Origin of the sequence: Pseudomonas sp. GD04015, assembly GCF_029837675.1 — a bacterium.
Lineage (GTDB): Bacteria > Pseudomonadota > Gammaproteobacteria > Pseudomonadales > Pseudomonadaceae > Aquipseudomonas > Aquipseudomonas paralcaligenes.
In genome coordinates this window covers 115,344-172,167 of record NZ_JAOEEE010000005.1, presented here as the reverse complement: position 1 = coordinate 172,167, position 56,824 = coordinate 115,344, and the positions used below count along the sequence as shown (strand labels likewise).

At 65.7% G+C, this 56,824-nt stretch carries 50 protein-coding genes and 1 pseudogene (2 of these 51 only partly in view); 16 read left to right on the top strand and 35 right to left on the bottom strand.

What is annotated here, in order from left to right; all coding sequences use genetic code 11:
* The 8 genes from phaZ to N7640_RS06285 form a co-directional block, all read right to left on the bottom strand.
* Positions 1-662, bottom strand: the 5' portion of a protein-coding gene (gene phaZ, locus N7640_RS06320; RefSeq protein ID WP_220816131.1) for a poly(3-hydroxyalkanoate) depolymerase. The gene continues 196 nt to the left of window position 1, outside the view; the window shows 662 of its 858 coding nt (coding positions 1-662); the start codon lies at positions 660-662; the stop codon falls past the left edge of the window.
* Positions 663-821: 159 nt separating this feature from the next.
* Positions 822-2,501 carry a class II poly(R)-hydroxyalkanoic acid synthase gene (gene phaC / locus N7640_RS06315; protein ID WP_279901791.1) on the bottom strand — a complete coding sequence of 560 codons (1,680 nt, stop codon included), beginning with the start codon at positions 2,499-2,501 and terminating at the stop codon, positions 822-824.
* Between the two features lie 299 nt (positions 2,502-2,800).
* Positions 2,801-3,172 (bottom strand): DUF971 domain-containing protein, encoded by a 372-nt coding sequence (locus N7640_RS06310; protein ID WP_279901792.1) that lies wholly within the window; start codon positions 3,170-3,172, stop codon positions 2,801-2,803.
* 53 nt (positions 3,173-3,225) lie between these two features.
* A complete protein-coding gene (gene hslU / locus N7640_RS06305) occupies positions 3,226-4,566 on the bottom strand; it encodes an ATP-dependent protease ATPase subunit HslU (RefSeq protein ID WP_220816128.1) in 1,341 nt (446 codons plus the stop codon).
* A gap of 27 nt (positions 4,567-4,593) precedes the next feature.
* Complete coding sequence (gene hslV, locus N7640_RS06300; RefSeq protein ID WP_279901794.1) at positions 4,594-5,124, bottom strand: ATP-dependent protease subunit HslV; 531 nt, start codon at positions 5,122-5,124, stop codon at positions 4,594-4,596.
* Between the two features lie 95 nt (positions 5,125-5,219).
* The gene (locus N7640_RS06295; protein WP_279901796.1) at positions 5,220-5,906 is read right to left on the bottom strand and encodes an SPOR domain-containing protein; all 687 of its coding nucleotides are present in this window, start codon (positions 5,904-5,906) and stop codon (positions 5,220-5,222) included.
* Positions 5,907-7,646: an arginine--tRNA ligase gene (gene argS, locus N7640_RS06290; protein ID WP_279901798.1), complete on the bottom strand. Its 1,740-nt coding sequence runs from the start codon at positions 7,644-7,646 to the stop codon at positions 5,907-5,909. It abuts the gene before it with no gap.
* A gap of 625 nt (positions 7,647-8,271) precedes the next feature.
* Positions 8,272-10,491, bottom strand: coding sequence for a primosomal protein N' (locus N7640_RS06285; RefSeq protein WP_279901800.1), 2,220 nt, complete (start codon positions 10,489-10,491; stop codon positions 8,272-8,274).
* A gap of 162 nt (positions 10,492-10,653) precedes the next feature.
* Between N7640_RS06285 and rpmE the strand changes: the two genes are divergently transcribed.
* From rpmE to N7640_RS06265, 4 genes are all read left to right on the top strand, one after another.
* Positions 10,654-10,866, top strand: a complete 213-nt coding sequence (rpmE, locus tag N7640_RS06280; protein WP_220816123.1) for a 50S ribosomal protein L31 — start codon at positions 10,654-10,656, stop codon at positions 10,864-10,866.
* Between the two features lie 8 nt (positions 10,867-10,874).
* Positions 10,875-11,675, top strand: a complete 801-nt coding sequence (locus N7640_RS06275) for a thermonuclease family protein (RefSeq protein ID WP_279901802.1) — start codon at positions 10,875-10,877, stop codon at positions 11,673-11,675.
* Entirely contained in the window at positions 11,672-13,114 is a 1,443-nt protein-coding gene (locus N7640_RS06270; RefSeq protein ID WP_279901803.1) for a M48 family metalloprotease, read from the top strand. Before N7640_RS06275 ends, N7640_RS06270 begins: the two co-directional genes overlap by 4 nt.
* Before the next feature lie 87 nt (positions 13,115-13,201).
* Positions 13,202-14,470 (top strand): malic enzyme-like NAD(P)-binding protein, encoded by a 1,269-nt coding sequence (locus N7640_RS06265; RefSeq protein ID WP_220816120.1) that lies wholly within the window; start codon positions 13,202-13,204, stop codon positions 14,468-14,470.
* 60 nt (positions 14,471-14,530) lie between these two features.
* On the opposite strand, the gene N7640_RS06260 is transcribed toward N7640_RS06265, so the two are convergent.
* Positions 14,531-16,948, bottom strand: coding sequence for a penicillin-binding protein 1A (locus tag N7640_RS06260; RefSeq protein WP_279901804.1), 2,418 nt, complete (start codon positions 16,946-16,948; stop codon positions 14,531-14,533).
* Between the two features lie 181 nt (positions 16,949-17,129).
* Between N7640_RS06260 and N7640_RS06255 the strand changes: the two genes are divergently transcribed.
* The 11 genes from N7640_RS06255 to hemE all read left to right on the top strand — a co-directional run bounded on the left by N7640_RS06255 (position 17,130) and on the right by hemE (position 33,209).
* A complete protein-coding gene (locus N7640_RS06255) occupies positions 17,130-18,194 on the top strand; it encodes a pilus assembly protein PilM (protein ID WP_220816118.1) in 1,065 nt (354 codons plus the stop codon).
* Positions 18,194-18,814, top strand: a complete 621-nt coding sequence (locus N7640_RS06250; protein ID WP_279901806.1) for a PilN domain-containing protein — start codon at positions 18,194-18,196, stop codon at positions 18,812-18,814. The genes N7640_RS06255 and N7640_RS06250 overlap by 1 nt, the downstream gene beginning before the upstream one ends.
* The gene (gene pilO, locus N7640_RS06245; protein ID WP_279901807.1) at positions 18,811-19,449 is read left to right on the top strand and encodes a type 4a pilus biogenesis protein PilO; all 639 of its coding nucleotides are present in this window, start codon (positions 18,811-18,813) and stop codon (positions 19,447-19,449) included. Before N7640_RS06250 ends, pilO begins: the two co-directional genes overlap by 4 nt.
* Positions 19,446-19,970 (top strand): type 4a pilus biogenesis lipoprotein PilP, encoded by a 525-nt coding sequence (pilP, locus tag N7640_RS06240; RefSeq protein ID WP_279901808.1) that lies wholly within the window; start codon positions 19,446-19,448, stop codon positions 19,968-19,970. The genes pilO and pilP overlap by 4 nt, the downstream gene beginning before the upstream one ends.
* A gap of 52 nt (positions 19,971-20,022) precedes the next feature.
* Entirely contained in the window at positions 20,023-22,134 is a 2,112-nt protein-coding gene (gene pilQ / locus N7640_RS06235) for a type IV pilus secretin PilQ (protein ID WP_279901810.1), read from the top strand.
* Positions 22,134-22,652 (top strand): shikimate kinase AroK, encoded by a 519-nt coding sequence (gene aroK, locus N7640_RS06230; RefSeq protein WP_279901812.1) that lies wholly within the window; start codon positions 22,134-22,136, stop codon positions 22,650-22,652. The genes pilQ and aroK overlap by 1 nt, the downstream gene beginning before the upstream one ends.
* A gap of 49 nt (positions 22,653-22,701) precedes the next feature.
* Positions 22,702-23,820: a 3-dehydroquinate synthase gene (aroB, locus tag N7640_RS06225; protein WP_279901814.1), complete on the top strand. Its 1,119-nt coding sequence runs from the start codon at positions 22,702-22,704 to the stop codon at positions 23,818-23,820.
* A gap of 9 nt (positions 23,821-23,829) precedes the next feature.
* The gene (locus tag N7640_RS06220) at positions 23,830-25,464 is read left to right on the top strand and encodes an AAA family ATPase (protein ID WP_279901816.1); all 1,635 of its coding nucleotides are present in this window, start codon (positions 23,830-23,832) and stop codon (positions 25,462-25,464) included.
* A 531-nt stretch (positions 25,465-25,995) separates the two neighbouring features.
* Entirely contained in the window at positions 25,996-30,441 is a 4,446-nt protein-coding gene (gltB, locus tag N7640_RS06215; RefSeq protein WP_279901817.1) for a glutamate synthase large subunit, read from the top strand.
* A 32-nt stretch (positions 30,442-30,473) separates the two neighbouring features.
* Positions 30,474-31,892: an FAD-dependent oxidoreductase gene (locus N7640_RS06210; protein WP_279901819.1), complete on the top strand. Its 1,419-nt coding sequence runs from the start codon at positions 30,474-30,476 to the stop codon at positions 31,890-31,892.
* Between the two features lie 246 nt (positions 31,893-32,138).
* Positions 32,139-33,209 (top strand): uroporphyrinogen decarboxylase, encoded by a 1,071-nt coding sequence (hemE, locus tag N7640_RS06205; protein WP_279901820.1) that lies wholly within the window; start codon positions 32,139-32,141, stop codon positions 33,207-33,209.
* Positions 33,210-33,254: 45 nt separating this feature from the next.
* Here the strand turns inward: hemE and N7640_RS06200 are convergent, their stop codons facing one another.
* The 23 genes and pseudogenes from N7640_RS06200 to N7640_RS06090 all read right to left on the bottom strand — a co-directional run bounded on the left by N7640_RS06200 (position 33,255) and on the right by N7640_RS06090 (position 53,936).
* Positions 33,255-33,710, bottom strand: a complete 456-nt coding sequence (locus N7640_RS06200) for an Sbal_3080 family lipoprotein (RefSeq protein WP_279901822.1) — start codon at positions 33,708-33,710, stop codon at positions 33,255-33,257.
* 245 nt (positions 33,711-33,955) lie between these two features.
* Entirely contained in the window at positions 33,956-34,393 is a 438-nt protein-coding gene (locus tag N7640_RS06195; protein WP_220814717.1) for an excinuclease, read from the bottom strand.
* An 18-nt stretch (positions 34,394-34,411) separates the two neighbouring features.
* Positions 34,412-34,831: a hypothetical protein gene (locus N7640_RS06190; protein WP_220814716.1), complete on the bottom strand. Its 420-nt coding sequence runs from the start codon at positions 34,829-34,831 to the stop codon at positions 34,412-34,414.
* A gap of 23 nt (positions 34,832-34,854) precedes the next feature.
* Positions 34,855-36,079 (bottom strand): annotated as a pseudogene (locus tag N7640_RS06185) (beta-ketoacyl-ACP synthase).
* Positions 36,079-36,807 (bottom strand): 3-oxoacyl-ACP reductase FabG, encoded by a 729-nt coding sequence (gene fabG / locus N7640_RS06180; RefSeq protein WP_279901826.1) that lies wholly within the window; start codon positions 36,805-36,807, stop codon positions 36,079-36,081. The pseudogene N7640_RS06185 and the gene fabG overlap by 1 nt, the downstream one beginning before the upstream one ends.
* Positions 36,804-37,286, bottom strand: coding sequence for a hotdog family protein (locus N7640_RS06175; protein ID WP_279901828.1), 483 nt, complete (start codon positions 37,284-37,286; stop codon positions 36,804-36,806). The genes fabG and N7640_RS06175 overlap by 4 nt, the downstream gene beginning before the upstream one ends.
* The gene (locus tag N7640_RS06170; RefSeq protein WP_279901829.1) at positions 37,283-38,470 is read right to left on the bottom strand and encodes a beta-ketoacyl-[acyl-carrier-protein] synthase family protein; all 1,188 of its coding nucleotides are present in this window, start codon (positions 38,468-38,470) and stop codon (positions 37,283-37,285) included. Before N7640_RS06170 ends, N7640_RS06175 begins: the two co-directional genes overlap by 4 nt.
* Positions 38,470-38,967: a hypothetical protein gene (locus N7640_RS06165; protein WP_279901830.1), complete on the bottom strand. Its 498-nt coding sequence runs from the start codon at positions 38,965-38,967 to the stop codon at positions 38,470-38,472. The genes N7640_RS06170 and N7640_RS06165 overlap by 1 nt, the downstream gene beginning before the upstream one ends.
* A complete protein-coding gene (locus N7640_RS06160) occupies positions 38,964-39,674 on the bottom strand; it encodes a class I SAM-dependent methyltransferase (protein WP_279901832.1) in 711 nt (236 codons plus the stop codon). The genes N7640_RS06165 and N7640_RS06160 overlap by 4 nt, the downstream gene beginning before the upstream one ends.
* A gap of 13 nt (positions 39,675-39,687) precedes the next feature.
* Positions 39,688-40,935 carry an NAD(P)/FAD-dependent oxidoreductase gene (locus tag N7640_RS06155; protein WP_279901833.1) on the bottom strand — a complete coding sequence of 416 codons (1,248 nt, stop codon included), beginning with the start codon at positions 40,933-40,935 and terminating at the stop codon, positions 39,688-39,690.
* Positions 40,922-42,070, bottom strand: coding sequence for a sodium:proton antiporter (locus N7640_RS06150; RefSeq protein ID WP_279901835.1), 1,149 nt, complete (start codon positions 42,068-42,070; stop codon positions 40,922-40,924). Before N7640_RS06150 ends, N7640_RS06155 begins: the two co-directional genes overlap by 14 nt.
* The gene (locus tag N7640_RS06145; protein WP_279901837.1) at positions 42,067-44,394 is read right to left on the bottom strand and encodes an MMPL family transporter; all 2,328 of its coding nucleotides are present in this window, start codon (positions 44,392-44,394) and stop codon (positions 42,067-42,069) included. The genes N7640_RS06150 and N7640_RS06145 overlap by 4 nt, the downstream gene beginning before the upstream one ends.
* Positions 44,384-44,986 carry an outer membrane lipoprotein carrier protein LolA gene (locus tag N7640_RS06140; RefSeq protein WP_279901973.1) on the bottom strand — a complete coding sequence of 201 codons (603 nt, stop codon included), beginning with the start codon at positions 44,984-44,986 and terminating at the stop codon, positions 44,384-44,386. The genes N7640_RS06145 and N7640_RS06140 overlap by 11 nt, the downstream gene beginning before the upstream one ends.
* Before the next feature lie 725 nt (positions 44,987-45,711).
* Positions 45,712-46,137 carry an acyl-CoA thioesterase gene (locus tag N7640_RS06135; protein WP_279901839.1) on the bottom strand — a complete coding sequence of 142 codons (426 nt, stop codon included), beginning with the start codon at positions 46,135-46,137 and terminating at the stop codon, positions 45,712-45,714.
* 101 nt (positions 46,138-46,238) lie between these two features.
* Positions 46,239-47,768 (bottom strand): aromatic amino acid ammonia-lyase, encoded by a 1,530-nt coding sequence (locus N7640_RS06130; protein ID WP_279901841.1) that lies wholly within the window; start codon positions 47,766-47,768, stop codon positions 46,239-46,241.
* Positions 47,761-48,693, bottom strand: a complete 933-nt coding sequence (locus N7640_RS06125) for a glycosyl transferase (RefSeq protein ID WP_279901843.1) — start codon at positions 48,691-48,693, stop codon at positions 47,761-47,763. The genes N7640_RS06130 and N7640_RS06125 overlap by 8 nt, the downstream gene beginning before the upstream one ends.
* Complete coding sequence (locus N7640_RS06120) at positions 48,690-49,424, bottom strand: glycosyltransferase family 2 protein (protein WP_279901975.1); 735 nt, start codon at positions 49,422-49,424, stop codon at positions 48,690-48,692. The genes N7640_RS06125 and N7640_RS06120 overlap by 4 nt, the downstream gene beginning before the upstream one ends.
* 143 nt (positions 49,425-49,567) lie before the next feature.
* Entirely contained in the window at positions 49,568-51,376 is a 1,809-nt protein-coding gene (locus N7640_RS06115; protein ID WP_279901845.1) for an acyl-CoA synthetase family protein, read from the bottom strand.
* Positions 51,373-51,918: a hypothetical protein gene (locus N7640_RS06110; RefSeq protein ID WP_220814703.1), complete on the bottom strand. Its 546-nt coding sequence runs from the start codon at positions 51,916-51,918 to the stop codon at positions 51,373-51,375. The genes N7640_RS06115 and N7640_RS06110 overlap by 4 nt, the downstream gene beginning before the upstream one ends.
* 3 nt (positions 51,919-51,921) lie before the next feature.
* On the bottom strand, positions 51,922-52,185 hold the full coding sequence (locus N7640_RS06105) for an acyl carrier protein (protein WP_220814702.1): 264 nt from the start codon (positions 52,183-52,185) through the stop codon (positions 51,922-51,924).
* 11 nt (positions 52,186-52,196) lie between these two features.
* Positions 52,197-52,457: a phosphopantetheine-binding protein gene (locus tag N7640_RS06100; RefSeq protein WP_220814701.1), complete on the bottom strand. Its 261-nt coding sequence runs from the start codon at positions 52,455-52,457 to the stop codon at positions 52,197-52,199.
* Entirely contained in the window at positions 52,438-53,247 is an 810-nt protein-coding gene (locus N7640_RS06095; protein ID WP_279901849.1) for a 1-acyl-sn-glycerol-3-phosphate acyltransferase, read from the bottom strand. The genes N7640_RS06100 and N7640_RS06095 overlap by 20 nt, the downstream gene beginning before the upstream one ends.
* Positions 53,220-53,936 (bottom strand): beta-ketoacyl synthase chain length factor, encoded by a 717-nt coding sequence (locus N7640_RS06090; protein WP_220814699.1) that lies wholly within the window; start codon positions 53,934-53,936, stop codon positions 53,220-53,222. Before N7640_RS06090 ends, N7640_RS06095 begins: the two co-directional genes overlap by 28 nt.
* A 235-nt stretch (positions 53,937-54,171) precedes the next feature.
* Between N7640_RS06090 and N7640_RS06085 the strand changes: the two genes are divergently transcribed.
* On the top strand, positions 54,172-54,936 hold the full coding sequence (locus N7640_RS06085; RefSeq protein WP_220814698.1) for a ParA family protein: 765 nt from the start codon (positions 54,172-54,174) through the stop codon (positions 54,934-54,936).
* Between the two features lie 190 nt (positions 54,937-55,126).
* Here the strand turns inward: N7640_RS06085 and N7640_RS06080 are convergent, their stop codons facing one another.
* From N7640_RS06080 to trxC, 3 genes are all read right to left on the bottom strand, one after another.
* Complete coding sequence (locus tag N7640_RS06080; RefSeq protein WP_220814697.1) at positions 55,127-55,918, bottom strand: universal stress protein; 792 nt, start codon at positions 55,916-55,918, stop codon at positions 55,127-55,129.
* A 108-nt stretch (positions 55,919-56,026) separates the two neighbouring features.
* A complete protein-coding gene (locus N7640_RS06075; protein WP_279901855.1) occupies positions 56,027-56,470 on the bottom strand; it encodes a YiiD C-terminal domain-containing protein in 444 nt (147 codons plus the stop codon).
* A gap of 89 nt (positions 56,471-56,559) precedes the next feature.
* On the bottom strand, positions 56,560-56,824 hold the 3' portion of the coding sequence (gene trxC / locus N7640_RS06070; RefSeq protein ID WP_279901857.1) for a thioredoxin TrxC. Its footprint extends 173 nt past the window's final position; only the last 265 of its 438 coding nucleotides appear in the window; its start codon lies off the right edge, out of view; it ends in the stop codon at positions 56,560-56,562.

The following is a 56,824-nucleotide window of genomic DNA, read 5'->3' as shown; positions in this document are numbered from 1 at the left end:
TCATCGTCGCCGGCCAGTACCAGGGTAGGCTGGCGAATGCGATGCAGCCAGTGGATGCTGGTCCAGCCGAGGCCGGCGAACAGCTGCCAGTAATAGCCCATCTTGCCGCCGGAACGCACCTTGCTGGCATGCGCCAGGGCCAGCTTGGGATCGCGGCGGAAGGCACCACCGTAGATGTCCGGTGCGATGTGCACGCCGTAGGACGGCTGGATGTAGCGCCGCGGGCTGGCCATGCGCCAGAGCACCTTGGGCTTGCCCGGCACCATCACGGCGCCGGCCGAGGTGGCGGCCAGCACCAGCTTCTTGCAGCGTTCCGGGTAGTCGTGGGCGAACTGTTGCGCCAGCGCGCCGCCCCAGGAGACGCCGATGGCGTTGACCTGGCCGTAGTCCAGGTAGTCGAGCATGCGTGCGGCCAGCTTGGCCAGGCCGGGGAAACGGTAGGGTGTGGACGGTGTCGACGAGCCGCCGACACCGGGGACATCGAAGGCGATCACCTCCAGGTCCGGGTCGAGCGCGCGGACGAAGGGCATGACCAGCTCGAGGTTGGCGCCGATGCCGTTGAAGATCAGCAATGGCGTCAGGCTGCTGCTGCCCGGGCGGACCGCGGTGCGGATGGTCTGGCCATCCAGCTCGATGGTGCGAAATACGAAAGGTTGCGGCATGCACTAGGCCCTATACATGGATCAGCGGAGAGCGACCTTCCGGGGCCGCTCGCCAGTCTCCCGCCGCTTGGCGGGCGCCGCCCGGGCCACTGGCCTGGGCGGCGTGCGGCACGTCCGGGTGCCGCGGGCAGTACTGCGCAAGGAGCAGCGTTGCCGGTTTCAGCGTTCGTGCACGTAGGTCCCCGGCGAGGCTTCGCCTGGCGCGTGGGCCTTGTTACCCAGGCTGGTGGGCGCCTTCTTCAGCTTGCCCGAGCGTTCGGCCAGCCATTGCTGCCAGTGCAGCCACCAGGAGTCGGCGTGCTTGGTCGCATGTTCCAGCCACTGCTTGGAGGTCGCGGCCTGCTCGCTGTTGGTGGAGAAGCGCGCCTTGGGGTTGCCCGGCGGGTTGAGGATGCTCTGGATGTGGCCGCTGTTGGAGAGCACGAACTCGACCTTGCCGCCGAACAGCAGCGAGGACTTGTAGCAGGCTTCCCACGGGGTGATGTGGTCGGTGGTGCCGGCCACGCAGTAGATGTCGCTGGTGACCTGCTTGAGGTCGATCGGCGTGCCGCAGACCTCCAGGGCGCCGGCGCGGGTCAGGGGGTTGGTCTTGAACAGTTCGATCAGGTCGCCGTGCAGGGCGGCGGGCAGGCGGGTGGTGTCGTTGTTCCAGTAGAGGATGTCGAACACCGGCGGCTCGTTGCCCAGCAGGTAGTTGTTGACCCAGTAGTTCCAGATCAGGTCGTTGGGGCGCATCCAGGCGAAGACTTTCGCCATGTCCTTGCCTTCCAGCACACCTGACTGATAGGAGCGGCGCTTGGCGGCCTCGAGGGTCTTCTCGTCGGCGAACAGGGCGACCTGGGTGTCCAGCTTGGTGTCGAGCACGCTGACCAGCAGGGTCATCGAGTTGACCTTCTGCTCGCCGGTGGCGGCGTAGTGGCCGAGCAGCGAAGAGATGGTGATGCCGCCGGAGCAGGCGCCGAGCAGGTTGACGTCCTTGCTGCCGGTGATGGCGGTGACCACGTCGACGGCTTCCTTGAGCGCCTCGATGTAGGTCGACAGGCCCCATTCGCGCTGCGCCTTGGTCGGGTTGCGCCAGCTCACCACGAAGGTCTGCACGCCGTTGCGCAGGAGGAAGCGGGCGACGCTCTTCTCCGGCGACAGGTCGAACACGTAGAACTTGTTGATCTGCGGCGGCACCACCAGCAGCGGGCGCTCATGCACCTGCTCGGTGATGGGCTTGTACTGGATCAGCTCCAGCAGGTCGTTGCGGAAGATCACAGCGCCTTCGCTGGTGGCCAGGTTCTTACCGACCTCGAAGGCGTCCATCTTCACCTGGCTGGGCATGCCGCCGTTGTTGACGATGTCCTTGGCCAGGTGGGAGAGGCCATCGAGCAGGCTCTTGCCGCCGGTTTCGAAGAAGCGCTTGACGGCCGCCGGGTGGGCCATGCTGTTGGTCGGCGCCATGGCTTCGGTCATCAGGTTGATGACGAAGTGGCCACGGCTGGCGTCCTGTTCGGAGAGGTTGCTGTCCTCGATCCACTCGTGCAGCTCCTTGCGCCAGGCCAGGTAGGTCTGCAGGTAGCGGCGGTACAGCGGGTTCTGGCTCCAGGCCGGGTCGCTGAAGCGACGGTCGTCGGCGTCGGGGGCCAGGGTGGACTGGCCGAGCACCACGTTCTTCAGCTCAAGGGCGAAGTGAGTGACGTGCTTGGCGCTGTGAAAGGGTTGCTTGATGGCCTGGGCCAGCACCATCCGGGCAGAAGTGAGTAGATCCTTGCCGCGCAAGCCGATCACCGGGTTCAGGCCCAAGGTGTTTTCCGAGGCTTGGCGATGCAGGTCATCATTATTCTTTTGGGTCATCTACGACGCTCCATTGTCCTGAGACGAATACCAACTGCAGCTGTGTGACGGCACAGGGCGAAGGGCTGGTACTGCTCGGGTTTACCGGGTGCGGAGCCAACTCCGCGCTTTCTTCGCATTTGCGCTGGGCAAATGCATGGAACCTGCCAGTTCCTTGGTTACCCGAGTTTCCATTTTTGCGCAAGTTCGCGAGTACCGAATGCGCGGCGCGCGGGAGTATGCCGGGCACGATTAGAAAATGCGCCCTAGGTGTGACGTGGATATGGCGGAGGTGCGAGACAGAGCGATCGCGAGCGGAACTAGAGCATCAGTCTGACGACCGACTCGTCCGGATCGCGGGATTTGCCGGCCTGCTCGAGTTCGTGCAGGTAGTCGGCCCACAGCGTGTCCTGACGGGTGGCGAGCTGGTAGAGGTAGTCCCAGGTGTAGAGGCCGCTGTCGTGGCCATCGTCGAAGCACAGTTTCAGTGCGTAGTTGCCGGCCGGCTCGACGCGCTCCAGCGCCACGCCCTGCTTGCCGTGCTGGAGGATGGGCCGGCCGTGGCCCTGCACTTCGGCCGAGGGCGAGTGCACGCGCAGGAATTCGGCGCCGAGGCTGTAGCGCTCGTCACCATAGACCAGCTCCAGGGTGCGGGAGGCCTTGTGCAGTTTGATGGCGGTGGGCATGCGCATCGCGGGGAGTCCTGAAGCGGGGTGGATAACGCATTATCCATCCCGCGCGCGCATCAGAGAATGTAGCGCGACAGATCCTCGTCCTGCGCCAGTTCGCCCAGGTGGCCGTTGACGTAGTCGGCGTCGATGCGGATCGGTTCGCCGTTCTGCTGGCCGGCCAGATCGCCGGCGCTGAAGGAGACTTCCTCCAGCAGGCGCTCGAGCAGGGTGTGCAGGCGGCGGGCGCCGATGTTCTCGGTCTTCTCGTTGACCTGCCAGGCGATCTCGGCGATGCGCTTGATGCCGTCGGCGGCGAACTCGATGTTCAGCCCCTCGGTCTTGAGCAGTTCGCTGTACTGCTCGGTCAGCGCCGCGTGGGGTTCGGTGAGGATGCGCTCGAAGTCCTGCGGCGACAGCGCCTTCAGCTCGACGCGGATCGGCAGGCGGCCCTGCAGTTCCGGCACCAGGTCGCTGGGCTTGGCCAGGTGGAAGGCGCCCGAGGCGATGAACAGGATGTGGTCGGTCTTGACCATGCCCAGCTTGGTGTTGACGGTGCAGCCCTCGATCAGCGGCAGCAGGTCGCGCTGCACGCCTTCGCGGGACACGTCGGCGCCGCCGACGTTGGCGCGCTTGGCGACCTTGTCGATCTCGTCGATGAACACGATGCCGTGCTGCTCGACCGCTTCAAGGGCGCGGGCCTTGAGGTCTTCCTCGTTGACCAGGCGCGCGGCTTCCTCGTCGCGGACCAGCTTGAAGGCTTCCCTGACCTTGAGCTTGCGGGTCTTCTTCTTGCCCTTAGTCAGGCCGGAGAACAGGTTCTGCAGCTGGCTGGTCATCTCCTCCATGCCCGGCGGGGTCATGATCTCGACGCCGGCCGGCTGCTCGGCCACCTCGATGTCGATCTCCTTGTCGTCCAGCTGGCCTTCACGCAGGCGCTTGCGGAACAGCTGGCGGGTGTTGGAGTCCTGGCTCGGTGCCGGGTCTTCGTTGAAGCCGGCGCGCGGCGGCGGTAGCAGGGCGTCGAGGATACGCTCCTCGGCGGCGTCCTCGGCGCGGTGGCTCATCTTCTGCACTTCCTGCTCGCGCAGCAGCTTGAGCGCGTTGTCGGCCAGGTCGCGGATGATGGATTCGACGTCGCGGCCGACGTAGCCGACCTCGGTGAACTTGGTCGCTTCCACCTTGAGGAAGGGCGCGTTGGCCAGCTTGGCCAGGCGCCGGGCGATCTCGGTCTTGCCGACGCCGGTGGGGCCGATCATCAGGATGTTCTTCGGCGTCACTTCCTGGCGCAGTTCGGCCGGCAGCTGCATGCGCCGCCAGCGGTTGCGCAGGGCGATGGCCACGGCGCGCTTGGCGTCGTCCTGGCCGATGATGTGGCGGTTGAGCTCGGAAACGATCTCGCGGGGCGTCATGGACATGCAGGCTTGCTCCAGCAGAAACCGCGCTTACTCAGCGCAGTCTTCCTCTTCGATAGTCAGATTCTGGTTAGTGAAGACACAGATGGAGCCGGCAATGTTCAATGCCGCCTCGGTGATTTCGCGGGCGGACAGCTTGGTCTTCTGCAGCAGCGCGAGGGCTGCGGCCTGGGCGAAGCCGCCGCCGGAACCCATGGCGATCAGGCCGTGCTCGGGTTCGACCACGTCGCCGTTGCCGGTGATGATCAGCGAGGCGTCCTTGTTGGCCACGGCCAGCATCGCTTCCAGGCGGCTCAGCGAGCGGTCGGTGCGCCAGTCCTTGGCCAGCTCGACGGCGGCCCGCACCAGGTGGCCCTGGTGTTTCTCCAACTGGCCCTCGAAGCGCTCGAACAGGGTGAAGGCGTCGGCGGTGGCGCCGGCGAAGCCGGCCAGCACCTGGCCGTGGTAGAGGCGACGGACCTTCTTGGCGTTGCCCTTCATCACGGTGTTGCCGAGGGATACCTGGCCGTCGCCGCCCATGACGACTTTGCCGTTGCGGCGGACTGAAACGATGGTGGTCAAGGGGTGGATCTCCACGCAGCGGGGCGATGTGCCCGAATGGAGATCAGATGGGGTGCCCGGCCCGGCTTTTCAACCGGGCGGGCGTCGAACGCGGTTCAGCGGGACTGGCGCTGCTGTAACAGCAGGTTGCTGAAGCCGCTGCCGGCCAGCTGCTTCTGCGCGCCGGCCAGTTGCTCGCGGTTGGCGTAGGGGCCGACCAGCACGCGGTGCCAGGTTTCCTCGCGAACCTTGCCGGACTCCACCTGCACGTTCTGGCCGAGCAGGAGGATCTGCGCGCGCACCTTGTCGGCGTCCTCGCGCTTGCGGAACGAGCCGGCCTGCAGGAAGAACTGGGTGGTGACCGGCGCCTTGGCCACCACTGGCGGCGGGGGCGGGGTCTCGCCGTTGAGCGCGGCCTGGGCGCGGGCGGCGTCGATCTTGGCGGCCTCCTCCGGCGTCACCGGCTTCTGTTCCGGCGGCTTGGGCGCGTCGGCCGGCGGCAGGGCGTCCGGCGGCACGATGACCTCGGACTCCGGCAGCAGGGTGTAGAAGTCGTACTTCGGCTTGGCCGGCTCGGGCGCGGCCTGGGGCTTCTTCTGCGGCTCGGGCGCGGTGCGCTTCTGCTCTTCCGGCTTGGCCCGCTTCACGTCTTCCCGGCCCGGCTCCAGGCTGAACAGGAACATGAAGAAACCGCCGATGACCAGGCCGCAGACCAGCCAGACCCAGCCCGGTACGGGCTTCTTCGCCGGCGCCTGGTAGCGGCTGGCGCCGCGCTTGGGCGCGGGCTTCTTCTTGGTCGCCACTTACATGCGCTCCAGGGTTTCCAGGCCGAGCAGTTCCAGGCCCTGCTTGAGGGTGCGGCCGGTCAGCGCGGCCAGGCGCAGGCGGCTGTCGCGGGTGGCCTCGTCCTCGGCGGTGAGGATCGGGCAGTTCTCGTAGAAACTGGAGAACAGCCCGGCCAGGTCGTACAGGTAGCTGCACAGCAGGTGCGGGGTGCCTTTCTCGGCGACGCTGCCAAGCAGTTCATTGAACTGTGCCAGCTTGGCGCCCAGGGCCTGCTCCTGCTCGGCGACCAGGGCGATGCGCCCGTCGATTTCGTCCACGCCCTTGCCCAGCTTGCGGAACACGCTGGCCACGCGGGTGTAGGCGTACAGCAGGTAGGGCGCGGTGTTGCCCTCGAAGCTCAGCATCAGCTCGAAGTTGAAGCTGTAGTCGCTGGTGCGGTGCTTGGACAGGTCGGCGTACTTCACCGAGGCGATGCCCACCACGCGGGCGATCTCGCGCAGTTCGTCCTCGTCGAGGTCGGGGTTCTTGTCCTTGACCAGGGCGTAGGCGCGCTGCTCGGCTTCGTCGAGCAGCTCGACCAGTTTCACGGTGCCGCCGTCGCGGGTCTTGAACGGGCGGCCGTCCGGGCCGTTCATGGTGCCGAAGCCCATGTGCTCCATCTCGAAGCCGGCGGGCACGAAGCCGGCCAGGCGCGCGGCGGCGAACACCATCTGGAAGTGCAGGGCCTGGCGTTGGTCGACGAAGTACAGCGCGCGGTCGGCCTTGAGCACGTTGGCGCGGTAGCGGGTCGCGGCCAGGTCGGTGGTGGCGTACAGGTAGCCGCCACCGGCCTTCTGCACGATCAACGGCAGCGGGTTGCCCTCGGAGTTCCTGAACTCGTCCATGAACACGCACTGGGCGCCATTGTCCTCGGTCAGCAGGCCCTTGGCCCGCAGGTCGGCGACCACGTTGGCCAGGTCGTCGTTGTAGGCGCTCTCGCCCTTGACGTCGGCCATGCTCAGCTTGACGCCGAGGCGGTCGTAGAGCGCCTGGCAGTGTGACAGGGAGATGTCGTTGAAGCGGTTCCACAGGCGCAGGCACTCGGCATCGCCGGCCTGCAGCTTGACCACCAGCTCGCGGGCGCGGTCGGCGAACTCGGCGGAGTCGTCGAAGCGCTTCTTGGCCGCGCGGTAGAAGCCTTCCAGGTCGGACAGCTCGCTTTCCGCGGCGATCGGGTTTTCCTGCATGTAGGCCAGCAGCATGCCGAACTGGGTGCCCCAGTCGCCGACGTGGTTCTGCCGGATCACGGTGTCGCCGAGAAACTCCAGCACCCGGGCCACGCCGTCGCCGATGATGGTCGAGCGCAGGTGGCCGACGTGCATTTCCTTGGCCAGGTTCGGCGCTGACAGGTCGACCACCACGCGCTGCGCCGGGCCGTTCTTGCGCACGCCCAGGCTGGCGTCGGCCAGGGCGGCCTCCAGGCGCTCGGCCAGGGCGTCGCTGTTCTGGAAGAAATTGAGGAAGCCGGGACCGGCGATCTCCACCTTGCTGATACCGGCGTCGGCCGGCAGCGCGGCGATCAGCTTCTCGGCCAGGTCGCGCGGCTTCTGCCCGGCCGGCTTGGCCAGCATCATGGCGATGTTGCTGGCGAAATCGCCGTGGCTCTTGTCCTTGGTGTTCTCCACCTGGATCGTCGGGCTCAGGCCCTCGGGCAGCACGCCTTCGGCGGTCAGGCGGGCCAGTGCTTGCTGGATCAGGTGGCGAATCGTGTCTTTCATGGTCTGCTCGGTCGGCCGCGGCTGGTCGAAAACTGCGCATTATAAGAGCAGCGGCAAGCTGCAAGCCACAAGCTGCAAGGAAAAGCATGCCCGGGCAGTCGGGTGAAGGCCCTGGATGGAGGCAGGGAAAATCCCGTCATTCCTGCGCAGGCGGGAATCCATTGGTGTGTACTTGGGGTCCCCGCCTTCGCGGGGACGACGAAGTGTTGGTGTGTGCAGTTGCTGTTACACCCGATTCTTCCGATGGTGCAGGCAGGGCAATCGGAAGGGCCTATCTGGACAAAGGTAGGTAGGAAATCCCGATATTCCCGCACAGGCGGTAATTCATGGAGTGCTTGGCTCCGTGTCTCTGGATCCCCGCCTTCGCGGGGATGACGGGGGGATGAGGTGTGCGTGTCACCCGATTGTCCTGATGGTGCAGGCAAGGTAATCCGGCGAATGTCCTGTACGGACAAGGCAGATAAGGAGATTCCGTCATTCCCGCGCAGGCGGGAATCCATGGGGGCTGGCACCGTGTATCTGAGTCCCCGCTTTCGTGGGGACGACAGCGTGTTGGGTTATGCACACGACTGCTACAGCTGATTGCTCTGAAAAGCGCACCCTGGCTTTGCTTGAGGCTTGTCGCCTAGAACAGATCGATCGGGTCGACATCCAGCGACCAGCGCACCGCGCGGCCACCCGGCATGGCCTCGAGGATCGGCAGCCAGTGCGCCAGCAGTTTGTGCAGCGGCGCGCGGCTGGCGCATTGCAGCAGCAGCTGGGCGCGGTAGCGGCCGGCGCGGCGCTCCATCGGCGCCGGTACCGGGCCGAGCAGTTCGATGCCGGGCAGCTTCAGTTCGTCGGACAACTGTTCGGCGTAGGTGCAGGCCTCGTCGAGGAAGGCCTCGGCCTGCCCGGGCTTGTGCGCCTCGCCGCGCAGCAGCGCCAGGTGGGAGAAGGGCGGCAGGCCGGCGCCGCGCCGTTCGCTGAGGGCCTGTTCGGCGAAGGCCGGGTAGCCCTGCTCGGTGAGCTGGACCAGCAGCGGATGGTCGGCCAGGTGGCTCTGGATGATCACCTTGCCCGGCTCTTCGGCGCGTCCCGCGCGTCCGGCCACCTGCACGATGAGCTGGGCCATGCGCTCGCTGGCGCGGAAGTCGGCGGAGAACAGGCCGCCGTCGGCGTCGAGGATGGCGACCAGGGTGACGCGCGGGAAGTGGTGGCCCTTGGCGAGCATCTGGGTGCCGACCAGGATGCACGGCTCGCCCTTGTTGATGGTGGCGAACAGTTTGTCCATGGCGCCCTTGCGCGCCGTGGTGTCGCGGTCGATGCGCAGCACTGGGTACTGCGGGAAGAGCAGGGCCAGGCGCTCCTCGGCGCGCTCCGTGCCGGCGCCGACCGGGCGCAGGTCGACCTTCTGGCAGTCCGGGCAGTTGCGCGGCGGGCGCTCGACGTGGCCGCAATGGTGGCAGCGCAGCTCATTGTGGCGCTGGTGCAGGGTCATGCGCGCGTCGCAGCGCGGGCACTGGCTGATCCAGCCGCAGTCGTGGCACAGCAGGGTCGGGGCGAAGCCGCGGCGGTTGAGGAATACCAGCACCTGCTGGCCAGCTGCCAGGATCTGGCCGATGGCCAGTTGCAGCGGGCCGGAGATGCCGGCGTCCAGCGGCAGGCTCTTCACGTCCAGGCGCAGGAAGCGCGGCGGCTGCGCGCCGCCGGCGCGCTGGTTGAGGCGCAGCAGGGCGTAGCGGCCGGCATGGGCGTTGTGCAGGCTCTCCAGCGAGGGCGTGGCGGAACCGAGGACGATAGGCAGGTTTTCCTGGCGGGCGCGCACCAGGGCCAGGTCGCGGGCGTGGTAGCGCAGGCCTTCCTGCTGTTTGTAGGAAGCGTCGTGTTCTTCGTCGACGATGATCAGGCCGGGGTTCTTCAGCGGTGTGAACAGGGCGGAGCGGGTGCCGATGACGATGTCGGCCTCGCCGTCGCGGGCGGCCAGCCAGGCATCCAGGCGCTCGCGGTCGTTGACCCCGGAATGGAGCAGGGCGATGCGCGCGTTGAAGCGCCGGGAAAAACGCTCCACCGTCTGCGGGCCCAGGTTGATCTCCGGGATCAGCACCAGCGCCTGGCGGCCGGCCTCCAGGCAGCGCCGGATCAGCTGCAGGTAGACCTCGGTCTTGCCGCTGCCGGTGACGCCGTACAGGAGATAGGCGCCGAAGCCGTCCAGGCCGGACTGCACGGCGTTGAAGGCGGCGCGCTGCTCGGCGTTGAGCGGCAGCTCCGGCTGCGCCAGCCAGCCGCCGTGGCGCTCCAGCGGCGCGCTGCGGCGGATCTCGACGCGCACCAGGCCCTTTTCCAGCAGCAGGTCGAGGCTGTCCTTGTTCAGTTGCAGCTTGCTCAGCAGGGCGTGCGGCACACCGTGGTGGTGCTGGGCCAGGGTGCGCAGCGCCTCGCGCTGTCGCGGCGCGCGGGCCAGGCGCGGGTCGTCCGGGCTGGCGCCTTCGAGCACATGCCAGTAGCGCTCCTGGCGCACCTCGGCCGGTTCGCCCTGGCGCAGCAACACCGGCAGCGCCCAGCTCAGGGTGTCGCCGAGGCTGTGCTGGTAGTACTGGGCGGTCCACAGGCACAGCTTGAACAGCGGTGCCGGCAGCGGTGGGCTGCGGTCCAGCAGTTCGAGGGCGGGCTTGAGCTTGTCCTGCGGCACATCGGTGGTGTCCGCCAGCTCCACCAGCACGCCGATCACCTCGCGCCGGCCGAACGACACGCGCAGGCGTGCCCCGGGCTGCAGCATCGAACGGGGCACGCCCGCGGGGGCGCGGTAGTCGAACAGGCGGCGCAGCGGCGAGGGCAGGGCGAGGCGCAGGATGGTGTCGGGCACGTGGGGCTCCAGGGTCGAGGCGGCGATGCTAGCACGGCCGCACGTCGCCACGGCCTGGTGGCGGCTTGCGCGCGGGTGGCGGTCTGGTATAGTGCGCGACCTATTTCCGTGCGGTACTTGGCAGCGAGTCGAGTGGCGGCACACCCAACCGAGGAAAAAGCGATGAAAGCCGAAATCCATCCGCAGTACGACGAAATGGTTGCAACCTGCAGCTGTGGCAACGTGATCAAGACCCGTTCGACTCTGTGCAAGCCGATGAGCCTGGACGTGTGCTCCGAATGCCACCCGTTCTACACCGGCAAGCAGAAGATGCTGGATACCGGCGGCCGTATCGATCGCTTCAAGCAGCGTTTCGGCGTGTTCGGCAGCAAGTAAGCCGAAGCGTGGTTCGTTCCACGTTGCTGAGAAAGGCGTCCCTGGTGGGCGCCTTTTTCGTTTCTGTCTTTCTGGTTTCGCCCGTCCGGGCTGCCTGTCCGCTGGTCGAGGGCCTGGCGCCGCTGCGCGTGGCCAAGGTAGTGGATGGCGACACCCTGCGCCTGGCCGATGGCCGCAGCGTGCGCCTGATCGGCGTCAATGCGCCGGAGCGGGCGCGGGACGGTCGTCCCGCCGAGCCTTTCGCCGAGGCTGCGCGCAAGCGCCTGCAGACGCTGGTGGCGGCCAACGACGGACGGGTTGGCCTGCGGGTCGGCAGCAGGGCGCGCGACCAGTACGGCCGCACCCTGGCTCACGCGTACGACGGTGCGGGGCGCAATCTGGAGGCGCAGTTGCTCGCCGAGGGCCTGGGCTATCGGGTCGCCTTCCAGCCGGCTACCGGCCTGGAGGACTGCCACCGCGGCGCCGAGGACGAGGCGCGTCGCCAGCGCCTGGGTCTCTGGCAGCAAGCGACCGTGGTGACTCCGTTCGATCTGCGCAGCGGCGGTTTCGCCCTGGTGCGCGGCAAGGTCGAGCGGGTGCAGCGCAATCGCGGCGGCCTCTGGATCGAGATGGATGGGCCGCTGGTGCTGCGCGTCGAACCCAAGCTGCTGCGCCACTTCGACGTCGCCGCCCTGCAGCGCCTGACTGGTCGTGAGGTCGAGGTGCGCGGTTGGGTGATTGACCGCTCCCGGCGCGGCGGCGTACAACCGGACCAGGCCCGCTGGATGCTGCCGCTGACCCATGCGGCCATGCTCGAGGTGTTGCCATGAATAAGTTGCGTCTGTTCCTGCTGCTGTCCCTGCTGGCCCAGCTCGTCGGTTGTGCGACCAACCCGGCCACGGGGCGTACCGATTTCGTGATGATGAGCGAGCAGCAGGAAATCGCCATGGGCCGCAACTACGCCCAGGAGATCGCCCGGCAATATCCGCGCTACGCGGACGAGAAGCTGCAGGCCTACGTCCAGCAGGTGGGCGAGCGGGTGGCGCGCAACAGCCATCGCAGCAATCTCGCCTACAGCTTCACCGTCATTGACACCCCGGACATCAATGCCTTCGCCATCCCCGGCGGGCACATCTATATCCACCGCGGACTGATGGCTTATCTCGGTTCCGAGGCGGAGCTGGCCGCGGTTCTCGGCCATGAGGTCGGCCACGTCACCGCCCGCCACAGCGTGCGCCAGCAGAGCCAGTCCACCGCCTGGGGCTTGTTTGGCCAGGCCGTGGCCATCGGCACCGGCGTCAGCGCCGCCGGCGATCTGACCAATGTCCTGGGGAGCGCCTTCGTGCGCGGCTACGGTCGCGACATGGAGCTGGAGGCCGACGGCTTCGGCGCCCAGTACCTGGCCCGCAGCAGCTACGACCCGCAGGCGATGATCGAGGTGGTGAAGGTCCTCAAGAACCAGGAGGACTTCGCCCACGAAGAGGCTCAGGCCAAGGGCAAGGAAGTGCCGCCGGCGGGTTACCATGGCCTGTTCGACACCCACCCGGACAACGACACCCGCCTGCGCCAGGTGGTGGCGTCGGCCACTCCACTGGTCAACGGGCAGGGTGATACCGGGCGCGACGCCTACCTGAAGATGATCGACGGCATGCCGTTCGGCGATTCGGCCGAGGCGGGCGTGCGCCGCGGGCAGCGCTTCTATCATGTCGGCCTGGATTTCACGCTCGCGTTCCCTCCGGGCTGGGAGCTGATCAACCGGCCCGATTCGCTGGTCGTTCACCGCGGCGACGAGCAGGCTTTCATGGTCATGAAACTGGAGACGCTGGGCGAGAAGACCGACTCGCGTGCCTACGTCCGCAAGCGTATCGGCGATCTCAGCCTGAGTGGCGAGCAGAGCTTCAGGCAGAGCGGCCTGGACGTGACCACCGGCGTGCTGCGTGGCAGCGACGCCAAGCGCGTCGCGGTGATTGTCCGTGAGCGCGATGCCTTCCTCGTCGTCGGCGCGGTCAGCGGGCGTACCTCGCTGGCCAGCGCCGACGACCAGTTCATGGAGGTGGTGCGTAGCATCCGCCCGCTGCAGGCCGAGGAGCGCAAGCTCGGCGAGCCCTGGCGTCTGCACCTGGTGCGCTACCAGGCGGGGCAGAGTCTGGATGAGATCAGTCGGCAGATGGGCGGCGAGGGCGACAAGTTGAAGCGCCTGCGCCTGCTGAATGGTCTGTATCCGACCGGCCAGCCACTTCCCGGCGATTGGCTCAAGGTCGTCCGCTGACCCGCTCGGACCCCTGATCTTGTGGGGTCTGGCCTTCTTGCGTATGCTCGCTCGCCTGCCTTTCACAGCAAAGCGGAAATAGCCGAAATGTCCGATCTGAAAACTGCCGCTCTCGAGTACCACGCACAGCCCCGTCCGGGCAAACTGAGCGTGGAACTGACCAAGCCGACCGCGACCGCCCGTGACCTGGCCCTGGCCTACAGCCCGGGCGTGGCCGAGCCGGTGCGCGAGATTGCCCGCGATGCCGAACTGGCCTATCGCTACACCGGCAAGGGCAACCTGGTGGCAGTGATTTCCGACGGTACCGCGATCCTCGGCCTGGGCAACCTCGGCCCGCTGGCCTCCAAGCCGGTGATGGAAGGCAAGGGCGTGCTGTTCAAGCGCTTCGCCGGCATCGACGTGTTCGACATCGAAGTCGACTCGGAAAGCCCGCAGGCCTTCATCGACACCGTCAAGCGCATCTCCATCACCTTCGGTGGCATCAACCTGGAAGACATCAAGGCGCCCGAGTGCTTCGAGATCGAGCGCGCGCTGATCGAGCAGTGCGACATTCCGGTGTTCCACGATGACCAGCACGGCACTGCCATCGTCACCGCCGCGGGCATGCTCAACGCGCTGGAAATCGCCGGCAAGACCCTGCCGGAAGCCAAGATCGTCTGCCTCGGCGCCGGCGCCGCCGCCATTTCCTGCATGAAACTGCTGGTGAGCATGGGTGCCCAGGTCGAGAACATCTTCATGCTCGACCGCAAGGGCGTGATCCACGCCGGCCGCGACGATCTCAACCAGTACAAGGCGGTGTTCGCCCATACCACCGACAAGCGCACACTGTCCGACGCCCTCGAAGGCGCGGACGTGTTCGTCGGTCTGTCCGGCGCCAACCTGCTGAGCGCGGAAGACCTCAAGCGCATGGCGGCCGACCCGATCGTGTTCGCCTGCTCCAACCCGGACCCGGAGATCAAGCCGGAGCTGGCGCATGCCGCCCGCAACGACGTGATCATGGCCACCGGCCGCTCGGACTATCCGAACCAGGTCAACAACGTGCTGGGCTTCCCCTTTATCTTCCGCGGTGCCCTGGATGTGCGCGCCACCCGCATCAACGAGGAGATGAAGATTGCCGCTGCCAACGCCCTGCGCGACCTGGCCAAGCTGCCGGTTCCGCAGGAGGTGTGTGACGCCTACGGTGGCATCAAGCTGGAGTTCGGCCGTGAATACATCATTCCAAAGCCGATGGACGTGCGCCTGATCACCGTGGTGGCCGATGCCGTGGCCAAGGCCGCGATCGAGACCGGCGTGGCGACCCTGCCCTACCCGCAGAACTACCCGCTGAAGTCGGTGGACGATGTGTTCAACGGCTGATCGCCGATACAACGAAAAGCCCCGCTGATGCGGGGCTTTTTGTTTTCCGGGACTCGTCGATCAGAACAGGTCGATCGGGGCCGACTCGTCGGCGGGCAGCGGGCTGCCGGGGATGCCCATGCCCGGTTCCAGTTCACTCATCGGCGGTGGCGAGTCCTCGCTCTTGAACAGCTCGAAGTAGGCGTCCGGCGTGCCGGGCGAGGCGGCGCGCCCGCTCACGGGGTCGACCCGCAGGCTGATCAGGCCAGCCGGCTCCGGCGGCAGGTGGCTGGGCTTGTCCTTGAGGGCAGCGCCCATGTAGTCCATCCAGATCGGCAGGGCCACGGTGCCGCCATATTCGTTGCGCCCGAGGCTCTCCGGTTGGTCGAAGCCCACCCAGACCGTGGTCATGTAGTCGGCGTTGTAACCGGAGAACCAGCTGTCCTTGGATTCGTTCGTGGTGCCGGTCTTGCCCGCCAGGTCGCTGCGACCCAGCGCCAGGGCGCGGCGGCCGGTGCCGCGCTTGATCACGTCCTGCAGCATGCTGGTCATGATGTAGGCGGTGCGCTCGTCGATGATCTGCTCGGCCAGGACCGGTTGCTGGACTTCGGCGTCCGGCTCCTCGATCCGCAGGGCGACATTCTGCTCCTCGACCAGTTGGGCGCTTTCCGGGGTGCGTGGCGGGTTGGCGGTGAACAGCGGCTTGCCGTCGCGACTGTCGATCCGTTCGATTAGGTAGGGCTGGACCTTGCGCCCGCCATTGGCGAAGGCGCTCCAGCCTCCGGCGATTTCCAGTGGCGTCAGGCCGGCGGTACCCAGCGCCAGAGACAGGTTGCGTGGCAGGTCCTGGCGGTTGAAACCGAAGGTGCTGATGTAGTCGAGGGTGTAGTCGATGCCGATGGTCTGCAGTAGGCGGATCGACACGAGGTTGCGCGACTTGTACAGGGCTTCGCGCAGGCGGATCGGACCGAGGAAGGTGTTGTTGTCGTTCTTCGGACGCCAGGCCTCGCCCATGCCGGCCTCCTGGAACACGATGGGCGCATCGTTGACCAGGCTGGAGGCGGTGAAGCCTGCATCCAGCGCCGCGCTATAGATGAAGGGCTTGAAGCTGGAGCCCGGCTGGCGCTTGGCCTGGGCGGCGCGGTTGTAGTTGCTCTGCTCGAAGGAGAAGCCGCCGACCAGTGCGCGGATCGCGCCGTTCTGCGGGTCGAGGGATACCAGCGCGCTCTGCGCGGCGGGGATCTGGCGGAACAACAGCGTATCGTCCTCCTCGTTGCGTTCTACTCGGACCAGGTCGCCGATCTGCGCGATGTCCGCGGGCTTCTGCGGGCGCGGGCCGAGGCTGTTGGTGTTGAGGAAGGGGCGGGCCCATTTCATGCTGTCCCAGGCCACCGGCTGCTCTTCGCCGTTGCGCAGCAGCACCATGATGCCGCTCTTCTCCACCTGGGTGACGATGGCCGGCTGCAGGCCGCCGATGCTCTTGTACCTGGCCAACTCCTGCAGCCAGGCTTCGCGGGTGAGGCCGGGCAAGCGCGTTTCCGGGCCGCGGAAACCGTGGCGCTGGTCATAGGCGACCAAGCCATCGTGCAGGGCCTTGTTGGCCGACTCCTGCAACGCCGAGGGGACGGTGGTTGTGACGCGGAAGCCTTCGGTATAGGCATCGCTTCCATAGCGGCCGACCATTTCGGCGCGCGCCATCTCGGCGATATAGGGGGCGTTGAGCTCGACCGGCTGTACGTGGTGGCGGGCCTCGATCGGTTCCGCCAGCGCGGCTTCGTAGCGGGCCTGGTCGATGGCGCCGAGCTTGTACATGCGGCCGAGGATCCAGTCGCGCCGCTCCATGCTGCGCTGCGGGTTGACCAGCGGGTTGTAGCGCGACGGTGCCTTGGGCAGGCCGGCGATCATCGCGAGCTGGCCGAGGCTGAGATCGCGGATTGACTTGCCGTAGTACACCTGTGCGGCGGCCTCGATGCCGTAGGCGCGATTGCCCAGGTAGATCTTGTTGACGTAGAGCTCGAGGATCTCGTTCTTGCTCAGCTCGCGCTCTATCTGTAACGCGAGCAGGATCTCATTGGTCTTGCGCGAGAAGCTGCGCTCGCTGGTGAGGAAGAAGTTCTTCGCCACCTGCATGGTGATGGTGCTGCCCCCGGTCTGGATGTGTCCGCTTGCCAATAACTGCGTAGCAGCGCGCATCAGGCTGGTGAAGTCGACGCCATAATGGTTGGCGAAATTGTCGTCCTCGGCCGCCAGCAGGGCGCGGATGAAGTCGGGAGGGATGTCGTCGAAACGTATCGGCGAGCGGCGCATCTCGCCGAATTCGGCGATCAGCTTGCCGTCGGCGCTGTAGATGCGCAGGGGAATCTGCAGCTGTATGCTGCGCAGCGAGTCGACAGAGGGCAAGCCGGGGCTAAGGTAGAGGAAGGCTCCGCTGAAACTGAGCACTATCCCGCAAAAAGCGGCGACGCAGGACCACCAGAAAAACTTCAGCAAACGCATCAAGGTTCTTGGAATTCCAGATAAAAGAATGGGTTAAGTGTTGCGCGGTGCGAAAAGGGGAAAACTGTTCACATTATAAGCGGTTTTTTTGCGGGGGAGCCATTTGCGCTTCTGTCAAGACTGTTATTTAATGTGGAAAAACATAAATAGTCCGTAAGTCTCGGATGCAGATAGGAAATCGGTCGTGCTAGGGCTCTTCAATAAGAAAGCGAATACGCTTCTGGGGATCGACATCAGTTCGACCTCGGTCAAGCTCCTTGAATTGAGTCGCTCCGGAAGCCGCTACAAGGTAGAGGCCTACGCCGTCGAGCCACTCCCTCCTAATGCCGTGGTCGAGAAGAACATCGCCGAACTGGAAGGGGTCGGCCAGGCGCTCTCCCGTGTTCTGAGCAAGTCGAAGACCGGGGTGCGTACCGTTGCGGTGGCCGTTGCCGGCTCTGCGGTAATCACCAAGACCATCGAGATGGAAGCTGGGCTCAACGACGACGAGCTGGAGAACCAGCTGAAGATCGAGGCGGACCAGTACATTCCCTATCCTCTCGAGGAAGTGGCCATCGACTTCGAAGTGCAGGGCGTCTCTGCGCGCAATTCCGAGCGTGTCGAAGTGCTGCTGGCGGCCTGCCGCAAGGAGAATGTCGAGGTCCGCGAGGCGGCTCTCGGTCTGGCGGGGCTTACGGCCAAGGTCGTGGATGTCGAAGCCTACGCGCTGGAGCGTGCCTTCGGGTTGCTCGACTCTCAGCTGGGCGGCAACGCCGATGAGCTGACCGTGGCTGTAGTCGATATCGGCGCCACCATGACGACGCTCAGCGTTCTGCACAACGGACGCACCATCTATACCCGCGAGCAGCTCTTCGGCGGCCGCCAGCTGACCGAAGAGATCCAGCGTCGCTACGGCCTGTCCGTGGAAGAGGCGGGGCTGGCGAAGAAACAGGGCGGGCTCCCGGACGACTACGAGAGCGAAGTGCTGCAGCCCTTCAAGGAGGCTGTGGTGCAGCAGGTGTCCCGCTCCCTGCAGTTCTTCTTCGCTGCAGGTCAGTTCAATGACGTCGACTACATCCTTCTGGCCGGCGGCACCGCATCCATTCCCGACCTCGATCGGTTGATCCAGCAGAAGATTGGCACCCCTACGCTGGTAGCCAATCCGTTCGCCGATATGGCGCTTGGAGGCAAGGTCAATGCCGGCGCGCTGGCTAGCGATGCGCCGTCACTGATGATTGCCTGTGGTCTGGCGATGAGGAGTTTCGACTGATGGCGCGGATCAACCTACTTCCATGGCGAGAGCAACTGCGCGAGGAGCGCAAGCAGCGCTTCCTCGTAGTCATGCTCGGAACTCTGATCATCGCGGGCGGTTTGGTTTTCCTGGGTGGGCAGTATCTCGACCGAGCCATCGCTCATCAGAACGCTCGCAACGAGTTCATCAAGAAGGAAATCGCGGTACTTGATGCGCGTATCAAGGAAATCAGTGAACTCAAGGAGAGGCGACAACTGCTCCTCGAGCGGATGAAGATCATTCAGGATCTCCAGGGTAACCGTCCGGTCATCGGCAGGATTTTCGACCAACTGGTGCGCACGCTGCCGGATGGTGTGTATTTCACCGAGCTGAAGAGAACAGGGAGGAGTATCCTGATCGTAGGGGCGGCGGAGTCCAACAACAGGGTGTCCAGCCTGATGCGGAATCTGGATGCATCCGATTGGCTGGCGGCGCCAAGTCTAACTGAGGTCAAGGCTACTACGGCTGGTGCATTGGATCAGGCGAATACCTTTCAGTTGACTGTCCAGCAGACGCAGCCAGGTGAGGATGCTGCAGGTAGCTCTTCGGCCGATAAGAAAGTCGTATCTTCTAATAATAATGGTGGTCAAAAGCCATGAGTATTTCAGAGTCCATTAATTCGCTTAAGCGAGTGGAGTTGTCGGAGCTGGATCTGAATAACATTGGTGTCTGGCCTCCAGCGATCAAGATTATCACTTGTATTCTTCTGCTGATTATTGCTCTTGCCTTGGGCTACAACTTCTATCTTAAGGATTTGCAGAGTGTGCTCGACCAGCAGCGAGCTAGTGAGCAGAATCTGAAAGAGCAATTCTCCTCGAAGGCGTTCCAGGCAGCCAACTTGGACGTTTATAAATCTCAAATGAAAGAGATGGAAGATTCATTTGGCACGCTGTTGCGCCAGCTGCCTGGGGATACTGAGGTTCCGGGTTTGCTGGAGGATATTACCAGGACTGGGCTTGGCAGTGGTTTGGAGTTTGAAGAGATCAAATTACAGCCCGAGGTAGTCCAGCAGTTCTATATAGAGCTCCCTATTCAGATCGTTGTGATTGGTAGCTATCATGACTTGGCCACTTTTGTAAGCGGCGTCGCCAGTTTGCCTCGGATCGTTACCTTGCATGACTTTCATGTTGAGGTGCCGAAGCCCAAGGGTGGAGAAGCCGTCAGCATCTCCAAGTTACGTATGAGTGTTTTGGCGAAGACCTACCGCTACAACGATGAAGGGGCCAAGAAATGAGGCCGGTCCAGTTTCTATGCATGCTACTCGTGTTCTCTGTTGTCGGCGGATGTGGGGGGGGGGATTTCTCTGATCTGCAGGCTTTTATGGATGAGGTCAGGGCTCGCCCTAAAGGGGCAATAGAACCGCTGCCGAAATTTCAGCCGTATGAAGCCTTTACTTATGCAGCTGCTGGACTTCGTAGCCCGTTCCAGCCTCCAGTAAAAATCGATATTGCCGCCTCTCCCAAGGGTAATAAGGAAGTGAAACCTGACGAGACGCGGGTTCGACAGTTCCTAGAGGGGTTCAATATCGAAACATTTGAAATGGTTGGCACTCTTGCTAGGGACGGTGGCGTCTACGCGCTGGTTCGCGGGGCTGGAGGGGTCCACCGGGTCAAGGTAGGCGATTATCTGGGGCGGAACCATGGGCGTGTTACTGCGGTTGACGAGGCGGGAATCAACGTTGTGGAAATAGTTCCCGATGGCGAGGGGGGCTGGCTCGAGCGGCCTCGCAGTCTCACTCTCAAAGAGCGCACATAGCTGCGAGGTTTGTATGAAGAATAAAATCGGATCTGTCGAACGGAACATGCCAATGATCAGCCAAATCTCTCGCCTTGCCGGGGCGCTCATGCTTGCGACTTTCATGCCGTCGGTACTCGCGGCGGAGCTTCAGAAGATTGATGTTGCTGCTTTGCCGGGCGACAAGGTGGAATTGAAGCTTTCGTTCAACGAGCCTGTAGCCAATCCACGTGGTTATACCATTGAGCAGCCGGCCCGCATCGCGTTGGATCTGCCAGGGGTCTCAAACAAATTGGGGCAGAAAAGCCGTGAGTTGGGCGTGGGGAACGCGCGTAGTGTTACGGTCGTGGAAGCCAAGGACCGTACCCGCCTTATCGTGAATCTGACGACCCTGGCACCCTATAGCACTCGCTCCGAAGGAAATAGTCTTTTCTTGGTGGTTGGCGACTCAAGTGCTCGTCCGGCCTCAGCGATTACTTCTGCTCCTATTACTAGTCTGGCCACGAAGCAATTGGCGCTATCCGGCAGTAGGTCGATCAATGGTATCGACTTTCAACGTGGAGAGCAGGGCGAGGGAAGTATTGTTATCGAGCTATCGGACCCTTCGGTAAACGCCGATATTCAGGAGCAGGGTGGGAAAATTAATCTCAAATTTGCCAAGACCCAGTTGCCTGAGAGTCTTCGTGTCAGACTTGATGTCAAGGATTTTGCCACGCCTGTGCAGTTTGTGTCTGCATCCGAGGCGAATGGTGTAGTCAACGTCATTATTGAGCCAACAGGCTTTTATGACTACTTGGCTTTCCAAACGGACAATAAGCTTACAGTTAATGTTAAGCCTCTGAGTCAGGACGATGTCGAAAAGCGCAAAGCTGAGCGTTTTGCATACACAGGGGAAAAGCTTTCACTGAATTTTCAGGATATTGATGTTCGGTCTGTGCTTCAGCTGATCGCGGATTTCACTGATCTCAATCTTGTGGCCAGCGATACAGTGGAGGGCAGCATTACCCTGCGACTGCAGAATGTACCTTGGGATCAAGCATTGGACTTGGTTCTGAAGACTCGCGGCCTTGATAAGCGCAAGGTAGGTAACGTTCTTTTGGTGGCCCCCGCGGATGAAATCGCTGCGCGGGAGCGTCAAGAGCTTGAAGCGCAAAACCAGATAGCTGAATTGGCTCCATTACGCCGTGAGCTTATTCAGGTTAATTATGCTAAAGCGTCCGATATTGCCCAGTTATTCCAATCCGTCGCTGCAACAGATGGTAAAGGAAGTGGTGATCGTGGCACGGTTACGGTCGATGATCGCACTAACAGCATCATTGCCTACCAGACTCAGGATCGGCTGGATGAGCTACGCAGGATTGTTGCTCAGCTCGATATCCCTGTTCGCCAAGTCATGATTGAGGCTCGAATTGTCGAGGCAGGTGTGAACTATGATAAGAAGCTTGGTGTTCGTTGGGGTGGAACAGTAGGTACTGGTAAGTGGAAGGGGTACGGGAAGGATGGTGCAACGGGCATTAAGGAAGAGGAGGGGTATAGCTGCGGCCCCTTTGAGGGGCGGTGCACTCGGCCTACGAGTGATAGTAGTCCTGTTCCATTCGTAGATTTGGGTATTAGCGATAGCACGTCGGGTTTGGGGATTGGTTTCGTAACCGATAACGCCATACTCGACTTGCAGTTGTCAGCGATGGAGAGGAGCGGTAATGGAGAGGTGATTTCTCAGCCCAAGGTTGTGACTTCCGACAAGGAGACAGCGAAGATTCTTAAAGGCACTGAAGTGCCCTATCAGGAAGCGAGCTCCAGTGGCGCAACCACTGTTTCGTTTAAGGAGGCTGCGTTGTCGCTTGAGGTGACGCCTCAGATTACTCCGGACAATCGCATCATCATGGAAGTGAAGGTGAACAAGGATCAGCCGGACTTCACTAGGCAGGTCGCCGGGGTGCCGCCCATTGATAAGAATGAGGTGAATGCCAAGATTCTGGTGAGTGATGGCGAGACAATCGTAATTGGTGGCGTCTTTACCAATACCCAGAATAAGGCAGTGGAGAAAGTGCCGTTCTTGGGAGATGTTCCTTATCTCGGCCGCCTGTTCCGCAGGGATATCGTGACTGAAGAGAAGACCGAGCTCTTGGTGTTCATCACCCCTCGCATCATGAACAACCAAGCCATCGCGGTGAACAATCGATAGTGCAGAACGTAGCGTTGGTAGGCCCGATGGGTGCTGGCAAGAGCACCATCGGGCGGCTGCTCGCGAAAGAGCTGAAGTTGCACTTTAAGGATTCGGACAAGGAGATCGAGCAGCGCACCGGTGCCGATATTCCCTGGATCTTCGATGTCGAGGGTGAGCAGGGCTTTCGTGAGCGCGAGCAGGCGATGATCGAGGAGCTTTGCGAGCTTGAGGGGGTGGTGATTGCGACCGGCGGTGGCGTGGTGCTGCGTCCGGAGAATCGCCAGGCACTGCGGGCAGGAGGGCGAGTCGTGTACCTGCATGCCTCCGTCGAGCAGCAGCTGGAGCGGACCTCTCGCGATCGCAATCGGCCTCTTCTGCGCAACGCCGAGCCTGGTAAGGTGTTGCGCAGCCTGATGGATATACGCGACCCGCTCTATCGGGAGATCGCCGACGTGATCATCGAAACGGATGAGCGGCCGCCGCGTCTCGTGGTGCAGGAAATCATCGATCGTCTCAACGCCCTGCCTCCCCGTTAAAGCGGGCGCCCATCTGCGTTATCCTATGCCCTTTCTATCCGGGGGCTTCATGCAGACTCTTACTGTCGATCTTGGCGAGCGCAGCTATCCCATCTACATCGGGGAGGGGCTGCTCGCTCGTTCCGATCTGTTCAAGCCGCACCTCGCGGGTCGCCAGGTAGCGATAGTCACCAACGAGACCGTTGCTCCCCTTTATCTTGAGGCGCTGAAGCAATCGCTGGAGGGCCAGGACATCGCGACGGTCGTCCTGCCGGACGGTGAAAGCTTCAAGACCTGGGAAGCGCTGCAGCTGATCTTCGATGGGTTGCTCCAGGCGCGTCATGATCGCAAGACCACCATCATTGCCCTGGGTGGCGGTGTCGTCGGCGATATGGCCGGATTCGCGGCGGCGTGCTACCAGCGTGGTGTCGATTTCATCCAAGTGCCGACCACGCTGCTGTCCCAGGTGGACTCCTCGGTCGGTGGCAAGACCGGGATCAATCATCCGCTCGGCAAGAACATGATCGGGGCCTTCTACCAGCCCAACGCGGTCATCATCGACACGAGCGTGCTTCGCACCCTGCCGCCTCGCGAGCTGTCGGCGGGGCTGGCTGAAGTGATCAAGTACGGCCTGATCTGCGATCTTGAGTTCCTTTCCTGGCTGGAGGAGCGTGTCGAAGCCCTGCTTCAGTTGGAATCCTCCGCCCTGATCGAAGCTATCGAGCGCTCCTGCGCGGCCAAGGCGCGTGTGGTTGGCGCCGATGAGCGCGAGTCCGGCCTGCGCGCGATCCTCAACCTGGGTCATACCTTCGGCCACGCCATCGAGACCCACATGGGCTATGGCGAGTGGCTGCACGGTGAAGCGGTGGGGGCTGGCACCGTCATGGCGCTGGAGATGTCTTCGCGCCTGGGCTGGATTTCGGATGCGGACCGGGATCGCGGCATTCGCCTGCTGCTGCGCGCAGGCCTGCCGGTGGTGCCGCCTGTTGAGATGGAGCCCGAGGATTTTCTCGAGCATATGGCGGTCGACAAGAAGGTACTGGATGGCCGGCTGCGCCTGGTATTGCTGGGACGGCTCGGCGAAGCCGTGATCACCGACGATTTCCCGCGGGAAGTTCTGGATGCCACATTGCGTGCCGACTACGGCGCGCTGCGGACTCGGCTGGTACACCAGCCGCTTGGAGAGTAAGAGAGCTACATGACCAGTTTGCATGCCGACGAGGCGTTTCTCGCGCACTACCAGTTCACTCATGACCCCTTCGCTGCGCGGGTGCCCGGCTTCCGCTTCTACCCGGCGCAGCGCAAGCCGGTTCTGGGGCAGCTCCACCATCTGGCTCGCTACAGCCAGCTGCTACTGGTCGTGACCGGCCCCCATGGCAGCGGCAAGACCCTGTTGCGCCAGGCGCTGGTGGCCAGTACCAACAAGCAGACCGTGCAGTCCGTGGTCGTTTCCGCCCGTGGCGCCGGCGATGTCGCCGGTATCCTGCGCCAGGTGGCCCAGGGGCTGGGCATGCAGCAGGCGGATGTGCGCAGCGTCCTGGCCCAGGTCGCCCAGCTGGCGCTGACGGGGCAGGAGGTCTACCTGCTGGTCGACGATGCCGAACAGCTCGCCGACGCCGCGCTGGAAACCCTGTTCACCCTGGCTGCTGGTAACGCGGATGGCAGGCCACACATCTTCCTGTTCGCCGAGAGCGAGATCCTGCCCCGGCTCGAGCTGATGGCCGATGGCGAGGAGCGCTTCCACGCGATAGAGCTGTTGCCCTACGACGAGGATGAGACTCGCGAATACCTGGCCCAGCGGCTGGATGGCGCGGGTCAGGGCATCGATCTGCTGAGCGATGACCAGGTCGCCGATATCCACCTGAGTTCCGGTGGCTGGCCGGGAGCAATCAATCAGGCGGCCCGTGAGGCGCTGGTCGAGGCCATGCTGGCGAGCCGCTCGGCTGCGGGTGCGGGCGGCTCCGGTTTCGGACTGCCGAAGAAGCATCTGCTGGCTGTCGCTGTGGTGGCTGTCGCGCTTGGTGCGGCCTGGCTAATGCAGGGGAAGAAAGACGGCGCGCCACCCACTGTCGCCGAGTCTCCGGTCGAACTGGTGCCCCAGGTCTCGGCTCCTGCGACCGTCGATGCTGGAAAACAGGCTGCTCCGGCGCCGTCGTCGGGCGCATCCGTGGAGTTCAGTGGTGCCAGCCAGCCGCTTCCGCTGCCGCTGGTAGGGGAGGCGCAGCCGGTGATTCGCGAACCGCTGGCCCAGGCTTCCGGTATGGATGATGGCGAGGACGGTAGTGCCGCGGAGAGCCAGTCGGCGACTCCGCCTATGCCGGCTCCCTCTCCGGCGATAACGCCGGCACCGGTCACTGCGCCGGTGGTGCCGACCGTGGCGAGCGTGCCTGTTCCCGAGCCGGTCAAACCTGCCCCGGCCAAGCCTGTGCCGGCTCCGGCGGCGACGCCTCCGGCCACCAAGCCGGCGCCCGCCGCTGCACCTGCGATCAAGCCGGCGGCTCCTGCGCCCAAGCCTGAGACGACCGTAGCGAGCGCTGCTCCGGCGCCAGGCGCCGAGTGGTATGCCAGCCGTCCGTCAGGAAACTATGCCTTGCAGATTCTCGGCACCCGCTCGGAAAGCAGCGCCAAGGCATTCGTTGGCAAGAACGGCGGGGAGTACCGCTATTTCAAGAAGCTGCACCAAGGACAGCCGCTTTACGTGGTGACCTACGGGCAGTTCTCCAGTCGCGCCGCCGCCCAGGCCGCGATCCAGTCGCTGCCCGCTGCGGTGCAGGCGGGCAAGCCTTGGCCGCGCAGTTTCGCCAGTATTCAGCAGGAAGCTCAGGCACGCTGAAATGAAAAGCGGGCGCGTCTGCGCCCGCTTTTTCAGTGAGTGCGACATTTTTTCGCATCGTTACGCCTGCGAATTGCTCAATTCGTGATCATTATTGGTGCGCTAATGTTCAATATTGGTGCGCTCTGGCGGGTATCGTTAACTTCCCTCCTATGTCCCTTCCTGGCTGCGTGCCCGGGTATTCCCCGGTATCTGCCCGCGACGCCGGCTGACGCCGTGTTCCTTCCTGGGGCGCTGGCGGCCTCAAAGAATCGAGACTGAATGAAGTCTGGTGCATCAATCTGGTGCGCATGTGTTTTGTTATCTGCCCTGTTTTGGTGATTTTTATTTTTCCTATCACGCAGGCATCTTTCTTTATTTCGTTTTTGCGACATTCGATGTTCATTGGGCGTCATTTTTGGCTTTGTCCATCCATTTCATCGTGTGTAGAATGGCCCCCCTTTTGCTTAGGCAAAGCGGGCGTATGCGCCAAGCAGATGCTCCGAATTAGAAAGACATTGCCTTCCGGGAAGGCATCCTGGTGAGAGTTCTATGAAAGCCGGCCTATTCCATCCTGATGAGTTCAAGGACAACTGCGGCTTCGGCCTGATCGCCCACATGGAAGGTGAGGCGAGTCATCACTTGCTGAAGACCGCCATCGAAGCCCTGACCTGCATGACCCACCGTGGCGGCATCAACGCCGACGGCAAGACCGGTGACGGTTGCGGTCTGCTGATCCAGAAGCCCGACCTGTTCCTGCGCGCGGTCGCCAGGGAGCAGTTCGGCAGCGAGCTGCCCCAGCAGTACGCCGTGGGCATGGTGTTTTTCAACCAGGACCCGGCCAAGGCCGAGGCCGCCCGCGCCAACATGAACCGCGAGATCGAGGCCGCCGGCCTGCAGCTGATCGGCTGGCGCAAGGTGCCGGTGGACACCAGCGTGCTCGGCCGCCTGGCCCTGGAGCGCCTGCCGCAGATCGAGCAGGTGTTCATCGGCGGCGAAGGCCTGGACGACCAGCCGTTCGCCATCAAGCTGTTCAGCGCTCGTCGCCGCTCCTCGGTAGCCAACGCCGCCGACACCGAGCACTACATCTGCAGCTTCTCGCCGAAGACCATCATCTATAAAGGCCTGATGATGCCGGCGGACCTGCAGCAGTTCTACCCGGACCTCGGCGACGAGCGTCTGCAGACCGCGATCTGCGTATTCCACCAGCGCTTCTCCACCAACACCCTGCCGAAATGGCCGCTGGCGCAGCCGTTCCGCTTCCTCGCCCACAACGGCGAGATCAACACCATCACCGGCAACCGCAACTGGGCCGTGGCCCGTCGCCTGAAGTTCGCCAACGAGCTGATTCCGGACCTGGAAGAGCTGGGCCCGCTGGTCAACCGCGTCGGCTCCGACTCGTCGAGCATGGACAACATGCTCGAGCTGATGGTCACCGGCGGCATCGACCTGTTCCGCGGCGTGCGCATGATCATTCCGCCGGCCTGGCAGAACATGGAGACCATGGACGCCGACCTGCGCGCGTTCTATGAGTACAACTCCATGCACATGGAGCCGTGGGACGGCCCCGCCGGCGTGGTGATGACCGACGGTCGTCACGCCGTCTGCCTGCTCGACCGCAACGGCCTGCGCCCGGCGCGCTGGGTCACCACCAAGAACGGCTACATCACCCTGGCGTCGGAAATCGGCGTGTGGGACTACAAGCCGGAAGACGTGATCGCCAAGGGCCGGGTCGGCCCGGGCCAGATCCTCGCGGTGGACACCGAGACCGGCCAGGTGCTGGACACCGACGCCATCGACAACCGTCTGAAGTCGCGCCACCCCTACAAGCAGTGGCTGCGTCAGAACGCCGTGCGCATCCAGGCCAAGCTGGACGACGACCAAGGCGTGGCCAGCTACGACGCCGACCAGCTCAAGCAGTACATGAAGATGTTCCAGGTCACCTTCGAGGAGCGTGACCAGGTGCTGCGTCCGCTCGGCGAGCAGGGCCAGGAAGCCGTGGGTTCGATGGGCGACGACACGCCGATGGCTGTGCTGTCGCAGCGCATCCGCTCGCCTTTCGACTACTTCCGTCAGCAGTTCGCCCAGGTGACCAACCCGCCGATCGACCCGCTGCGCGAGTCGATCGTGATGTCCCTGGAAATCTGCCTGGGCGCCGAGCGCAATATCTTCGAAGAGTCCCCGGCCCACGCCAGCCGCGTCATGCTGAGCAGCCCGGTGATCTCCCCGGCCAAGTGGCGCGCGCTGATGAGCCTGACCACCCCGGGCTTCGAGCGTCACGTCATCGACCTCAACTACGACCCGGCCATCGGCCTGGAAGCCGCGGTGCGCAACATCGCCGACCAGGCCGAGGAAGCCGTGCGCGGCGGCAAGGTGCTGCTGGTCCTTACCGACCGTCACATCGCCCCGGGCAAGCTGCCGGCGCATGCCGCGCTGGCCACCGGCGCCGTGCACCACCGCCTGACCGAGAAAGGCCTGCGTTGCGACTGCAACATCCTGGTCGAGACCGCCACCGCCCGTGACCCGCACCACTTCGCCGTGCTGGTGGGCTTCGGCGCCTCCGCCGTGTACCCGTTCCTGGCGTACGAGGTGCTGGCCGACCTGATCCGTACCGGTGAAGTGCTGGGCGACCTCTACGAGGTGTTCAAGTACTACCGCAAGGGCATCTCCAAGGGCCTGCTGAAAATCCTGTCGAAGATGGGCATCTCCACCGTCGCCTCCTACCGTGGCGCCCAGCTGTTCGAGGCCGTCGGCCTGTCCGATGAAGTCACCGAGCTGTGCTTCCGCGGCGTTGCCAGCCGCATCCAGGGCGCGCGCTTCGTCGACATTGAGGCCGAGCAGAAGCTGCTGGCCGCCGAGGCCTGGAACAACCGCAAGGCCATCCAGCAGGGCGGTCTGCTCAAGTTCGTCTACGGTGGCGAGTACCACGCCTACAACCCGGATGTGGTCAACACCCTGCAGGCCGCCGTGCAGCAGGGCAGCTACGAGAAGTACCTAGAGTACGCCGCGCTGGTGGACAACCGCCCGGTGTCGATGATCCGCGACCTGCTGCAGCTCAAGCTGGCCGACCAGCCGCTGCCGCTGGATGAGGTCGAGTCGCTGGGTGAGGTGCTCAAGCGCTTCGACTCCGCCGGTATTTCCCTTGGCGCTCTGTCACCGGAAGCCCATGAGGCCATCGCCGAGGCGATGAACCGCCTGGGCGCTCGCTCCAACTCCGGCGAGGGCGGCGAAGACCCGGCCCGCTACGGCACCGTGCGCAGCTCGAAGATCAAGCAGGTGGCCACCGGCCGCTTCGGTGTGACCCCGGAATACCTGGTCAACGCCGAAGTGCTGCAGATCAAGGTCGCCCAGGGCGCCAAGCCCGGCGAGGGCGGCCAGCTGCCCGGCGGCAAGGTCAACGGTCTGATCGCGCGTCTGCGCTATGCCGTGCCCGGCGTGACCCTGATCTCGCCGCCGCCGCACCACGACATCTACTCGATCGAGGACTTGTCGCAGCTGATCTTCGACCTCAAGCAGGTCAACCCGGCCGCGCTGGTCTCGGTCAAGCTGGTGGCGGAAGCCGGTGTCGGCACCATCGCCGCCGGCGTGGCCAAGGCCTACGCCGACCTGATCACCATCTCCGGCTACGACGGTGGTACCGGCGCATCGCCGCTGACCTCGATCAAGTACGCTGGTTCGCCGTGGGAGCTCGGCCTGGCCGAAACCCACCAGACCCTGCGCGGCAACGACCTGCGCGGCAAGGTGCGGGTGCAGACCGACGGCGGCCTGAAGACCGGCCTCGACGTGATCAAGGCCGCCATCCTCGGCGCCGAGAGCTTCGGCTTCGGCACCGGCCCGATGGTCGCCCTGGGCTGCAAGTACCTGCGCATCTGTCACCTGAACAACTGCGCCACCGGCGTGGCCACCCAGAACGACAAGCTGCGCAAGGACCACTTCATCGGCACCGTCGAAATGGTGATGAACTACTTCACCTTCGTCGCCGAAGACACCCGCCAGTGGCTGGCCAAGCTGGGCGTGCGCAGCCTGGGCGAACTGATCGGGCGTACCGACCTGCTCGACGTGCTGCCGGGCGATACCGACAAGCAGGGCAACCTGGATCTGACTCCGCTGCTTGGCAGCGACCGTATCCCGGCCGACAAGCCGCAGTTCTGCGAAGTCGAGAAGAACCCGCCGTTCGACCAGGGCCTGCTGGCCGAGAAGATGGTCGAGCTGGCCCAGGCCGCCATCACCGGCAAGACCGGCGGCGAGTACGAACTGGATATCTGCAACTGCGACCGCTCCATCGGTGCCCGTGTCTCCGGCGAGATCGCCAAGCAGCACGGCAACCAGGGTATGAAGGACGCGCCGATCACCTTCCGCTTCAAGGGCACCGCGGGTCAGAGCTTCGGCGTGTGGAACGCCGGCGGCCTGTACCTGCGCCTGGAAGGCGATGCCAACGACTACGTCGGCAAGGGCATGACCGGCGGCAAGCTGGTGATCACGCCGCCGGCCGGCAGCCCGTTCAAGACCCAGGAGTCGGCCATCGTCGGCAACACCTGCCTGTACGGTGCCACCGGTGGCCGTCTGTTCGCCGCCGGCACCGCGGGCGAGCGTTTCGCCGTGCGCAACTCCGGCGCCCACGCCATCGTGGAAGGTACCGGTGACCACTGCTGCGAATACATGACCGGCGGTTTCGTCTGCGTGCTGGGCAAGACCGGGGTGAACTTCGGTTCGGGCATGACCGGCGGCTTCGCCTACGTGCTCGACCTGGACAACAGCTTCGTCGACCGCGTCAACCACGAACTGGTGGAGATCCAGCGCATCAGCAACGAGGCCATGGAGGCCTACCGCAGCCATCTGCGCGAAGTGCTGGTCGAGTACGTGGCGGAAACCTCCAGTCCCTGGGGCACTCACCTGCTCGAGAACCTGGAGGACTACCTGCGCAAGTTCTGGCTGGTCAAACCAAAAGCGGCAAGCCTGGGTTCGCTGCTCAGCAGCACCCGTGCGAATCCGCAGTAATTGCGCCTGAGTAGTTTGATGAGGTTTTTGAAATGACTGAACGTCTGAACAACGACTTCCAGTTCATCGAGGTCGGGCGCAAGGATCCGAAGAAGAAGCTCCTGCGCCAGCGCAAGAAGGAGTTCGTGGAAATCTACGAACCCTTCAAACCGGCCCAGGCCGCCGACCAGGCGCACCGTTGCCTGGGCTGCGGCAACCCGTACTGCGAGTGGAAGTGCCCGGTGCACAACTTCATTCCCAACTGGTTGAAGCTGGTTTCCGAAGGCAACATCCTGGCCGCCGCCGAGCTGAGCCACCAGACCAACACCCTGCCGGAAGTCTGCGGCCGCGTGTGCCCGCAGGACCGTCTGTGCGAGGGGGCCTGCACCCTCAACGACGGCTTCGGCGCGGTGACCATCGGTTCGGTGGAGAAGTACATCACCGACACCGCCTTCGCCATGGGCTGGCGTCCGGACATGTCCAAGGTCAAGCCGACCGGCAAGCGCGTCGCCGTGATCGGCGCCGGCCCGGCCGGCCTGGGCTGCGCCGATGTGCTGGTGCGTAACGGCGTGACCCCGGTGGTGTTCGACAAGAACCCGGAGATCGGCGGCCTGCTGACCTTCGGCATCCCCGAGTTCAAGCTCGAGAAGAGTGTGCTCAGCCGTCGTCGCGAAGTGTTCACCGGCATGGGCATCGAGTTCCGCCTGAACACCGAGATCGGCAAGGACGTGACCATGCAGCAGCTGCTGGATGAGTACGACGCCGTGTTCATGGGCATGGGCACCTACACCTACATGAAGGGCGGCTTCCCGGGCGAGGACCTGCCGGGCGTCACCGACGCGCTGGACTTCCTGATCGCCAACGTCAACCGCAACCTCGGCTTCGAGAAGGCGCCGGAAGACTTCATCGACATGAAGGGCAAGCGCGTGGTCGTGCTCGGCGGCGGCGATACCGCGATGGACTGCAACCGCACCTCCATCCGCCAGGGCGCCAAGGCCGTGACCTGCGCCTACCGTCGCGACGAAGAGAACATGCCGGGCTCGCGCAAGGAAGTGAAGAACGCCAAGGAAGAGGGCGTGAAGTTCCTCTTCAACCGCCAGCCCATCGCCATCGTCGGCGAGGACAAGGTGGAAGGCGTCAAGGTGGTCGAGACCCGTCTCGGCGAGCCGGACGCCCGTGGCCGCCGTAGCCCCGAGCCGATCCCGGGTTCCGAGGAAATCATCCCGGCCGAGGCCGTGCTGATCGCCTTCGGCTTCCGTCCGAGCCCGGCCGCCTGGTTCGCCGACTTCAAGATCGACACCGACAGCCAGGGCCGTGTGGTGGCGCCGGAGCAGAACCAGTTCAAGCACCAGACCAGCAACCCGAAGATCTTCGCCGGTGGCGACATGGTCCGCGGTTCCGACCTGGTGGTGACGGCGATCTTCGAGGGCCGCAACGCTGCCGAAGGCATCCTGGATTATCTCGGGGTCTGACCCGGAGGACTCCGGCGGTGCGCATGGCGCACCCTGCGGTCGCGGCAAATCGTCGCGATGGACAAAAGGCACGGCACTCGCCGTGCCTTTTGTTTTTGGGTCTGCGAAAATGCCCGCACTTTTTCTGCGCCAAGGCGCGCGGCCTGCCTGTGATCCAGCAGCCCGCCCGGAGGAGGGGGCCGCCGCCGTGTGCCGCCTACATACTCCCGCCGCAACGCTCCCTGCCGATTTCCAGGAACCCTGCCGATGTCCGCCCTGAAGAACGACCGTTTCCTGCGCGCCCTGCTCAAGCAACCCGTCGACGTCACCCCCGTGTGGATGATGCGCCAGGCCGGTCGTTACCTGCCGGAGTACCGCGCCACCCGTACCAAGGCCGGTGACTTCGTCAGCCTGATGAAGAACCCCGAGCTGGCCTGCGAGGTCACTATCCAGCCGCTGGATCGCTACCCGCAGATCGACGCCGCGATCCTCTTCTCCGACATCCTCACCATCCCCGACGCCATGGGCCAGGGCCTGTACTTCGAGACCGGCGAGGGGCCGCGCTTCAAGAAAGTCATCAGTTCGATGGCCGATATCGAGGCCCTGCCGATTCCCGATGCCGAGCAGGACCTGGGCTACGTGATGGATGCCGTGCGCACCATCCGCCGCGAGCTGAACGGCCGCGTGCCGCTGATCGGCTTCTCCGGCAGCCCCTGGACCCTGGCCACCTACATGGTCGAGGGCGGCTCCAGCCGCGACTTCCGCAAGTCCAAGGCGATGCTCTACGACAACCCGCAGGCCATGCACGCGCTGCTCGACAAGCTGGCCCGCTCGATTACCGTCTACCTCAACGGCCAGATCGAGGCCGGCGCCCAGGCCGTGCAGATCTTCGACTCCTGGGGCGGCGCGCTGTCGTCGGCCGCCTACCAGGAATTTTCCCTGCGCTACATGAAGCAGATCGTCGACGGCCTGATCCGTGAACACGACGGTCGCCGAGTGCCGGTGATCCTGTTCACCAAGGGCGGCGGCCTGTGGCTGGAATCCATGGCCGAGACCGGCGCCGAGGCCCTGGGCCTGGACTGGACCTGCGACATCGGCAGCGCGCGTCAGCGTGTCGGCGGCAAGGTCGCCCTGCAGGGCAACATGGACCCGGCCGTGCTGCACGCCAGGCCGGAAGCCATCCGCGCCGAGGTGGCGCGTATTCTCGCCGCCTACGGCCCGGGCACCGGCCAGGTGTTCAACCTCGGCCACGGCATCACCCCGGAAGTGCCGCCGGAGCATGCCAAGGCCTTCTTCGAGGCCGTGCACGAGCTGTCGGCGCAGTACCACCAGCAGTAACGACAAGGGCCGCAAATGCGGCCCTTGTGCTATTCGCGCTCAGGTTCAGTCGCGAGCGTAGCCCGCTCTTGCGGACGTTTCGGCCAGCAACCGGTCGATCACCGGCGTCATCTTGGTTTCCGTGCTCTGATACTTCTTGACCGCCAGCAGACCGCGGCCACGGAAGCGGTAGTAGGCGCTGGCCAGCACGCGCCCCTGGGGATCGCGGATGCGCAGTTCGGCCATCGACAGGTAGGTGACCACCGACCAGGAGCGCCGCGCCGTGTAGTCGAGTATCTGCGGGCAGCCGCTGGCGGGTACCTGCTTGTACAGGCGGGTTTCTATGCCGTGGCGGGTGAAGCCGCGCTGCAGGGTGCCGAGGAAGTCATCCACCTGCACCTCGGGGTTCTCCTCGATGCAGACGACGGTAGCGGGTGTCTTCAGGGGATCGACGCGGATGGTGGTACAGGCGCTGCTCAGGGCGATCAGCGGCAACAGCAGGCACAGGCGCGGTAGCGACATGCGGAGTCCTCGAAGGGCCGCATGGAACAGCGGATGCGCCCGGATGGGGCCGGCCGAGCCGGCTGGGTAGCAACGATCTCGCGAGCTAGCGTCAGGCTAGGCGCAACGACTAGCGAGAGTAACAGCTGGCTGACCCGAAGGGTGAGCACCAGCGAATAAGTCGGGCCAGGGCGCACGGTTTACGAGGTGTAAACGAGCAGCCCGAGCCCGGCTTCAACGACGCCTGGCCGACACGCAGCAGATCGTTACTTGACGTTGGCCAGGTCTGCCTTCAGGGCGACACCGGCCACCACCGCGCCGGCGTGGCACTCGTACTTCTGGGCGTCGGAATAGACCACGTTCTTGTAGTTGCTGACGATGTTGACCACGGCGTTGGCGCCGGCCTGCTTGGCGGCGTTCTGCATGCGGATCAGGGCCGACTGCAGGGCCCAGGAGCAGGCAGCCTCGTCGCTCTTGTTGAAGGCGTTGGTCTTCTGGTGGGTGGTCACGCCGGACTTGACCACGCTGGCCTTGACCGGATTGCCGGCCAGGTAGAACTTCACGCTGCCGTCCAGGCGCCCGGCGTTGAGGGCTTCCTGCACCACTTGGTCGAATGGCAGGAAGTGAGTAGTGTCGCGGGCCTGGCTGACGCTCGGCAGGACGCTTAGGCACAGTGCAGCGATGATCCAGTACTTGTTTTTCATGGCTCTCTCCTTGGTGGCTTACTGCAGGGACGTGGTGTTCATGCTCTGTGCTATGCGCACTTCCTGCTGGATGGTCCGGTCGAGCTTTTTCACCAGCGCGTTGTAGCGCTTGTGAATCTTGCCGTTCTCATAATCCAGGTCGTGGCTGTCGCGGTAGCGGATGTCGTAGCGATTGGACGCGTAGTCGAGGGTAATGGAGGCGCTATGGCCGCGGAAGTCGATGCGTGCCAGGATGCGATTGGCTTCCTCTCTTTCGATGGTCCAGTTGCAACGGATCAGGGCGCGGACCAGCGCCGGACGCAAAGACTGCTCGGCCAGTTGATTGCTGGTGTGCGGCGGCACCTGCTGGTGGACCGTCAGGATCGGCTGTTGGCGGCTGCAGGCGGCGATGCCGACCAGTGCGAGGGTGAGCACGAGGTATTTGAAATGACTATGCATGGGGAACTTCCTGTCGGTGGTGGTCAAAGCCAGCGCTTGAAGATCAGCGAGGTATTGACCCCGCCGAAGGCGAAATTGTTGTTCATCACGTACTGGTGGCTCATCTGGCGGAATTCGCCGCGCAGGTAGTCCAGCTCGCCGCATTCCGGGTCGATGTTGTCCAGGTTCAGGGTGTGCACGTAGTTGTCGCCGTTCATCATCTCGATACTGAACCAGGACTCCAGCGCGCCGCAGGCGCCCAGGGTGTGGCCGAGGAAGCTCTTCTGCGAGCTGATCGGCGTGCGCGGGCCGAACAAGCTGCTGGTGGCCAGGCTCGGCCACGTCGCCCTGTGCGGTGGCGGTGCCATGGCCATTGACGTAGCCGATGGTGGAAGGTTCCAGGCCCGCGTCTTCCAGGGCCAGTTCCATGGCGCCGCGCATGGTCGCCTGTTCCGGCTTGGTGGCGTGGATGCCGTCGGAATTGCAGCCGAAGCCGACGATCTCGGCGTGGATGGTGGCGCCGCGCGCCAGGGCGTGTTCCAGCTCTTCCAGAACCAGGATGCCGGCGCCTTCGCCGATCACCAGGCCGTCGCGGCCGGCGTCGTAGGGGCGCGGCGACAGATGTGGGGTGTCGTTCTTCAGGCTGGTGGCGTACAGCGCGTCGAACACCATGGCCTCGGTCGGGCACAGTTCCTCGGCGCCGCCGGCCAGCATCATCTTCAGGCGGCCGTACTTGATCGCCTCGTAGGCGTAGCCGATGCCCTGGCTGCCACTGGTGCAGGCGCTGGACGTGGGAATCAGGCGACCCTTGAGGCCGAAGAAGATGCTGATATTGGCCGCCGTGGTGTGCGGCATCATGCGGATGTAGGAGTTGGCGTTGAGGCCGTCGGCTACGGAGTTCAGCAGCATGTTGCCGAACGCCTTGATCTCGTCGGTGCTGCCGGTGGACGAGCCGCAGGCCACGCCCATACGGCCGTCCTGAATGCGCTCGTCGCCGAGCAGGCCGGCGTGCTCCAGGGCGCGTTCGGCGGCGTACACCGCCAGCTTGGAGACGCGGCCCATGCTGCGGGTCTGCTTGCGCGTCCAGTGTTTGGGCTGGACGAAATCGTCCACCGGGCCGCCCAGGCGAGTGTTCAGCTCGCTGAAACGATCCCACTCGTCCATGCGGCGGATGCCGCTGCGACCTTGCTTGAAGGCGGCCGAAATGGTCGGCCAGTCGCAGCCCAGGGAAGTGATGCCGGCCATGCCGGTGACGACGACACGTTTCATCAGCACAGACCACCGTTCACCGCGAGGACCTGGCGGGTAATGTACGCCGCCTCCTCGGACATCAGGAAATTCACCGCCCCGGCCACTTCCTCGGGCGTGCCCATGCGGGCGGCCGGGATCATCTTGAGGATTTCCTCCACCGGTACCTGCTCGTCGAGGATCTCGGTGTCGATCAGACCCGGCGCCACGCAGTTGACCGTGATCCGGCGCTTGCCCAGTTCGATGGCCAGGGCCTTGGCGGCGCCGATCACGCCGGCCTTGGAGGCGCTGTAGTTGACCTGGCCACGGTTGCCGATCAGCCCGGAGACCGAGGTGATGCAGACGATGCGGCCCGGCGCGCGGCGGCGGATCATCGGCATGGTTAGCGGGTGCAGCACGTTGTAGAAGCCGTCCAGGTTGGTGCGCAGCACCTGGTCCCAGTCGTCGTCGGAGAGGGCCGGGAAGGCGCCGTCGCGGGTCAGGCCGGCGTTGCACACCACGCCGTAGTAGGCGCCGTGCTGCTCGACGTCGCCCTCCAGTGCTTCGCGGCAAGCGGCGCGGTCGGAGACGTCGAACTGCAGGATGCGTGCTTGCTGGCCTAGTTCGGCGATCTGCGCCTGCACGGCCTCGGCCTCGTCGCGGCGCGAGCGGCAGTGCAGGACGATATCGTGGCCGCTGCGCGCCAGGCGCAGGGCGATGGCACGGCCGATGCCGCGGCTGGAACCGGTGACCAGGATGGTTTCAGTCATTGCGATTGTTCTCGTGGCGATGGCCGTTGTAGCGATGGATCTTGCAGGTAGCTCGCCACCTGCGGCGGGCGGAACACGTTGAGGCGCGCCTCGGCCAGGATGCTGGGGCCGGACAGGCGGCATTCGAACACGCCCATGCCGTTGTCGTCCTGCAGCGAGCGCAGGGCATGGATGCGAAGCTCGGAGCCGGCCGGGAAGCGCTCGACGTTGCAGTCGTACTTGCGCGTGCCGAGGAGGAAGCCCAGCTCCACCGGCAGGCCGGCCTGGCGCGCCTGGCAGCCGGCGTAGGCGGCCACGCTCTGGGCCATCAGCTCGATGCCGACCCAGGCCGGCAGGCTGCCGTCGGCCAGGTTGAACAGGCCGCCCGGACGCACGGTGAGGCGGGTCTCGATCTCCTCGGTGCCGAAGCCGACCACCTCGTCGATCAGGATCATGTCGCCCGCGTGGGGCACCAGTTCGGCGATGGGCCAGTGGCTCATGGCGCGTCACCCAGAATCAGCGCCACGTTGTTGCCGCCGAAGGCGAAGGAGTTGCTCATCAGCCGCCGGCCCTCGGCGCGCGTGAGGCGGTCGCCGGCGCCGACCAGCTCCAGCGGCGCCAGGGCCGGATCGGCCTGGCCGTCCCACAGGTGCGGCGGCAGCAGGCCGTCGCGGTTGTGCTCGCTCAGGGCCAGCCAACAGAAGGCCGCTTCCAGCGCGCCGGCGGCGCCCAGGGTGTGGCCGGTCAGCGGCTTGGTCGAGGAGCAGGCCACGCCGGCGGGGAACAAGGTGCGCACGGCCTGGCTCTCCATGGCGTCGTTGTGCGCCGTGGCGGTGCCGTGCAGGTTGAGGTAGTCGATGTCCGTGGCGTCGAGGCCGGCGCTGGACAGCGCCTTTTCCATCGCCACGCGGGCGCCCAGGCCCTCGGGGTGCGGTGCGGAGATGTGGTGCGCGTCGGAGCTGGCGCCGCCGCCGAAGAAGGCGATGGGGCTGGCCTCTTTCGTCATCAGGAACAGCGCTGCGCCCTCGCCGATATTGATGCCGTGGCGGTTCACCGAGAAGGGATTACAGGACTCGGCGGACACTGCCTCCAGGGCCGAGAAGCCGTTCAGGGTCAGCCGGCACAGGCTGTCCACACCGCCGCAGATCACCGCATCGCATAGTCCCTGTCGGAGCAGGCGGTGGGCGCTGAGCAGGGCGCGGGCGCTGGAGGTACAGGCGGTGGATTGGCAGTACACCGGGCCGGCCAGACCCAGCCAGTCGGCGAGGAAGTTGGCCGGCGCGGCCATCTCCTGCTGGGCGTAGTCGTACTCGGGCGGCAGCTCGCCCTCGCGGACGAAGCGGGCGATGCTCTGGCTGGCCTCGTGGATGCCCGAGGTGCTGGTGCCCAGCACCAGGCCGACGCGGGTGGCGCCGAAGCGGGCGATGGCGGCGCGCAGCTCGGGCTCGATCTGCCGTGCGGCGGCCAGCAGCAGCTGGTTGTTGCGACTGTGGGAAGGCTCGAAGCCGGCGGGCATGTCCGGCAGGGCGGTGCGCACGGCACCGACGGTGATCCGCCGGCCGGTCACCCAGCCGTCCTCGGCGCGCATGCCGGAGGCGTCGCCGGCGAACAGCGCGTCGGCCACCGCCTGCTTGCCTTCGCCCAGGGCACAGAGCAGGCCGAGGGCATTGAGATAGCTGGGCATCAGTTGCCTTCTTCTTGATTCAGCGCGCGCACCTGGTAGGTCAGGTCGCGGGTCGCGAGGGTGAAATCCAGGGCGGAACGGTAGCGGATTCGCCAGTCCGGGTTAAGCCGGCGCTGACCGTCGGCATCGTGTTGCCAGCTACTGACCGGATAAGCGGATAGGCCCGCCTCAGGGGTCAGGGCGAACAGCAGGGCGGCAAACAGCTCGCGGGCCTCGGCATTCGGCGGCAGCAGGCCGTCGTTGCGCCACTCTCCGTGCTCCAGAAGCTGGCGTGCCAGCGGCACGCCGAGCGGATCGAACAGCGACCAGCGCAGCGCCTGGCCCTCGGCCTGCACCATCAGTAGCCAGGCCTGTTCGGTGCTGGCCTGGGTACGCTCGATCTGCAGGCCGAGCGGCAGCTCCGCGACCAGCGCCGGGTTGTTCTCCGGCACGGGCGTCTGCGCGGCGCAGGCGCCGAGCGCCAGCGTCAGGGCGAGTAGCAGGATGCGCAGCGTCACGGTCTGCGCGCCACCACGTTGACCAGCGTCTCGTCGCGCTGGCCGAACGGCTTGGGCTTCATGATGCCCCAGCGCTCCAGCAGGCCGAAGTCCCTGGAGCGGCTCCACCACAGGTAGGGGTAGGAGACGTTGTTCTCGGTGAACTGGAAGCCCTGCTCGCGCAGCATGCCCAGGTATTCCTCGGCACTCTTCTGCACGTGCATCGGGTGGCGGAACAGCCAGCGGATCACCCAGGTGTCGATGTAGTACTTGGTCGACTCGGCGAACAGCAGCAGGCCGCCCGGCTTGAGTACGCGCCAGAACTCGGCCAGCGCCTGCTCCTGCTCGACCAGGTGGTGGAAGGTCTGGTGGCAGAACAGGATGTCGACGCTGGCGTCGGGTAGCTGGATGCTGGCGCAGTCGCTGGCGATCAGTTCCACGTCCAGGCCCAGTCGCTCGGCCTCGGCGCGGGAACAGTCGAGACTGTGCGGATCGGCGTCTAGGCCAATCATCCGCGCCGGGGCAAAGGCCTCCTGCAGCAGGCGGAACGAGCGGCCCTGGCCGCAGCCGGCGTCGAGCAGCACCGGCGCCTCGGGCAGCGGCGCGTCGATCAGGCGCTTGAGGTCGTTGATCGCCACCCGCAGCACGTGGTGCTGCCAGACGTGGCTCTGCAGGAACCAGAAACCGAAGCGGGTTTCCTCGACATAGGTGGGGGCGGCGCGTTCCATCGACAGGGCTTCCTCAGCTGGCAGCGCAGATTTCGGCCAGCACGCCCAGGCGGCGCTTGGGCTCGGCGACATAGGGGTTCTTCTCGTCCCAGGCGTAGCCAGCGAGGATCGAGCAGATCATGCGGCGGATGTCCGATGAGGACTTCTCGTAGAAGATCACGTCCTGGAAGGTGCCATCGTACCAACCCTGGACGTACACGCGGAACGTGTCCACGCCGCGCTTGAGCGGAAGGGCAAACTCGCTCTCCCAGTCCACCGACTCGCCGTTCAACTGGCGATGCAGCAGGCCGGCGGCCATGCTTGCCGAGCGCATGGCGATGGTCACGCCGGAGCTGAATACCGGGTCGAGGAACTCGGCGGCGTTGCCCAGCAGGGCGAAGCCCGGGCCGTGCAGGCTCTTGACGTTGGCCGAGTAGCCACCGATGGCGCGGGCCGGGGTGTCCCACACGGCGTTCTCCAGGACCTTGGCCAGGCTCGGGGTTTCCGCGACGAACTGCTTGAGACAGGCGTCCAGATCCTTCGGGTAGCCCTCGTAGTGCTCGGCGGCGGAAACCACTCCCAGGGAACAGCGGCCGTTGCTGAACGGGATGGTCCAGAACCACACGTCGCGCAGCCGGGGATGGGTGGTGATGAGGATCTTCTCGCGGTCGAAGTCGGAGGCCGGGTCGATGCGGTCCTCGATATGGGTGAACACCGCCTGGCGGATCGGGAAGGACGACGGCGTGTCGAGGTCGAGCAGGCGCGGTAGCACGCGGCCGTAGCCGCTGCCGTCGAGGACGAAGGCGCACTCGACCTGGTATTCGTGGCCGTCGGCCAGGCGGCGCACCGACAGGCGCGGGCAGTCACCGGCGAAATCGGCGGCGAAGATTTCTTCCCCGTAGCGGATCTCCACGCCCTGGCGCGCGGCCTCGTCGGCCAGCAGCTTGTCGAAGTCGGCGCGGATCACTTGGTAGGTCGAGTCCTTGCCGGCGGTGAACTTGTCGCGGAAGTCGAATTCGGTGTATCGCTCACCCCAGGCGAAGGCGGCACCGTGCTTGGTCTGGAAGCCGGCGGCCTGTACCGCGTCGAGCATGCCCGCTTCCTCGACGAAGTCCAAGCAGTGTGACAGCAGGCTCTCGCCGATGGAGAAGCGGGGGAAGCGCTGGCGCTCCAGCACCAGCACGTCGTGGCCCTGGCGCTTGAGGATGGCGGCGGCGATGGCGCCGGACGGGCCCGCGCCGATGACGACGACCTGGCGTTGTTCGACTTCAGGAGATTTCATAACGACCCCTCGCTTCTTGATGGTGGGCATGCCGCCCCAGCAGGGCCGGCAGCAGGGTAGAGAACAGGCTCATCAGCAACAGGCCGAAGTACACCAGCGAATCGATCAACTGGAGTTGCAGGAGCAGGTTGAGGAACACGATTTCGGTCAGGCCGCGGATGTTCAGCAGCAGGCTCTCGCGCCACTTGACTCGCGCCGCGGCGTCCGGGTCGGCCCAGTGTAGGCCGAGCCAGCTGCCGAGCACCTTGCTGGCCACCGGCAGCAGCAGAAGGGTACCGATGACGAGCCAGGAATAATGTTGACCTATGCCATGAAAATCCACTCGCAGCACGCCGCAGGTCAGGATCAATGGCACCGCCAGGCCGTTCATCAGCAGCTTCCACGGCCGCGCCGGCAACGGCAGGACGAACGGCTGCCTGAGCCAGGCCAGGCACAGCATGTAGGCGATACCGAACACCAGAGCGTTGAGCTTGAGCTGCTGGAACAGCAGCATCAGTGCGAAGAACGGCAGGCTGTAGAGCAGCGGGTGGCGCAGCCCTAGCCCGCGCAGCAGCAGCGGCAGGGCGGCGGCTAGGAGCGGCCAGAGCAGCGCGGCCGGGTGGCTGGTGCCCTGGGCCAGGCCGAACAGGCTCCAGCACATGAAGTCCATCAGGATCGCCGCGTGCAGCAGGCGCTTGGTCGCCGCCGCGGGGTAGCCGATGCTCTGCAGGAACAGGTAGAGCACCGGGATCGCGGTGATCGAGAACAGCAGGCCGATGCCCACCGAACTCAGCCAGCTGCGCTCGCCGGGCAGCAGCCAGAGGGCGCAGGCCAGGCCGGCCAGCATCGGTACCAGGAAGCTGGGCAGGGCGATCTTCAGGCAGGCCGGGCTGAGGTCGAGGTCGATCACGTCGCTGAGGATGTAGCCCAGCAGCAGGGCGAAGCACAGGCCGTAGGCCAGGTTCAGCCAGGTCGGCGCCAGCAGGTCCTGGGCGCCCAGCTGCCAGTGCGGCTCGACCCACCACAGCAGCAGGGCTGGAATCGCGATCGCGGCCACTAACAGCTGGCCGACGATGGGGATCAGCCGGCGGCCGCCGACGATGGCCACCAGGGCGTAGATGGCCAGCGCCAGCAGCCAGAATCCGATCGCGGTCACGCGAGCACCTCCTTGTGGGGCCGCGCGGCGGCCCAGGGCGAAAGCAGGAAGCAGAACATCAGGCCGAGGCTGATCGCCAGGCCGAAATTGGCGATGGCCGGGGTCTGGCTGATCAGCAGCAGGCCGAACGACAGCCAGGCGGTGAGCGCTGAGAGCAGGGTGCCGAGCAGGCTGACTGCCGGGCCGCCGATGTTCTCGCGCATCAGGATGGCGTAGTCGACGCCGATGGCGGTGATCAGCAGCAGGCCGAACAGGCTGAACAGGGTCAGCGGTTGGCCCAGCCAGCCGAGGCAGGCCAGCGCCGCCAGGGCCGAGAGCAGCGGTAGGCAGATCACCCGCAGGGCGCCGCCGAGGCCGAACGGCAGGCACAGCAGCAGGAGAATGGCGGCGCTGGACAGCAGCTTGAGTTCGGCGGCGCTGAGCTGGGTGGCGGCGAACAGGCCGTTCAGCTCGCCGAGGCGGTCGACCAGCTGCACGCCGTCCAGCCCCTCGGCGGCCTGGCGCAGCATCGCGGTGTCGTTCAGGCCCTGCAGGCTGACGATGCCGGCCACGCCCTGCTCGGTGCGGCCCAGCCAGAGCGGTCGCCAGGCCTCGCCCAGTGGGCCGGCCAGGGCCTGTTCGAGGGTGGGTTGCGGGGCCCGTAGCAGCTCGTCCAGTTCAGCGCGCAGGGCAGCTTCCGGCAGGCCGAGGTCGAGCAGTGGCTGCCAGTGTTGCGGCAGATCGTTCAGTGCGGCGCGCAGCGGCGCCAGTTCGCTGTCCGGCGCGCTGAGCTGGCTGAGCGCGCGGTAGCCGCGCAGGTGACCGTCGGCGACCGCGGCGTCCAGGCGCCGGCCCAGCTCGGCCTGGCGTTGCAGCAGTTGCGCTTCGTCGGCGCCGCGCACCAGGAAGAACTGGCTGGTGGGCTGCTGGCCGGTGAGTTCGGCGATGCGCCGAGCCTCGTCCATCAGCCTGGGTTCCTGGCCCAGCCACTGGCGCAGGTCGTTCTGCGGCTTCAGCTGCCACAGGCCGCCGGCGCAGAAGGCCAGCAGGGCGAGCAGCAGCGGCCAGCTGCCGGTGCGCGCCAGCAGGCGCTGGCGGTGGCGCACCAGGCGCTCGGCGGCGCGCCGCAGGCTGGGCGGCGGCGCCAGGCACAGGTTGTTCAGCCAGGCCGGCAGCAGGCACACCGAGCAGAGGAAGGCGCCGATCAGGCCGGCGGCGGAGAACAGGGCGATCTGGGTCAGCGCCGGGAAGGGCGTGAAGGCCAGCGCCAGGTAGCCGGCGAGGTTGGTGCCCAGGCTCAGGGACAGGCCCGGCAGGGTTTCGCGCAGGGCCGTCCAGCTCGACCACTGGCTGTCGCTCCAGCTCTTGCTCAGGTAGTGCTGCGGGTAGTCGGCGGCGACGCCGACCAGGCTGGCGCCGAGCACCAGGGTCAGCGCGTTGATCTGGCCGAACACCAGCACGCAGGCGGTGCAGCCGGCCAGCAGCGCCACGCCCATGGGCAGCAGGCTGACCAGCACGCGCGGGCGGCGGAAGGCGAGCAGGAGCAGCAATAGGGTGCCGAGGGTGGCGCCGCCGCCGATCAGGGTGATCTCGTGCGTGGCCTTGGCCTGGCCGGCTGCCGCGTGCAGCACGCCGCCGGCCGCCAGCAACTGGCCGCCTGCGGCCTCGACCTGCCGGCGCAGCTTGTCCACCACGGCGGCGATCTGCGGCGGCGCCTGCATGTCGAAGGCGTCGCCGCGAGTGCGCAGGCGCAGCAGCGCCCAGGTCATGCCCGGCTCCTGCAGCAGCAGGGCGCCGCTGCCCAGGTCGGCTTGGATGCGGCTGCCGGGGTTGAGTGTCTGCTGGGCGCGCAGGCCGAGACCGAGCCAGTCTTGCTCGGTGGGCAGCAGGCCGAAGCCGGAGAAGGTGTCGAACAGCTGCTGCGCCCGCTGCTCGACGAAGGTGTCCGGTTGCTCGATCAGCAACTGGCGGTCGCTTGGCGCGAGCAGGGCCAGGCGGCTGGCGCGCAGTTGCTGGCGGATGCTGTCGAGGTCGGCCTGCAGGCTCCACTGCACCTTGTCGAAACCGCCGCCGGCCTGCCAGTCCTCGCCGGCGCGGCGCACCAGTTCGATGGCGCGCTCGCGCTGTGGATGGCCGACCAGAATCAGCAGTTCCCGCGACAATGGCTCCTGCATGCGCTGCTCGGCCTGCTGCACCAGCGCATCGCCGGCGCCCTGGGGCAGCAGCGCGAGCATACTGGCCTGCACCGGCGGGCCGTCGCGCCATTGCCAGGCGGCCAGCGCCAGCAGGGCCAGCAGCAGGGCGCCGAACAGGCGCGGCAGGGCTTTTTGCAGGCTAGTGGACAAGGTCGGCGCGCTCCTGCGCGGTCAATGCGTCGCCGGCCTGGCTCTGCGGCAGCTTGAGGACGGTGCGGTCGCCCTGGGTCTCGATCAGCTCGATGCGCTCGACCAGCGCGCCGCCGTCAATGCGGATGGCGCTGAAGATCTGCTTGAGCAGCAGGGAGTGGGGGGTGAGCTGGAGCTGCCAGGCGTTCTGCTCGCCGCTGAGCTTGAGATCGAAGTCGCGCTCCAGGCCGGAACGGTCGCCCTTGAGCACGGCGAGGAACAGGCGGCTCTGCTGGGCGGCGACGTCCTGGCCGGGTTGCTGCTGCCAGCCATCGGGTGTGCGGCGGGCGATGCCGGTGTCGTCGATGCGGTAGTCCTGCTTGAGGGGCTTCTGCAGCAGCCAGAGCAGGCCGTGGTCGCGGGACAGGGTGAACTGGCCCTGGCTGGTCAGCGGGGTGGGCAGGGCGCGCAGGTGTTTCTCCTGCACGAACGGCCCACGCACCACCGCCGGTTTGGCCAGCTGGGCGCTGAGTTCGGCCAGGTCGAAGGCGTGGGCGTATGGGGTGCATATGCTCAGGAGCAGCAGGCCCGTGGCTTTGATTTGTTGGCTGATTGTCGAGCAGGCCCGATTCGAGGGTTTCGTCCCCCCGGGCGAGTTACTTTCTTCTTGCTTGCCCAAGAAGAAAGTAACCAAAGAAGAAGGGCCCCCCGGCATCCGGGTCTGGCCTGCGGCCAGACTCCCCTCGCTCCGGCACCGCTCCGGGGGCACGCCACGAAGGGACGTCCCTGTCCCTTCGTGCCTCGCTCGGCGTCCTGCCTCGCGTCCCCCTGCGCAGTGCCTGCGCTCGGCCTCCTGACGGGGAGTCTGCGCGCCTGATACTTCGTAGGGCGAGTGAAACCCGCGAGCGGTCTGTAGGAGCGAACTCTGCTCGCGAACGGGTACTCCCTCACCGGTACGCCGGCCACCCCAACCCTCTCCCGGAGGGAGAGGGGGGTGTCCGTGCAGGGCTAGAGGTTGATGCCAGCTATTCGCTGCTGATTGGGCAATGAAGATTAGGCCGGGAAACGGGGTCCCCTCAGAAGGCCGAGTGGAGTTGCTCTGTAGGGGGATGAGCCGCATGGATGCGGCGAAAGGCGTAAAGGGCCATGGATGGCCCTTGTACGCCGGCCCCCGGAAGAGCAACGGAGCGAGGGAAGTCGAGCGGAGCGAGACCCAGATGTGGGGCGCGCTTTCTCTTTGGTTACTTTCTCTTTGCGCGCGCAAAGAGAAAGTGACTCGCCCGGCGGGGCGAAACAGAACGTTCAGCAAACGTAGAAAACCAGCCGGGCGCAAACCATTCACGCAATAGCCCTCTCCACCGCCTCAACAAATACCTTCGGCGAGGCTAGCAGCATCTCCCGAGTCGCAATCTCCACCGCCACCTGCACGCTGCTGCCGCGGGTCATGCGCTCGCCGGTAGTGACGTCGGTGATCAGGTAGTTGATCTTCAACCGGTTCTCCCATTCCACCAGATCGGCCCGTACCCTGATGCGCTGGCCGAACTGCGCCCCACGGATATAGCGCACCTGCAGGTCGATGATCGGCCAGGCATAGCCCGCATCGCGCATCTGCCGGTAGTTGTGGCCCAACTTGTCGAGCAGGGCGCAGCGTGCCTCCTCGAAATACTTCACGTAGTGGCCGTGCCAGACCACCTCCATCATGTCCACGTCGAAGAACGGCACGAGGATCTCGATCTCCGCCTGCAGCACGCCTTCCTTACGCATGGGCTGCTCCTCGGCTGGTGGTGCGCATGGCGTACCCTACGAGCACCATGCACGGCGCGTGTACCTCGTCCGTAGGGTGCGCCGCGCGCACCGCAAGCAACTCACGCATAAAGTCCCCAATGGCGGCTGCGGATGCGCGCCAGGCACAGGCGCAGTTCGCCTTCCAGGGCGCGGTCCTCGATCACCGGTGGGAAGTCCTTGGCCAGCTGCGCTCGCATGACGGCCAGCGGCGCGGGGATGTCCTGCTTGCCGGCGCGCTCGCGCAGCCACACGCCCTGGTTGGCGGCCAGCAGGGTGGCAGCGGCGACCTGCTCGGTCAGCTCCAGGCTGCGCAGGGCGTCGCGCGCGGCGATGGTGCCCATGCTCACCTTGTCCTGGTTGTGGCACTCGGTGGAACGGGAGAACACGCTGGCCGGCAGGGTGTTCTTCAGCGCTTCGGCGGTCCAGGCGCTGGTGCCGATCTGCACGGCCTTGAAGCCGTGGTTGATCATCGCGGTCTCGGCCGGGGCGCCGGACAGGTTGCTCGGCAGGCCGTGGTTGTAGCGGGTGTCGACCAGCAGGGCGAGCTGGCGGTCGAGCAGGTCGGCGACGTTGCCGACCAGGTTCTTCAGGCTGTCCATGGCGAAGGCGATGTGCCCGCCGTAGAAGTGGCCGCCGTGCAGGGTGCGCTCGGCCTCGGCGTCGAACAGCGGGTTGTCGTTGGCGCTGTTCAGTTCGATCTCGATGAACTGGCGGAGCAGGCCCAGGCTGTCGGCCAGCACGCCGAGCACGTGCGGCGCGCAGCGCAGCGAGTAGCGGTCCTGCAGGCGGTGCAGCGGCGGCAGCGGCTCGGCCACGGCCAGGTCCTGGCGCAGCCAGGCGGCGACCTGGGTCTGGCCCGGGTGCGGCTTGGCGGCGAACAGGCGCTCGTCGAAGTGCTCCGGGTTGCCCTCCAGCGCCACCACGTTGAGCGCGGTGATGCGGGTGGCCAGCTGCAGCAGGTAGTCGGCGCGCGAATAGGCCAGACAGGCCAGGGCAGTCATCACCGCGGTGCCGTTCATCAGTGCCAGGGCTTCCTTGGGGCGCAGCACCAGCGGCGTCCAGCCGAGTTCTTTATGCACGTCCGCCGAGCTGCGCCGTTCGCCCTTGTACAGCACCTCGCGCTCACCGCTGAGGGTGGCGGCGACGTAGGACAGTGGGGTCAGGTCGCCGCTGGCGCCGACCGAACCCTCTTCCGGGATCAGCGGCAGCACGTCGTGTTCGAGGAAGGCCTGCAGGCGCTCCAGCAGCTCCACGCGCACCCCGGATACGCCGTGGCACAGCGACTGCAAGCGCGCGGCCAGCACGGCGCGGGTGCTGGCCTCGTCGAGCAGCCTGCCCAGGCCGCAGCCGTGGAAGGTGAACAGGTGCCGGGGCAGGGCCTCGACCTGGTGCAGCGGCACGGCCACCACGCAGGAGTCGCCGTAGCCGGTGGTCACGCCGTAAATGACGCCTTCCTTGTCCAGCAGGGTGTCGAGGAAGCGCGCGCCCTTGGCGATCTTCTCGCGCCAGGCGGCATCGCCCTGCAGTTGGGCGCGGGCGTTGCGGCTGGCCAGGGCGACCACCTGCTCGATGGTCAGCGGCGCCTCGCCGAAGGTCACGTGGTCAATCATGTGCTTTCCAGAACGGGTAGAAGTTGAACCATTGCCGCGGAGCGTTCAGGCAGCGTTCGCCAAGACGCTCGGCATAGCGTTGTACCCAGCCGCGGATCACCTCGTCGCGCTCCCGGCGCGTCCATTGCACGCATTCGGCGAAGGGCTCGAGGGTCAGCTGATAGTGGCCGTCGATCTTCAGGCAGCTCATCAGATTGGCGGGGCACTGCAGGAGCCCGGCCAATAGCCAGGGGCCCTGGGGGAAGGCAGCCGGATGGCCGAGGAAGTCCACCGTGACGTTGCGCCCGCCGTGCAGCGATACCCGGTCGCCGGCGATGGCCAGCCACTCGCCACGCTCCAGGCGTTCGGACAGCTGCAGCATGATCGCCGCGTCCAGTTCGCTGACCTGGATCAGCCGCAGGTGGCTGGCGCCAGCCTCGCCCAGCAGGCGGTTGAACTGCTCGGCGTGCTTGGTGTGCACCAGCACGTTCATCTGCACCTTCTCGCCCAGCTCGGCCAGGGCGCGGCAGACCTCGAGGTTGCCCAGGTGGGCGCCGACCAGCATCTGCCCGCGCGCTTCGAGGTGCATGCGTTCGCGTACGCAGTGGGGGTCGATCAAGATGATCTTGTCCAGGCCGAGTCGTCCGTTCCACACGTCGAGCTTGTCCAGCAAGGCCTCGGCGAACGCCATGAACTGGGCGAACACCGAGCCGAAGCGTGGCGCCAGTTCGGCGCGGCCGCTCCAGGCGGCCAGGTTGCACTGATACTGATGGATGCTGCGCCGGGCCTGGCGGCCGCACACGAAGAAGTACAGGACGATGGCGTACAGCAGCGGGGTCAGGGCGCGGCGGCCGAGCAGGCGCACGGCGCCGGCGGTAAACTTCATCAGCAGGAAGCTGCCGCGCTCGCGCTGGCCGGCCCAGTGTTCGGTTCTCCGGGCGCTCATCCGCGCCACCTGCGCCAGAGGATCAGCGGCGCGCGCAGGAGCATGCCGAAGAACAGCTTGGCGTGCATCTTGGAGATCAGCACGTTGTCGTGCAGCAGGCGGAAGTGCGACAGGCCGTCGAGCGGGTAGTGCACCTTGGTCGGCAGCCATTGCATCGGCTGGTTGCGCCAGGCCAGACGCACCAGGATTTCCGGGTCGAAGTCCATGCGCCGGCCGAGGTCGGCGGAGTCGATCAGCGCCACCGTGGCCGGCAGCGGGTAGACGCGGAAGCCGCACATGGCGTCGCGGATCGACAGCGACAGGCTGTTGATCCACACCCAGACGTGGGTCAGGTAGCGGGCGTAGAGGCGGCTTTTGGGCACGCTGGCGTCGTACTGCGGATAGCCGCAGACCAAGGCCTGCGGGTGTGTGCGGGAGGTGGCGAGGAAGGTGGCGATATCGGCCAGGTCGTGCTGGCCGTCTGCGTCCACCTGCAGGGCGTGGGAAAAGCCCAGGCGCTGCGCTTCGCGTAGGCCGGCCATGACCGCACCGCCCTTGCCCTGGTTGAGCGGTAGGCGCACCAGATGGGTGTTCGCCTGTCTGGCCAGCGCATCCATCACCGCCGCACATTCCGCGCTGGAGGCATCGTCCACCAGCACGCAGGGCAGGCCGGCTTCGTGCAGCGCGGCGACCACCACGGGCAGGGCGTGCTCGTGGTTGTACACCGGGATGACGGCGCAGGGGTTATGTATGGACAGAGTCATCATTTCCTTACTCCGTCATTCCCGCGCAGGCGGGAATCCAGATCAGGCCTGCACCGATCTGCCTGCTCACTGGATCCCCGCCTTCGCGGGGATGACGGCAGGATGAAGCAGCGCGGGGTTGCATGCCGGGCTTATGCACTGGCGGCCCCCAGCAGGATGCGCCCGGAAGAACAGGCCGCCTCGCCGTTGCGGAAGGAGAAGTACAGCTTGCCGCGCTCGGCGTCGAAACGCAGGGTCAGCTGCAGGCGGTCGCCGGGGCGTACCAGTTGCTGGAACTTCAGCACTTCCATGCCGCAGAAGCGTGGCGGCAGCTCGACGATAAGCTGGCGGGCCAGCTGTTGGGCCCAATCGACCTGTACCACGCCGGGCAGCACCGGGGTCCGCGGGAAGTGGCCGGTGAAGTGCGCCAGGTCAGGCAACACGTCCAGTTCCACGTGCCACTCGTCGCCCGCTCGCTCGGTCTTGTGCGGTTCGATCAGGGTGGGCCGTGGTGCAGCGACCAGCTCGTCGATCCTGGCTTGGGCCAACTTGCCCTGGCTGTTGTAGGGCAGCTCCAAAAGCAGGCGCCAGCGCCGTGGCAGGGCGATGGTCTCGCAGTGGCCAACCAGATGCTGGCGCAGGGCGGCGACAAGCATTTTTCGACCTTGGTTGCGCAGAGCTTGCAGGCCCGTCGGGCTCAGCGCCAGCAGGGCGCCGAGGAAGGCGCGGCCTTCCTGGATCACGCCGAGGCGGGCGTCGGCCACCCACTCATGGGTGATCAGTACCCGCTCCAGCATGGGCAGGGAAATGCGCTTCTCTTCCAGCTTGACGATGCGATCCAGCCGCCCGCGCAACGCGAAGCGGCCGTCGGCCTGCAGCTCGGCGGCGTCCGCGCTCTGCTCGATGTATCCGTTCGGCAGGTAGGGCGAGGCGATGCGCAGGGCACCTTCGTCGTTCAGGCTCAGCTCCACGCCGGGGAAGGGCTGCCACAGCTCGCCGCCCTGACGCCAGGCGATGCCGCCGGTCTCGGAGCTGCCGTAGATTTCGGTGGGACGCTGGCCCAGCTGCTCGCCCAGCTCGGCGGACACGTCCGCCGGCAGCGCGCCGCCGGAGGAGAACACCCGGCGAACTGCGCCCAAGGCGTTCCAGTCGAGGTTGTCTCCCATACGTTTCAACAAGGCGGGGCTCGCGACCCAGGCGAACCCAGGGGCGCCGGAAGCTGCTGCGGGCTGCGCACATGCTGCTGCGTTGAGAGGTGGCTCGGCCTGCTCATTTACCGCTTGTAAACTCCGCGGCCTAGCCGCCTCTCGCCTTGCATCCTCTTCGCTCGCGACGCTTCCAGCGCCCCTGGTGATTGCCAGGCTCTCGCGCTGCAGGTCCTCGGGGAAGGGCAGTGCGCGGCGCCAGAACGGGCGGCCGGCGCACAGTGGCCAGAGCACGCGGAACAGCAGGCCGTAGATGTGCTGGGCGGCGACGCTGCCGAGGATGGTCGCGCCGACCAGGTCGGCGCCCCACAGCCGCTCCAGGGCCTCGACCTCGTTGGCCAACTGGCGCAGGGACTTGTCGATCAGCTTGGGCTCGCCACTGGAGCCGGAGGTGCACAGGATCAGGCGGCAGGCGTCGAGTTCGAGGCCTGCGGGCGACAGGGCTTCGCCCTCAAGGCCTTCGGTGGTATCAAGCCAGAGGTCGGCCTGTTCCGCCAGACGCTGGCGGCTCTGCGCCTGGGCATCGGCCGGCAGCAGCACCGTGACGCCGGCACGCCAGGCGCCGAGCAGGGCGATGGCCAGCTCACCGGCATCCTCCAGATACAGTGCCACGCGGCGCACGCCGCGCGCCTGTAGCGCGCCGGCCAGGCACAAGGCGCGTTGGTGCAACTGGGCATGGTCGAGCGCCGGCTCCAGCGCTACGGCGCGGCCGGTTTTGGGTTGCAGCAGCAGCTCGGCGAGCGGCAGCCAGGTCATCCGTTTCTCCTTACTTGCTGGCGCACCAGCCATTCTCCAGCGAACAGCAAACCCATCAGGGCATAGGCGATCAACCCGGTGTAGAGCGTCCACCAGGCCAGTGGTGCCCACAAAGTCAGGGCCACCACCACCAGAGCGTTGACCAGGAAGAAGCCCGCCCAGATCCCGGTCACCCTGCGCGTGTAGCGCACCGCGTGCGCCGGCAGCTCGGGTTCGCGCAGGCGCGCCAGGCGCTCGACCAGCGGCGGGCCGTAGATCAGGCTGAGGCCGAACAGTGCCAGCAACATCAGGTTCAGTAGCACCGGGTACCAGCGCAGCAGCGCCGGTTCGCCGGCCACACCGAGCAGGGCGCAGAAGGCCAGCGCGGCGCCGGCCATCCAGCGGCTACCCGGCCTGCTCTGCTGGCTCAGCGCCCGGGCGAGCCAAAGGCCGCCGAGCAGGGCGGCGAACAGGCGCGGCGACAGATGCTCCATCCCGTAATACACGGCGAACGGATAGAGCAGGCCGGCCAGCACCAGCAGCAGGCCGAGCAGGCGTCCCATGGGTCAGCTGGCAGCCGCTTCGGCGCCGATCAGCTGGTACACGGCCTCGACCACGTCGCCGACGGTGCGCACGGCCTTGAATTCCTCGGCGGCGATCTTCTTGCCGGTCTGGCGCTTGATGTGGTCGATCAGGTCGACGGCGTCGATGCTGTCGATCTCCAGGTCTTCGTACAGGTTGGCCTCGAGGGTGACGCGCTCGGCGTCCAGCTCGAACAGCTCCACCAGGGCGTCACGCAGGGTGGCGAAAATCTCATCACGGCTTTGCATCGCGAACGTCCTCAGGCTGCCTGTTTCGAGGCGACGAAAGCCGCCAGGCTGGCCACGTTGGCGAAGTGTTGGCGGGTGTCCTTGGCCTCGGCGTCGATCTTGATGCCGAAGCGCTTCTGGAGGGCCAGGCCCAGTTCCAGGGCGTCCACCGAATCCAGGCCCAGGCCTTCACCGAACAGGGTCAGGTCGGCGGCGATGTCCTCGGCGGCCATATCTTCCAGGCCGAGGGCGTCGATGATCAGGTTCTTGATCTCAAGCTGCAGATCGCTCATCTGTTGCGAGCTCCTTCATGAAGTGTTGATGCAGGTGGTCATTGAGCTTGCGCGAGGCAATCGGCAGCGGGGCCTGCTCGGTGAATTGCCGCGGATCGATATCCTCTCCGACCCGCAGGCGAAAATGGACACGACGCGACGGAATGCTGTACCAGGGTTCGGCCTTGGTCAGTGTGGACGGCGTCACACTGATCGCTACTGGGGTGACGACGCGCGCGCCGCGCACCGCGATGGCCGCGGCGCCGCGGTGGAATTCGGGCGGCTGCCCCGGGGTGGTGCGCGTGCCCTCGGGGAACACGATCAGGGTCTGGCCCTGCTGCAGCGCGCGGGCGGCTTCGTCGAGCATGTCCATGCTGCCGCTGTTGCTGATGTACTCCGCAGAGCGGATCGGGCCGCGCATGCAGGGATTGTCCCACAGACTCTGCTTGACCACGCAGTTGGCGTCGCGGATGAAGGCGATCAGCAGCACCACGTCGATCAGCGAGGGGTGATTGGCGATCACCATCTGCCCCGGGCGGCCCAGGCGCTCGGCACCCTTGACCTCGTAGGTCAGCACACCGCTGCGGAACATGAACTGAACGAACCAGTAGAAGACGCGGCTGACCACGGCCCGGGCGCGGGTACGGTGGGCCAGGGCGTCGCCCGGCAGCAGCGCCAGCAGCGGAAATACCACCAGGCGCAACAGCACACCGCCGACTCCGAACAGGGTGAAGCTCAGTGCGGTGGCGATCAGACGCCACCAGTAGGGCGCGCTGTACGGGCTCAGGCCCTGATGCGTGACCAGTTCCATTGCCGGCGCTTCCAGTGGTGTTGCAGGGAGTCCGAGCCGTTCGTCAGCGCGCGGACCAGTTCGAGGGCGTGGGGCCAGGCGGATCGCGGGCCGTTGCCCTCGGTCAGGTCCAGTCGCCACTCTTCGCCCGCCTGCAGCAGCAGGGCCACGGCATAGGGGAAGGGCACGTCGTCAATGTAGGGGACATACAGCTCGGGTGGATTTTCCTCGGCGACGATCAGCAGCACGCCCGGGGCGCCTTCGCCGAGCAGCGTCGTGGCCTCCAGCAGGGCCTGCTCAAGGCCGTCGCCGCCGGCGGCCAGGGCGGTCATTTCACTGGTGTCGCCACGCATGATCGACCACAGGCCGATGATGGCGTTGTGCACCGACAGGCTAAACTGGGTCGGCGATAGAGGGGCATCGCGGGCGAGGTCTTCGAGGATCGCAAAGGTGCGTGGAGTCTCCCCGTGACATGACGCGAACACCAGTGGCATGGGGCCGTTGGCCTCGGCCAGCGGCCAGGCGACGTGGAAGGCCATCCGCGCCAGGCGGCTCAGGCGCCGGCGCTGCAGGGCCGGAAGGAAGCCGACATCGGGCTGTTCGCCGCCGTCCTGCGGGGCGAAGGGGGCCTGTTGCCAGGCGTGCCAGTCGGCTGCGCTGTCCAGGCCGGGAGCCCAGGCGCGCCATTGTTCGATCCTGAAATTCGTCACGCTGAGAGCTCTATCTCGGCCCTGCCGAGGGCATCCTTGTGTATTGCGATCTGCCCGCGGGAAAGGTGGCCGGGAAAATGGCGAGGTGGGCCGCATTATCCAGACGGTGCGCGGGCCGTGCAAATCTTGACAGGGCCGTCCTGACCGGAGGTCGGCCGCCGCCGGTGCTTATTCCTCGCCCTTGCGACGGGGTTTGCATAGAATCCCCAACCATCTGCGATCAGGGAGGTGTGACATGCGGCGCGTGGTGTTCAATCAGAAGGGCGGCGTGGGCAAGTCCAGCATTGCCTGCAACCTGGCGGCGGTCAGCGCGGCCGAGGGCTACCGGACCCTGCTCATCGACCTGGATGCCCAGGCCAACTCCACCCACTACCTCACCGGCCTGACCGGCGACGACATCCCCATGGGGATCGCCGACTTCTTCAAGCAGACCCTCTCGGCCACCTCCTTCAAGAAGGGCAAGGTAGACATCTACGAGACGCCCTTCGACAACCTGCACGTGATCACCGCCACGGCCGAGCTGGCCGAGCTGCAGCCGAAGCTGGAGCAGAAGCACAAGATCAACAAGCTGCGCAAACTGCTCGAAGACCTGGCCGAGGATTACGACCGGATCTACCTGGACACCCCGCCGGCGCTGAACTTCTATACGGTTTCCGCGCTGATCGCCGCCGATCGCGTGTTGATTCCCTTCGATTGCGACAGTTTCTCGCGCAATGCGCTGTACGGCCTGCTGCAGGAAATCGAGGAGCTGAAGGACGATCACAACGAGGATCTGGAAGTGGAGGGCATCGTGGTCAACCAGTTCCAGCCGCGCGCGACCCTGCCGCAGCAGCTGCTCGACGAACTGATCGCGGAAGGGCTGCCGGTGCTGCCGGTGAACCTGATGAGCTCGGTGAAGATGCGCGAATCCCACCAGGCCTGCACTCCGCTGATCCATCTGGACCGCAGCCACAAGCTGACCCAGCAGTTCGTCGAGCTGCACAATCTGCTGGAAAGCTGATTTCCTGTGATGTGCCCTGTGTATTACTGATGGTGCGGAGAGGGCTGCCATAGGGTGCGCCGTGCGCACCAGCAAGCCCGTACAGGGGGCCGGTGCGCACAGCGCACCCTACATGAGCAAAAGGCGCCTTCGGGCGCCTTTTTCGTGGGGCGGGTGCAACCCGCGTGGTGTGGTGCGGGTTTCACCCGCCCTACCGGACCACGAAGATGTCACAGGGCGCCTTGTGCAGGTAATGCTGCGCCAGGCTGCCGAGCAGCGCCTGGGACAGGGCGCTGCGCCCGTGGCTGCCCAGTACCAGCAACTGCGGCTGGTGGGTGGTGATGTGCTCCTGCAGGGTGCGCAGGATGCCGCCGGTGCGCACTTCGTGGCTGAGCCTGGGCGCCTCGGGCGGCAGGCGCAGCGATTCGTCGTGGATCAGTTGGTCGATCAGCGCGCGCTGGGTCAGCAGCTCGGCTTCCTGGGCATTGCCCTTCTGCGGCTCGAACACGTGCAGGGCATGCACGTTCGCCTCGCCGGGCAACAGCAGGCAGGCCTGGTGCAGGGCGGTGCAGGCACACAGGGAGAAGTCGATGGCCGCCACGGCGCTGCGGTAGGGCTCGGCCTCGTCGCGGGCGGCGAGCAGCAGCGGCACCGGGCAGCGCCGGGCGATGCGGTCCAGGGTGGTGCCGGAGAAGAACTCGTGGCGCTGGTGGTGGGCGCCCAGCACCAGCAGGTCGGCGCCGGTCTGCTGCACCTGCTCCAGCACGCCGTCGGCGGGCTTGCCCTGGCACAGGCGCAGCTGGCTGCCGGGCGGCGCGTATTCGGTGAGGTTGCGGTCCAGGGTCTGCTCGATGCGCTCGCGCTCGGCCTGATCGAGCTTGGGGTCGAACACGTGCAGCAGCGTGAGTCTGGCGTTGTGCTGGCGGGCCAACTGGCTGGCCCGCCGCAGTGCGAGGTCGGCAGTACTGCGCAAATCATGGGCAATCAGAATGTGGCCTGTCATTTCGTCCCCTCTATGGCGCGATTGTGGCGCCGCGCTGTGAACCTCTGAGGGTTCTTACTGTGGTCTCCTTTGATAGACCCGCTTTTGATTCAGGGCAAGTTCCGTGTGTCAGTGTTTGCGCAATTGATACAGAGCGCTCGTTTCTGCCACCACTTCGCCAGCCGTATCGAGCAGTTGCAATTCGAGGCGGTAGTCGGCCTTGCCGGCGCGCTCGGCCTCGGACTGGATGCGTTCGATCTCCGCCCCATCGAGGCGCGCCTCGACCGAGATGTCGCTGGTCGCCGGGCGGCGGAAGCGCAGGTTCATTTCCTTGATCAGCGGATAGAAGTGCTGCACGTCGAAGCTGGTGAGGAACAGCGCGCCGCCGGGAATCTCGGCCAGGGTGAACAGGGCGCCGGCGTAGAGCGTACCGATGTGGTTCTGGTTGCCGGCCAGCGGCATGCGCAGCCGGACGAAACCCGGCTGCAGCTCCTCGGCCTTGAGGCCGCTGCGTCTGACGAAATCGATCTTCTCTTCGGTGAATGCGCGGGCCATCTCGGCGGGTAGCGGCATGGCGGGGCTCCTCGTGTGGATGTCCCGAGATTAGCCGCTGCCTGCCGTGGAGCAATGACCGCGGCGCTCGCCACGGCTGACCGATCCGCTCAGGCGATGCCCTGGCCGCGCAGCCAGCCGAGCAGCTGCGGCAGGGGCAGGGCGCCGGACTGGCGGCCGACCTCCACGCCACCGCGGAACAGGATCAAACTGGGAATGGAGCGGATGCCGAGCTGGCCGGCCAGTTGCGGGTTGGCCTCGCTGTCCAGCTTGCCCAGGCGGCAGCGACCGCGCAGCTGGGAGGCGGCCTGGGCGAAGGTCGGCGCGAAGGCCTTGCACGGCCCGCACCAGTCGGCCCAGACGTCCACCAGCAGC

What these genes read in the sequence shown, in the direction of transcription:
- N7640_RS06130 (WP_279901841.1), bottom strand. Translation starts at nt 47,768, where the DNA reads ATGATTGACCACGTGACCTTCGGCGAGGCGCCGCTGACCATCGAGCAG.
- N7640_RS06195 (WP_220814717.1), bottom strand. Translation starts at nt 34,393, where the DNA reads ATGAAAAACAAGTACTGGATCATCGCTGCACTGTGCCTAAGCGTCCTG.
- N7640_RS06135 (WP_279901839.1), bottom strand. Translation starts at nt 46,137, where the DNA reads ATGCGTAAGGAAGGCGTGCTGCAGGCGGAGATCGAGATCCTCGTGCCG.
- N7640_RS06085 (WP_220814698.1), top strand. Translation starts at nt 54,172, where the DNA reads ATGCGGCGCGTGGTGTTCAATCAGAAGGGCGGCGTGGGCAAGTCCAGC.
- N7640_RS06155 (WP_279901833.1), bottom strand. Translation starts at nt 40,935, where the DNA reads ATGAAATCTCCTGAAGTCGAACAACGCCAGGTCGTCGTCATCGGCGCG.
- N7640_RS06210 (WP_279901819.1), top strand. Translation starts at nt 30,474, where the DNA reads ATGACTGAACGTCTGAACAACGACTTCCAGTTCATCGAGGTCGGGCGC.
- N7640_RS06270 (WP_279901803.1), top strand. Translation starts at nt 11,672, where the DNA reads ATGAATAAGTTGCGTCTGTTCCTGCTGCTGTCCCTGCTGGCCCAGCTC.
- N7640_RS06310 (WP_279901792.1), bottom strand. Translation starts at nt 3,172, where the DNA reads ATGCGCATGCCCACCGCCATCAAACTGCACAAGGCCTCCCGCACCCTG.
- N7640_RS06250 (WP_279901806.1), top strand. Translation starts at nt 18,194, where the DNA reads ATGGCGCGGATCAACCTACTTCCATGGCGAGAGCAACTGCGCGAGGAG.
- N7640_RS06110 (WP_220814703.1), bottom strand. Translation starts at nt 51,918, where the DNA reads ATGGGACGCCTGCTCGGCCTGCTGCTGGTGCTGGCCGGCCTGCTCTAT.
- N7640_RS06125 (WP_279901843.1), bottom strand. Translation starts at nt 48,693, where the DNA reads ATGAGCGCCCGGAGAACCGAACACTGGGCCGGCCAGCGCGAGCGCGGC.
- pilQ (WP_279901810.1), top strand. Translation starts at nt 20,023, where the DNA reads ATGATCAGCCAAATCTCTCGCCTTGCCGGGGCGCTCATGCTTGCGACT.
- N7640_RS06190 (WP_220814716.1), bottom strand. Translation starts at nt 34,831, where the DNA reads ATGCATAGTCATTTCAAATACCTCGTGCTCACCCTCGCACTGGTCGGC.
- N7640_RS06200 (WP_279901822.1), bottom strand. Translation starts at nt 33,710, where the DNA reads ATGTCGCTACCGCGCCTGTGCCTGCTGTTGCCGCTGATCGCCCTGAGC.
- argS (WP_279901798.1), bottom strand. Translation starts at nt 7,646, where the DNA reads ATGAAAGACACGATTCGCCACCTGATCCAGCAAGCACTGGCCCGCCTG.
- N7640_RS06170 (WP_279901829.1), bottom strand. Translation starts at nt 38,470, where the DNA reads ATGCCCAGCTATCTCAATGCCCTCGGCCTGCTCTGTGCCCTGGGCGAA.
- N7640_RS06220 (WP_279901816.1), top strand. Translation starts at nt 23,830, where the DNA reads ATGACCAGTTTGCATGCCGACGAGGCGTTTCTCGCGCACTACCAGTTC.
- pilP (WP_279901808.1), top strand. Translation starts at nt 19,446, where the DNA reads ATGAGGCCGGTCCAGTTTCTATGCATGCTACTCGTGTTCTCTGTTGTC.
- aroB (WP_279901814.1), top strand. Translation starts at nt 22,702, where the DNA reads ATGCAGACTCTTACTGTCGATCTTGGCGAGCGCAGCTATCCCATCTAC.
- hemE (WP_279901820.1), top strand. Translation starts at nt 32,139, where the DNA reads ATGTCCGCCCTGAAGAACGACCGTTTCCTGCGCGCCCTGCTCAAGCAA.
- gltB (WP_279901817.1), top strand. Translation starts at nt 25,996, where the DNA reads ATGAAAGCCGGCCTATTCCATCCTGATGAGTTCAAGGACAACTGCGGC.
- pilO (WP_279901807.1), top strand. Translation starts at nt 18,811, where the DNA reads ATGAGTATTTCAGAGTCCATTAATTCGCTTAAGCGAGTGGAGTTGTCG.
- fabG (WP_279901826.1), bottom strand. Translation starts at nt 36,807, where the DNA reads ATGACTGAAACCATCCTGGTCACCGGTTCCAGCCGCGGCATCGGCCGT.
- N7640_RS06100 (WP_220814701.1), bottom strand. Translation starts at nt 52,457, where the DNA reads ATGAGCGATCTGCAGCTTGAGATCAAGAACCTGATCATCGACGCCCTC.
- N7640_RS06080 (WP_220814697.1), bottom strand. Translation starts at nt 55,918, where the DNA reads ATGACAGGCCACATTCTGATTGCCCATGATTTGCGCAGTACTGCCGAC.
- rpmE (WP_220816123.1), top strand. Translation starts at nt 10,654, where the DNA reads ATGAAAGCCGAAATCCATCCGCAGTACGACGAAATGGTTGCAACCTGC.
- N7640_RS06105 (WP_220814702.1), bottom strand. Translation starts at nt 52,185, where the DNA reads ATGCAAAGCCGTGATGAGATTTTCGCCACCCTGCGTGACGCCCTGGTG.
- N7640_RS06115 (WP_279901845.1), bottom strand. Translation starts at nt 51,376, where the DNA reads ATGACCTGGCTGCCGCTCGCCGAGCTGCTGCTGCAACCCAAAACCGGC.
- N7640_RS06160 (WP_279901832.1), bottom strand. Translation starts at nt 39,674, where the DNA reads ATGGAACGCGCCGCCCCCACCTATGTCGAGGAAACCCGCTTCGGTTTC.
- N7640_RS06175 (WP_279901828.1), bottom strand. Translation starts at nt 37,286, where the DNA reads ATGAGCCACTGGCCCATCGCCGAACTGGTGCCCCACGCGGGCGACATG.
- N7640_RS06095 (WP_279901849.1), bottom strand. Translation starts at nt 53,247, where the DNA reads ATGGAACTGGTCACGCATCAGGGCCTGAGCCCGTACAGCGCGCCCTAC.
- phaC (WP_279901791.1), bottom strand. Translation starts at nt 2,501, where the DNA reads ATGACCCAAAAGAATAATGATGACCTGCATCGCCAAGCCTCGGAAAAC.
- N7640_RS06075 (WP_279901855.1), bottom strand. Translation starts at nt 56,470, where the DNA reads ATGCCGCTACCCGCCGAGATGGCCCGCGCATTCACCGAAGAGAAGATC.
- N7640_RS06265 (WP_220816120.1), top strand. Translation starts at nt 13,202, where the DNA reads ATGTCCGATCTGAAAACTGCCGCTCTCGAGTACCACGCACAGCCCCGT.
- hslU (WP_220816128.1), bottom strand. Translation starts at nt 4,566, where the DNA reads ATGTCCATGACGCCCCGCGAGATCGTTTCCGAGCTCAACCGCCACATC.